We start from the raw sequence: 55,917 nt of genomic DNA, 5'->3' as shown, positions 1-55,917 counted from the left end.
ACGCAGAGCAGCAGCAGGACGGCCTTGATGATCTGCACCCAGGTGGTGCCCTTCATGCCGCCGACCAGCACGTAGAGCACCATGACCATGCCGACCACCGCGATCAGCAGCGCCTGTCCCCACTTCGAGGACACGTTGAGCAGCAACGCGATCAGCCCGCCGGCGCCGGCCATCTGAGCGATCATGTAGAAGAACGAGATCACCAGGGTGGCGTTCGCGGCGGCCGCGCGCACCGGGCGCTGCTTCATCCGGAACGCCAGCACGTCGCCGACGGTGAAGCGGCCGGTGTTGCGCAGGCCCTCGGCGATCAGCAGCAGGCCGACCAGCCACGCGACGACCCAGCCGACGGAGTAGAGGAACCCGTCGTAGCCGTGCGCCGCGATACCGCCGGAGATGCCGAGGAACGACGCGGCCGACAGGAAGTCACCGGAGAGCGCCACGCCGTTCTGGGCGCCGGTGAACGAGCTGCCCGCGGCGTAGTAGTCCGACGCCGTCACGTTCCGGCTCGAAGCCCGGTAGACGATGTACAGGGTGATCAGGACGAACACCGCGAAGACGCTGAGGTTCAGCACCGGGTTGCCGGTGGTGGGCATGCCTTACTCCTCGACGCCTGTCTTCTCTGCGAGCAATTTGCGCTGCGGGTCCAGCCGTCGCTTTGCGTAACGGGCATAACCGAGCGTGATGAGGATCGACGTGACGAACTGCCCGAGTCCCAGCAGGATCCCGAGGTTGATCACACCGATTACCTTGATGCTGACGACGTCTTTCGCATACGCGGACAACAGCACGAACGTCAAGTAGGAAGCGAGGAACAACACGGTCATCGGGAAGACGAACGCGGTGAGTCGCCGGCGGAGGGCGCGGAATTCGTCGGTCTGCTGAATCAACGCGAAGTTCGGTTTGCCGTTCGAATCGACGTACGACAAAGCCTCGGGGTCGTCGAACGACGCAAAACCCCGTGATTCCCGATGCTCGTGCTGCGTTTCTCCAGGCGACCACATCGCCTTGGTCATGTACCCCTGCCCCTCGTCGTGCGGCGCCTACTGTAGCGCTCTCACGTGTGCAGTCAACGCGCCGGAGTACCGGGAAACGGGCAAAACCGGACACTGCATTCGTCTCAAATGGTCGGACCGAGGGTAGCTCGTGACTGTTAGCCCGGAGTTACCTGAGAGTTGCGTCGCATGCAACGGTGTTCGACAGTGTTTCGACGGCGTTCGACAGGTCCAGACCGTTGTCGCACGTGTGCACCTGGCCTAGGATCAGCCGGTCCGCGTTTTTGGTGACGGTTGGGGATATAGTGGGGTTCTTAGCGCGCGAACGCACAGTCGCGCCTCCCGGATGGAACCGCTGGCTCGTTCCGCCCGCAGCACTGGCGATTCATCTCTCCATTGGTCAGGCCTACGCCTGGAGCGTCTTCAAGACGCCTCTGGAGAAATCTCTGGGTATCACGGGAACGCAGTCGGCTCTGCCCTTCCAGCTCGGCATCGTGATGCTCGGGCTCTCGGCCGCCGTGCTCGGCACGACCGTGGAGAAGCGGGGGCCGCGCTGGGCGATGTTCATGTCGCTCGTGTGCTTCTGCTCCGGTCTGCTGATCTCGGCGGCCGGCGTGTGGGCCGGCCTGTACTGGGTCGTCGTCCTCGGCTACGGCCTGATCGGCGGCATCGGTCTCGGCATCGGCTACATCTCGCCGGTCTCGACGTTGATCAAGTGGTTCCCCGACCGGCCCGGCATGGCGACCGGTATCGCGATCATGGGCTTCGGCGGCGGTGCCTTGATCGCCTCCCCGTGGTCGACCTCGATGCTGACCGCGTTCGGGAACACCTCGACCTCGGGCATCGGCAAGGCCTTCCTGATCCACGGCGTCGTCTACGCGGTCTTCATGACCGTCGGCGTGCTGCTGATCCGCCTGCCCTCCAAGGAGTTCACGCAGGAGAAGGCGGAACTGCTCAAGGACAAGCCGAAGGCCACCGTCGCGTTCAACGTCTCGGCGAACAACGCGATCAAGACCCCGCAGTTCTGGCTGCTCTGGGTCATCCTGTGCTTCAACGTCACCGCGGGCATCGGCATCCTGGAGAAGGCCGCGCCGATGCTGGTCGACTTCTTCAAGGAGTCCTCGACGCCGGTCATCGCGACGGCCGCCACCGGTTTCGTGGCGCTGCTGTCGGCAGCGAACATGGCTGGCCGGTTCGTCTGGTCGTCCACCTCGGACATCGTGGGGCGCAAGAACATCTATCGCCTCTACCTCGGTGTCGGCGCGCTGCTCTACCTGGTGCTGCTGACGATCGGCTCGTCCAGCGTGCCGCTGTTCGTGGTCGCCGCGATGGTGATCCTCACCTTCTACGGCGGCGGTTTCGCCACGATCCCGGCCTACCTGCGGGACCTCTTCGGCACCTACCAGGTCGGCGCGATCCACGGCCGCCTGCTGACCGCGTGGTCGGTCGCCGGTGTGCTCGGGCCGCTGATCGTCAACGCCATCGCGGACGCGGGCAAGAAGGCCGGACACACCGGTCCGGACTTGTACACCACGTCGTTCTACATCATGATCTCGCTGCTGGTCGTCGGTTTCGTCGCGAACGAGTTGGTCCGCCCGGTCAACCCGAAGTTCCACGAGCCCGCGGCGGCCGAGGTGACCGACAAGCCCGAGCCCGAGACGGACGACGAGGCCACGGTCGCGAAGTGGAACGAAGCCGAGGCTGCGGACGTCGCAGAAGCGGCTGAGCAGAAGGACGCGGAAGACGCGGAAGGCGTGGTGAGCAAGTGAACTCCCAGCGCTTGTTGCTGATCGGTGCGTGGTTGTGGGTGGGCATCCCGCTCGCCTACGGCCTGTACCGGCTCTTCCTGAACGCGGCCAAGCTCTTCGTCTGATGTTCAACGCGCTCGTCAACTGGCGCAACTGGCGCCTGCCGGTGAAGCTCGCCGCGGTGTTGATCGTTCCGGTCTTCATCGCGGTGGGCGCCGGCGTGCTGCAGATCCAGTCCCACATGGAACGCGCCGAGTCCTACGCGGCACTCCAGCGGCTGGTGAAGGTCCGCTCCGCCCTGATCCCCGTGATCGAAGGGGTGCAGGCGGAACGGAAGATCATCGCGGAGGGGTCGGGCCCGCAGGCGCTCCAGGACCAGGTGCGCCGCACCGACGGGTCCAGGACGGCGTTGCGCGGGCAGATCGAGAAGACTTCGCTGTCCGAGATCACGAAGGCCCGCCTGGACGACGTCGAGGCGCGGATCGGTGGCCTGTCCGCGTTGCGCGAGAAGGCCAGGGACGTGCCGGGGGCGATCAAGGACTACACCGCCCTCGCCGAGACGATGCTCGACGTGGACGAGGTGCTCGCCAGCGAGTTCGGCGACGCCGCCCTGTCCCGCACGGCGATGGGCCTGCACCACGCGCTGCACGTGCAGGAGCAGGTCCTCTACCAGCAGGCGGTCGTGCTGTCCGGGCTCACCCGCGGTCAGCTCCTCACCGCCGAGGTGCGGTCGCTCGTCGAGTCGAACGTCAAGCTCGGCTACATCGCCGGCCAGTTCGCCGCGCTGGCCACCCCCGAGCAGCTGAACTCGTACTGGTCGTTCTTCAAGGGCCCGGACATCGAGGCGCAGCGCAAGATGCTCGCCACCGCGGTGCTGCACCCGACGTCCGACGCGCCCAGCAACGGCAACACGGGCAACACGGGCAACACCGGCAACAACTCCGGCAGCAACACCGCGCGGCCCAAGCCGTTGCCGATCGCCGCCGCGGACTGGAGCAAGGCCACCAGTGCGGTCTCGGCGTCGCTGGACGGCGTCGTGCAGGGCCTGCAGAACGACCTGCGCGACACCGCGAACCGCCTGCGCGACGAGACCAGCGACCGAGCCGGTGCGGCGTCCGCGATCCTGTTCGCCAGCCTGATCCTGGCCGGCACCATCGGGTTCGTCGTCGGCCGTTACCTGCTGCGCTCGCTCAACGCGTTGCGCCGTTCCGCGCTGGAAGTGGCGTGGCACAAACTTCCCGAGATGGTCGCGACCGGACGCGGCAGCACCGAGATCGAGCCGGTGCCGGTCGACACGACCGAGGAGTTCGGCCAGGTGGCGCGCGCGTTCGACGAGGTGCACCAGCAGGCCGTCCGCTCGGTCATCGAGCAGGCCGGCATGCGCGCGAACATGCGCAACATCTTCGTGAACCTGTCGCGGCGCAGCCAGAGCCTCGTCGAACGCCAGCTCAAGCTGATGGAGGAGCTGGAGAAGTACGAGGAAGACCCGGACCAGCTCGCGAACCTCTTCAAGCTCGACCACCTGGCCACCCGCATGCGCCGCAACAACGAGAACCTGATGGTGCTCTCCGGTGGCGACGTGGCGCGGCGGTTCCACAAGCCGATCCCGCTCACCGACGTGCTGCGCGCGGCGGCCGCGGAGATCGAGCAGTACCAACGCGTGATGGTGCACACCGCGCCGAACGCCGAGGTGGTCGGTTATGTGGCAAGCGACCTCGTCCGCCTGCTCGCCGAACTTCTTGACAACGCAACGGCTTTCTCGCCACCGCACACCCAGGTCTCGATCAGCGCGTCGATCGAGGCAGGCGACATCGTGCAGATCGACGTGGTGGACCAGGGCATCGGCATCGACCCGGACGCACTGGCGGTCGTGAACCACCGCCTCGAGGCCGCCGGCGAGGGCGCGGACGTCCAGGTCTTCCGCGAAATGGGACTTTTCGTCGTAGGCAGGCTCGCCGCTCGCCACCAGATCGTGGTACGCCTCGATGCCCAACAGGGCAAGGGCACTCGCGCGATCGTGTTGGTTCCGGCCGAACTGGCCCCACGACGCGAAGAGTCCTGGGAGTCTTTCCGAGGGGAAGCGATCGATCAGCTGCCAGTGCGGCCACCGATGCCCGCGCCGGCGCAGCAGTCGGCGCAGGACTCGGCATCGTGGTTCGAATCACCGGCTGCCGTTCCGCCGCCTCCCCCCGCACCAGCACGCCAGTCGCCAGAATCGGCACAGGGCTTCCTCAACGCCTTCCAGCGCGGTGTGCAGCGAGGCCTTCCCGACCGGCAGGAGAGTCGATGAGCACGCAGGTGGACCAGTTCGGCTGGCTGGTCACCAACTTCACCGAGCGCACACCCGGCATCGAGCACGCGGTGGTGATCTCGGCCGACGGACTGGTGTTGGTCTCGTCCTCGAAGCTGCCAGGGCACGTCGCACAGCAGTTCGCGGCGATCGTGGCCGGCGTGGTCTCGCTCGCCGAGTCGGCGTCGCAGTGCTTCGCCGGTGAGGCGGTCGTCCGCACGGTCGTGCAGATGGACCGCGGCGTGATGCTGCTGTCGTCGATCAGCGACGGCTCGGTGCTCGCGGTGCTCGCGTCGAACTCGTGCGACGTCGCGCAGGTCGCCTACGAGATGACCGTGGTCGTGCGGCAGGTGGGCCAGCTGCTCACGCCGGAACTGCGGGCCGAGCTGGCATGAGCAGAGAAGGCGAGGAGCAGGTCAGCTTCGGCGACCTGGTCAGTGGGTTCAGCTTCGACAGCGAGCGGATCCGCAAGCGCGGCAGGAAGAAGGCCAAGCGCGTCGCGGACCCGATGCCAGAGCCGGACCCGTACGCGACCATGCCGTTCGACGTGCCGCCGCTGCCGTCCGTCGAGTCGTCGGCGTCGATCGTGCGCGCCTACGCGTGGACCGGCGGCCGCACCACGTCCGACGTGCACCTGGAGATCGAGACGCTGGTCTCGGTGAACGAGTTCTCGTCCACCGCGGTGCGTCCCGAACACCAGGACGTCCTGGCGCTGTGCTCGTCGCCGCGTTCGGTGGCCGAGATCGCGGCACTGCGCGGTCTGCCGTTGGGCGTCACGAAGGTGCTGCTCGGCGACATGGCCTCGCACGGCCTGATCGACGTGCACCGCACGGCGTCCTCGTACGGCGGCGACCGTCCCGACGGAGCGTTGCTGGAGCGGGTGCTGGCAGGCCTTCGCCGGCTCTGAGTGCGTCTCCCCGGACGCTGCTACGGTCGATCTCAAATCTGGGGAGGTTGACGTGGAGTTCCAGGACGTGGTCCGGCGTCGGCGCATGGTTCGCAAGTTCACCGACGAACCGGTGAGCGACGAGAGCATCCAGCGGATCATGCGCAACGCCCTGCGCGGTCCGTCTGCCGGGTTCTCGCAGGGGCAGGCGTTCCTCGTGCTGCGGGGAGAGTCACTCGAGCGGCTCAAGGAGAAGTTCGACTTCTGGGCCGGCGACGACGCGAAGACCGCGCAGGTCATCGTGATCCCGTTCTCGGTCAAGGACGTCTACCTCGACCGGTACGCGCAGCCGGACAAGGGGTGGACCGACCGCAGCGAGGCCAACTGGCCGGTGCCGTACTGGTACATCGACACCGGCATGGCCGCGCTGCTGATCCTGCAGACGGCCGTGGACGAGGGCCTCGGCGCGGTGCTGTTCGGGATGGCCGAGGACGACTGGCCGCAGCTGCGGGAGGAGTTCGGCATCCCGGAGACGCACGTGCCGATCGGCATGATCGCGATCGGGCACGCGGACGAGGCCGGGATCTCGGAGGGGGCGTCACCGCGGACGCGCAAGCGGCTGGCGGCCGACGAGGTCGTGCACTGGGACCGGTGGTAGTGAGGTCGTTCGGTCTGCTGGGACCGCTGGACGTGATGCTCGACGGGCGCCACGTCCACGTCCCGTCCGGCAAGCGACGCGTCGTGCTGGCCGCGTTGTTGTTGCGGCCCGGCCAGGTTGTTGGTGTCGACGAGCTCGTGGAGCTGGTCGGCGGGTCGCGCGGTGCCCTGCAGACGACGGTCGGCCGGCTGCGTGAGGACCTCGGCTCGCCGGACCTGGTGCAGACCCGGCCCGGCGGCTATCTGCTGGACGTGCGGCCCGACGAGGTGGACGTCCACCGGTTCGGAACCTTGGAGCCGCACCAAGCTCTGGCGTTGTGGCGCGGTCGTCCGTTCGCCGACATCGGCAGCGATGTGTTGGAACGCGACCACGTGCCGGCGTTGACCGAGAAGTACTTGGCGGTGCTGGAAGCGCGGATCGATAGCGATCTCCGCGCCGGTGAACACGCGCGCCTCGTCCCGGAACTGCGCTCACTCACCCGGCAACACCCTGTGCGAGAACGGATGTGGGCGCAGCTGATCTTGGCGCTGCACCGCTGCGACCGGCAGACCGAGGCGCTGCAGGCCTACGACGACATCCGGCTGCGACTCGCCGACGAGCTCGGCCTCGACCCCGGCAAAGATCTCCAGCGGGCCCACCAGCAGGTGCTCACGGCCGACAACCGGCCCAGGTCCCGCAACGACCTGCCCGGCGACATCCCGGACTTCGCGGGCCGGGCGCAGGACCTCGACGACATCCTCACCGCCGTGCCGTCCGGCTGCGTCGCGATCACCGCGATCGACGGCATGGCCGGCATCGGCAAGACCACCCTCGCGGTCAGGGCAGCGCACCGGCTGGCGGCGCGCTTCCCGGACGCGCAGCTGTTCGTGGACCTGCACTCCTACACCGAGGGCGTCGAACCCCGCACCCCGTCGGACGCCCTGCTGGCGTTGCTCACCGCGCTCGGCGTACCGGCCCACGAGATCCCGGACGGCCTCGACGCCCGCGCGGCCCGGTGGCGCGCGGAAATGGCCCACCGCAAGGCACTCGTGGTGCTCGACAACGCGGGCAGCGCGGCCCAGGTCCGCCCGTTGCTGCCCGGCACCGGCCTGGTTCTCGTGACGAGCAGGCGCCGGCTGGTTGATCTCGACGTGGCCCACAACGTGTCGCTGGACGTGCTGTCCGAAAAGGACTCGCTGAACCTGCTCACGAGCATCGTCGGCCCCAAGGCCGATCTCGAAGCCTCGCGCGAGATCGTGCGGCTCTGCGGCTACCTGCCGCTCGCGGTGCGGATCGTCGGTGCCCGCTGGCGCACCAGGCCTGCCTGGTCCGCGCAGGACCTGGTGCGCCGCCTCACCGAACAGCGGCTGACCGAGCTGACCGCGGGCGAACGCAGCGTGGCGGGCGCGTTCGCCTTGTCGTACCAGCAACTCACACCCGAGCAACAGCGCCTGTTCCGGCGGCTCGGCCTGCACACCGGCGAGGACTGGGACGCCTACCTGGCCGCGGCGGTGATCGGCTCGACCCGCGCGGAGGCCGAGCGGTTGCTGGACGACCTGCTCGACGTGCACCTGATGCAGCAGCAGGAGAACGGCCGCTACCGCTTCCACGACCTCCTCGCCGACCACGCGAAGGCGAGCGTCGAGCCGGAGGAGCGGGACGAGGCGATCGTCCGGATTCTCGACCACTACCTGCACAACGCGGCCGCCTCCGCGCTGCGGATCGCGCCCGGACGCCCGCAGGTCCACGCAGACGTCACGTACGAGCAGGTGGACCCGCCGGTGTTCGTCACCCCGGTCGCGGCGTTGGCGTGGCAGGAGGCGGAGCGGCGCAACCTCAGGGCCGCCGTCTACCTGGCCGCGTACGAGGGGCACTACCGGTACGCGTGGCAGTTGCCGCACCACTTCGCGCACTTCCTGCTGTTGCGCGGGTCCGGCCGGGAACGCGTCGAGGTGCAGAGCGTCGCGCTCGCGGCCGCGCATCATCTCGGCGATCTCCAGGCACGAGCGGAAGCGTTGCGCGGCTTGGGTTCGGCGTATCTCGGCCAGGAGGAGCACGCGAAGGCGGAGGAGCACCTGCACAAGGCGCTCGACCTGATGCGGCAGATCGGTGACCTGCGTGGCGAAGCGTCGGTGCTGGGGCTGCTCGGCATGATCGCCAGGGAACGCCACGAGTTCGACAAGGCGATGGACCACTACCAACGCGGTCTTGTGCTGATGCGGCAGGTGGGCGCTCCGACGGGGGAGGCGAACGCGCTGCAACACATAGGCGTCGTCCACGCCGAGTGCGGGGAGTCCGACGAGGCGCTCGCGCACCTGGAGAAAGCCCTCCCGCTGTTGAAGGCAAGCGGTGACATGCGGTCCTACGCGGGAGTCCTGCACGACATCGCCTACGTGCACTTCTGCTCGTTCCACGACGAAGAGAGCCGGTCCTGTGCGGAGCAGTCGCTGGCCGCTTATCGGGAGTCGGGTGATCGGCGTGGAGAGTCGATCGCCACGGTCGAGTTCGCCTACTGGCGATACGAGATGGGTGACTTCGCCGCTGCCCGCGAGATGGCGCGAGAGGTGCCCCGGCTGTGCCGCGCGTACATGAACCTGCCGGATGATGACGCGGTGCTGGCGGCGATGGCGGAGATCCGCGACCACGTCGGTCAGGTGGCGCTTTTCGTGGCCCTGTCGCTCGCCGCCCAGGTGGACGGTCGGCTGGTGGAGGCACTCGGTCACACGCAGCGGTGCCTGGCCGTTGTCAGGTCGACCAGCCGCTGGTGGAACGAGTACAAGGTGCTCGGGCAGCTCTCGACCCTGCACCTGGCGCTCGGCGACCGGGAGGCCGCCATCCGCTACGGCGAGGAGGCGGTCGCGGTCGCTGAGCGCGTCCGTCAGCCCAGAGCACTGGCCCTGGCCGAGCGGATCCTGGCTACAGCCACAGCGCCAGCAGAACCAGGGTCATAGCACCTGCCGCGACCAGCGCGAACGCCGTGTACTGGGCGAGTTTGTCCTTGGTCCTGCGCATCCCCGGCTCCCCTCGGTGGTGATGCCACCGAGGGTGTTGGAGTGCGTCCACACATCGCTCCCACCGCGATCACACAGGCGGGCTCAGGTCGCGAACGGAGGGATCACTGCTCTGGCCTCCTCGGTTCGGGGCGTGCGACGAGCTGCACGCCGACCAGTTCGACGAGCGGTTCACCGCCGGCGTCGATGATCGCGATGTCGCACTCGGCGTCGAGCGCGGACGTCCTGCGCCGGAGTACGAGACAGCGCACCGGGCCGTCGACCGGGCCGCGGGTCCTGATCAGGCACTCGCGGATCGACTGCGGCTGGGTGGCGGCACCGATGGCGTGCGATGCCCACAGCGTCGCGAGCTGCAGCCCGCCGTCGATCGCCGCCGGGTCGAGCTGCCACGGCCCGTCCGGCCAGGAGAGCTCGCGCAGGCCGACGACCACGCCGAGTGCGCCGGCCGGCGAAATTCCGGAGACCCGCCGGATCGCGCGGAACGACGGGCCGTGGAACAGCACGCGGCCGTCGTAGGGACTGCCCTGAACGGCGGGGCGCAGATCCCTCGGAACGGACCAGGCGCGGCGTTGCACCGGAAGCGGGAAACGGGCCGCGTTGGCGCGGTGGTGCGGCACGCCCTTCGCGGAGACGAGCAGCAGCGACAGCGTCTCGTCGACGACCTCGGTGCGGACCGCGCACTGGTCCCCACCGGCGTGGAACCCCGGCAGCGCGATCTTGCACAGTGCGGTGACTCCGCGCAGCACCAACAGGTTCGGGCACAGCGGCCAGGCGGTGGCCGCGGCGGCGAACCACTCGAGCACCATCGCCATCGGCACGACGGGCGTCCCCGCGATCGCGTGGTCGCGCAGGAACGGGTGCGTCGCTGCACCGAGTGCGATGTGCCTCACGGGCCCGAGGGTCGCGGCGGCGAATCCCGTCTCGCTACCGTCTCACTCCCATTGCCACGACGCCCGAAATTGGCCCTACGGTGACGCGGTGGACTTCGGGATGCTGGGGCCTATCCAGGCTCGTGACGGGGGTGTCCGGCTCGAACTGGGCGGCGTGCGCGGCCAGAAGGTGCTCGCCGCGTTGCTGCTCGCGCCGGGCCGGGTGGTGCCGCTGACGCACCTGGTCGACGTGGTGTGGGACGGCGAACCGCCCTCGACCGGCAAGCACCAGATCCAGAAGTCGGTCGGTGATCTCCGCGCCGCGCTGGGCGTGCCCGGCATGATCGTCACCGACGGGCCCGGCTACCGGATCGTGCTGGGCCCGGCGACGCTGGACGTGGTCACGTTCGAACGGCACGTGGCGACCGCGCAGACCGTGGAACCCGCTGAGGCAGTGAGGTTGCTGCGCACGGCGTTGTCGCTGTGGCGCGGGCCGGCACTCGCTGGGCTCAACAGCCAGGCGTTGCGGGTGGAGGCCGAACGGCTCGACGAACGCCGGATCGCCGTTGCACAGCAGTGCTTCGCGTTGCAGCTGGAGCTGGGCCAGCACGAGCAGGTGATCACCGAACTGTCCGCGCTCGTGGCCGCGAACCCGTTCCGCGAGCAGCTGGTCGAGCAGCTGATGATCGCGCTGTACCGGTCGAACCGGCAGGCGGACGCGCTGGAGCTGTACGACCGCACCCGGCGGCTGCTGGCCGACGAGCTGGGCGTGGATCCCGGCCGCAGCCTGCGCACCGCGCACCAGGCGATCCTCAACCAGGACAGCGAGTCCGGCCCGGTGTCGCCGAAGGCACCCGCGCAGCTGCCGGCCGACCTGGCGCGGTTCACCGGCCGCAAGTCCTGTTTGGACGAACTGGACGCGAGCCTGTCGGCGTCCACCGTCGTGATCACGTCGATCGCCGGGACCGCCGGCGTCGGCAAGACGGCTCTGGCCGTGCACTGGGCGCATCGGGTGCGCGACCGGTTCCCGGACGGCCAGCTGTACCTGAACCTGCGCGGCTACGACGACGCGCCCGCGACCACACCGGCCGAGGCGTTGACCCAGTTCCTGCGCGGTCTCGGCGTCGAGTCCGACCAGATCCCGCGCGAGGTCGACGAGCAGGCGAGCCTGTACCGCTCGATCCTGGCGAACCGGCGGGTGCTGATCCTGCTGGACAACGCGGCGAACGAGGACCAGGTCAGGCCGTTGCTGCCCGGCACGCCCGGTTGCGCGGTGGTCGTCACGAGCCGCAACGACCTGCGCGGGCTGACCGCGCTGGACGACGCCCGGCGGGTCGAGCTGGACCTGCTGACCGCGGACGAGGCGCACACGTTGATCAACCGCGTGCTGGGCTCCGCTCGCGCTGACGCGGAACCCGAAGCTGTGGCTGATCTTGCCGAGCTCTGCGGGTACCTGCCGCTCGCGATCCGGATCGCCGCCGCGAACCTCGCCTGCCGTCCGCACGACCGGATCGCCGACGCCGTCGCGGACCTGGCGCAGGGCAACCGGTTGGCGCAGCTGGCGATCAGCGGGGACCGGCGGGCCGCGGTGACGGCCGCGTTCGAGCTGTCGCTGAGGTCGTTGCCGGACGAGGCCGTTCGGTTGTTCCGGCGGCTGGGGTTGTTGCCGCGCACGGACTTCACCGCGCACACCGCGTCCGTGCTGATGGACGTGGACGACGTGCGGCCGCTCGTGTCGTTGCTGGAGGGCGCGAGCCTGATCGAGCCGCACACGCGCGGGCGGTTCCGGATGCACGACCTGCTGCACCTGTACGCGCGCGAGCTGGTGGCTTCCGACGAGGACGCCGAGAAGGCCGGCCTGCGGTTGCTCGACCACTACCTGCACACGACGGACGCGGCGCTGGACGTGCTGGCGCCGGAGATGTACCGGCTCGATCGCGACGGCACCACGAGCCTTTCGTTCGACAGCAAGGAAGCCGCACTGTCCTGGTTGGACGGTGAGGGTGACTCGGTGGCGACCTGTGCGCTGCGGGGCGAGCCGTTGCACTACCGCTGGGAGCTGGCAGACTCCTTGCGCCGCATGTGGTACCTGCGCCAGCAGTTCGACCGGTGGCACGAGACGTCGTCGGCCGGCCTGCTCGCGGCGGAGCAGTGCAACGACCTGCGCGGCCAGGCCTCGATGCACCTCTCCCTGGGCACGTTGCACTGCGAGCTGGACAGCAGGCAGGGGATCGGGCACCTGGAGACGGCTCTCGCGCTCCACGGGGAGTCCGGTGACCGCGTCGGGCGGTTCCACTGCCTGAACAACCTCTCCGTCATCCAGCTGACGCTCGGCCGCACCCAAGAGGCGGTCGGGTTGCTGCGCGAGGCGTTGCCGTTGGTGGACGACAACCTGCGGCTGTCCGCCGTGGTGCACCTCAACCTCGGCGTGGCGACCGCGCAGACCGGCCGGCTCAGCGAGTCGCTGGAGCACTACGAGCGGGCGCGGGAACTGTTGCAGGACGCCGGTGGCAGCGTCTCGGACACGCTGGTGGAGTTCGCCCTGGGGGAGCTGCACGCGTTGCTCGGCGATCCGGTGCGGGCTCGTGAGCACGCCGACCGCGGCGCGCGGCTGGCCGGGGAGTCCGGCTCGCACGCGTGGCGGTACGTGCTGCGGTCGGTCGAGGCGAAGATCGACCGCGACACCGGCCGGACGCACCGCGCGTTGGCCGGTGCGCTCGCCCTGGTCGAAGAGGCCGAGACGGGTGAGGCGGAGCTGTACGTGCTGCTGGGCCTGGTGATCGTGGGCAGCGCCTGCCACCGGCTGGGGCGGCTGGAGGAGTCGGTCGAGGCGTTGCGGCGCGGGCTGCGGCTGGCGGGCTCGCTCGGGCGGGTGGACAACGAGACCGAGTACCTGATCGAACTGGCCCGCGTGCTGCAGGCGGCCGGTGACGAGCAGTCCGCCGTGGAGCTGGCCGAACGGGCTTTGGCGCAGTCCACGACCCTCGGGTTCCGGCTGCAGCGCGGCCGGGCGTTGGCGACGCTCGCCTTGTTGAGCCTCAAGGCCGGCGATCCGGTGCGGGCGCACGAGTACGCGGCTGAGGCCGTGGAAGTCCAGCGGGCGACCGGTTTCGTGCTGGGCGAGGCCGAGTCTTTGCTGGTGCTGGCCCGTGCCGCCGACCGGCTGGACGATCCCGCCGCGGCCGAGCACCTGCACGGAATGCGAGCGATCGTCGCACGGGTCACCGGTGTCCACGGCGGTGAGCCCGCCGGCGTTCTGTGTGAAACTGATCTCGACTGACGGTTTTCCGCAGAAGGGGACGGTGTGCAGATCGGCCTGTTCCCGCGCCCGCACCAGCTGCCCGCGGCCGTCGCCGACTTCGTGGGACGCGAGGAGCTCGTTCAGTCCGTCGTGGACATGGTCACCCCGTTTCCGCAGGTGGTGCTGCTGACCGGGCCGGTGGGCACGGGCAAGACGACGCTCGCCGTGCACGCCGCGCACCGGGTGGCGAACGGGTCCTTCCCCGACGGTCAGCTGTTCGTACGGCTGCGCGGGACGACACCGCACGAGGTGCTCGGCCGGTTCCTCGCCGCGTTCGGCTTGTCCGTTCCGGGGGATTTCGGCGCACGTTTGAGCGCCTATCGAGACGCTGTTGTGCGGCAATCACTTCTGTTCATATTGGACGACGCGACGAGCCTGCAACAGGTGACGCCGCTGCTGCCGCACGCGCCGGGGTGCGCCGTGCTGGTCACGTCGCGGCACCGGTTGCGGTTGCCGCACGTCGTCGAGGTCGGTCCGCTGGAGCCCGCGCAGGCGATGACGTTGCTGGGCAAGCAGATCGGTTCCGCTCGACTGTCCGCTGAGGCCTCGTCCGCCGACGCGCTGGTGACCGTCGCGGACTGCTCGCCGTTGACGTTGCGGATCGCCGGTGCCCGGCTGGCCGCGCGCCCGCACTGGCCGATCTCCTTGCTGGTCGACCAGCTGTCCGATCCGGACGGTTGCCTGGACGCGTTGGCGCACGGCGGGCTGTCCGTTCGGGCGCGGTTGGAGGAAACCGCGGGAGACCTGAGCCTGCACGCGCGCCGGCTGCTGGGTCTGCTCGCTGCTCTGGGGGCTCGCCGGTTGCCTTCCTGGGCGCCGGTGGCGGCTTTCGGGGACGTGCGAGGTCAGTCCGCTGTGGACGAGCTGGTGTCGGCGCACCTCGTGTCCGTCGTCGATGACGGTTACGTGGTGCCGCCGTTGATCCGGGAGTTCGCGGCGCAGGGAGGCACGCCTGAAGCGCTGCAACGGGTGCTGAGCGGGTGGCTGTACCTGTTGGACTTTGCGCACGTCGCCTTGCACGGCGGCGACTTCTCGATTGTGCGCGGCACTTCGGTGCGCGAGATCGTGCGGCCCGATCCGCTGCTGCGGTCCGATCCACTGGCGTGGCTGGAGTCCTCTGCTGTGAGTCTGCGCGAGGCGGTGTCGCTCGCGGCCGAGGCCGGGCTGGACGAGCTGAGCTGGGAGCTCGCGCACCGGCTGGTGACGCAGTTCGAGACCCGCACGGACTACGACGGCTGGCAACGCACGCACGACATCGCACTGGAGGCCTGCGAGATAGCTGGAAACGTGCGCGGTGCGGCCGTGTTGCGGTGCTCGCTCGCGTCGTTGCACATCAGCCAGAGCCGCTACGACACCGCGCACGAGCTGACGGTGCCCGCCAAGGAGGTCTTCGAGGGCCTCGACGACCTCGCCGGGCTCGGGCTGGCCTACCGGAACCTCGGCATCGTGTCGCGGTCGTTCGGCGACCTGGTGGCGGCCCGGCGGTGGTACCAGCGGAGCCTCGCGGTGTACGAGCGGCTCGGCGACCCCGTCGGGCAGGCGTCCGTGCTGCAGAACCTCGCGCAGATCGACCTGTACGACGGTGACCCCGCCGGGGCGCTCGCGCGCACACCGACACCGCGGCACTGAGCCGCGCCGCGTTGTACCTCAGTCCGCCGCGCGCGACCGCCGTGGCGAGAGCTTCGTGCTGTATGCGTTGGGGTGCAACGACTTCAACGTCGTGGGCGCCGCACGGGCCCGTCTGGAACTCTCTCGTGTGCACCACGCGTGTGGCGAAACTCAACTCGCCGCCGAACTGGAAGCGGCCGCTCGTGCGGTTTACTCGGAATTCGGCTTGAAACCGACGCTGGTTGATTTGATCTTCCGCTTGTAGGGTTCTTGTGAGGTATTGCTCCAACCGAGTGCTTGGCTGGCTCGTAAGATTCCGTTAGGGTCGCATTCGCGAGCAATTGGCAGGGCATCTGGTGTTACCGAAAATCGCCCAAAAATTGATCAAAATTTAGCCACTTGTTCGATTGCAACCAAAACGCTGCTCCATCGGGGTGTCACCTTCCACTACGGCACCAGTGGGTCTTCACCCTCCGAGGCGGCGGTCACAGAGACGTGTGCGTGCAGTGGTGCGGGGTCGGCCAAAAGGGGCTTGCGAGTCGTGCGAATCGGACCAGTCTTGTCTAATGGCATCGCCGGGACCCGTCCGGCGGACAGTGGCCTCGACCAGGGGGTGGAACGCACCATGGGTGGTGTCCCGACGTTTCCCCACGGCAGACCGCTGACGTGGGCGGACCTGGAGGCGATGCCTGATGATGGGCACCGTTTCGAACTCGTCGACGGGGTGCTGGTCATGAGCCCCTCACCCCGCCCCGTCCACCAGCGCGTCGTCGCCCGGCTGCTGGTGGCGCTGACGGCTGTCTGCCCACCGGAGCTGGAAGTCCTCCCCGCTCCGGTCGACGTGGTGCTCGCCGACGACACGGTCTTCATCCCCGACCTGGTGGTGGGCCGGCGTGAGCAGTTCACCAAGCAGGCACTCATGGGGCCGCCCGTGCTGGCGGTCGAGGTCCTTTCGCCCCGGACGCGACACGTGGACCTGGAGCTGAAGCGGGCGAAGTTCCAGGAAGTCGGCTGCGAGAACTACTGGATGATCGACTACGACTCGCCGTGGCTGCGCTGCCTGCACCTGGAGAACGGGGTTTACGTGGAGCAGGCGCGGTCCGACGGCGAGGAGATCATCGAGCTGCAGTTCCCGTTCGCGGTGAAGCTGAGCGCCCAATCTCTGGTGCGCTGAGCAAAATCCAGAACGGCTCACCGCCCGGACTTCGAGCTGAATTCTGGCGGGCCCCCAGTACCCTTGGGCGGGTGAACAGCGACCCCGGCTGGGTTCCGCCAGATGTGGACACGACGGTGCCCTCACCGGCACGGGTGTACGACTACTGGCTCGGTGGCGGTCACAACTTCGCTCCTGACCGCGCACTGGGCGACCAGATCCTGCAGATCATGCCCGGTGTCCGCGACGCCGCGCGGCTGAACAGGTCGTTCCTGCGCAGGGCCGCGCTGCACATGGTCGAGCGGGGCGTCCGGCAGTTCCTCGACATCGGTTCCGGCATCCCGACGGTCGGCAACCTGCACGAGATCGTGCAGGCGGAGGCCCCGGACGCCCGCGTCGTCTACGTGGACAAGGACCAGGTGGCGGTCGCGCACAGCGAGCTGATCCTGGCCGGCAACGACAACACCGCGGTCGTGAAGGCCGATCTGCGCGACGTGGACACGGTCTTCGCCGGCGCCGCGACCCGCAGGCTCATCGACCTCGACCAGCCGGTCGGCCTGTTCATGTTGCTGGTGCTGCACTTCGTGCCGGACGAGTGGGACCCGGCGGCGATCGTCGGCCAGTACCGCGACCGGCTCTGCTCCGGCAGCTTCCTCGCGCTGTCGCACGCGTCGGCCGAGGCGAAGCCCGCCGGCATGGCCGAGGCGGTGCAGACCTACAACGCCAGGAGCTCGCAGAACCAGGCCTTCCCGCGTACGCACGACGAGGTGCTGGCGCTCTTCGGCGGGTTCGACCTGGTGGAGCCCGGTCTCGTCACCTGCCCGTCGTGGCGCCCGGACGGCGAAGGTGACTTCTCGGCGAACCCGGAGATCAACGAGGTTCCGCTCGCCGGCGTCGCCGTCAAACCCTGACAGCCGCTGTCGGAACTCGGTCAGCCGACGGTCAGCGCTGGTCGGCACCTTGTGGGCAACACCGACTCACAAGGGGCAACACCATGACGAACGTCCTGATCTCCGGCGCCAGCATCGGCGGCCCCGCGCTCGCGCACTGGTTGCGGCGCCACGGCTTCGGCGTCACCGTCGTCGAGCGGGCCCGCGGTCTGCGGCCCGGCGGCCAGGCCGTCGACGTGCGCGGCCCGGCGCTGCAGGTCGTCGAGCGGATGGGTCTCGGCGAGCAGTTGCGGTCGTTCAGCACCAACATGCGCGGCATGACCATGCTCGACGCCGAGGGCAACGAGCTGTTCAGCTCCACCACGCACACGTTGAGCGGCGGCGACCTCTCGAGTCCTGACGTGGAACTCCTGCGCGACGACCTCGCGCGGCTGCTCTTCGACGCCACCGACGGCGTGGAGTACCTGTTCGACGACACGATCACGTCAATCGACGGCACCCGCGTGACGTTCGAGAAGGCCGCACCGCGCGACTTCGACGTCGTCGTCGGCGCGGACGGCCTGCACTCGAACGTCCGCCGCCTCGCCTTCGGGCCGGAATCGGAGTTCATCAGCCACCTGGGCACGAACCTCGCCGTGTTCACCGCGCCGAACTGGCTGCAGCTGGACCACTGGCAGACGTTCCAGCAGGGCGACGTCGTGGGTGGCGGCATCATGAGCGCCCGTTCGAACGCGGAATGCCGCGTGTACATGGGTTTCTACGGCGAGGTTTCCTTTGACCACCGCGATGTCGAGGCCCAGCGACGACTGGTGGCCGAGAAGTTCGCCGGCGCCGGCTGGGAGTGGCAGACCGCGTTGAAGCACATGTGGGAGGCGCCCGACTTCCACTTCGACGCGATGGCGCAGATCCGGATGGACACCTGGTCGCGCGGCAACGTGGTGCTGCTCGGCGACGCCGGCTACTGCGGTTCGCCGTTGTCCGGTCAGGGCACCAGCATGGCGTTGGTGGGCGCGTACGTGCTCGCCGGCGAGCTGCGGGACCACGACCCGGCCACGGCGTTCCAGCGCTACGAGGAGATCCTGCGGCCGTACGTGACGGCCAACCAGGACATGGCGCTGCGCAACCAGGAGAGGGGCGGGGCGCCGGGGGAGGAGTTCACCGAGCTGGTGAACAGCCTCCAGCTGCCTACGTACTGAGCAGCTCCTCGATCGCGTCAGTGAGGTCGTCCCTGGGCAGCTCGCTGCCGGTGAAGCGGGTGACCGCCGTGATGCCCTTCGCGTTGGTGTGCCGCCAGTCGCCGAAGTCCAGTCCGTCGAGAGCGGCGACGACCTCCGGGTCGTCGCCGAACTCGGCTTCCTCCCAGGGTTCTTCCGCCGCGATCACCTCGCCGGCGCGGGCGAACGACAGCGTCGTCAGCGCGTTGACGTTCCAGAAGAAGCTGGCCGCTTTTCCGTTGCGGGAAAGGCGTTCGAGCGTTTCCTGGTTGGAGCCGACGTAGTTGTTGTCCTCCACCACGACGACACCGCCGTCGATCTCGATGACGATGGAGTCCTCCTCGAAGTCGTCCACCACGTCGTCGACGTCGAGGCCGGTGATGATCGTGACGGTGGCCGCCTCACCGAGGAGGTCGGCCAGCCACCGCAGCCCGGCTTCCGGCGCGATCGTGCGCTCCGGTTCGGGCTCGCCGCGCAACCGGTGACCGACCTTGTCGGTCTTCTTGTGCACCAACGGTTCCGCGTACGGCGCCGGCCAGATCAAGAGTTCGTAGGCCTCATCGTCGTCCCCGTCCCGTCCGCGGGCGGACACCCGGACGCGGAACTCGCCGGGCCATGGCGGCATCGTGCCGTGACCGAGCCGGGCGTCGCCGTTGACGGCGGTGAAACTGATCTCGGCGACCTCGTCCCAGTGCCTGGTCTCCGGATCGCTCGGAGGGTCCAACACCACCTCCGACATCACTCCGATGGCGCCCTCGGCGAGTCCGGTGCGCACGGCGAATCCCGTGTCGACGGCGGCGACGAGACCCGTTGCCGTGAAGTCTGCCTGGGAGAGGCTCGGTTCCTCGACGAACAGGAACTGGTGGTCGGACACCGGGACGCTCGGGCTCCAGGACAAGCCCTTGTACTCGTCCCGCCGCTTCTGCAGCAACGCCTGGGCGTACGCCGGTGGCTTCGGGATCCCGGGTAGCAGCAACGCGGTCACGCCGATCGCGATGCCGATGACCGCCGACGGGTTGACTGAGGTCGGCGAGCCGAGCCTGCGCAGGACAGCGGCCGAGACCGCCACGGCCAGCGCGAGATGTGCCGCGCCGTGCTTCGCCACGACCGCGTCCTCGTCGCCGGCCGCGTCGCTGAGGTCGAGCAGGGCCGCAGTTGCCCGCACCTGCTCGGTGATCAGCTCGATCGCGCCGGGGTGCACCGCGGCCACCATGGTGACCGGTTCCTTGAGCGCGCTCTGGCCACCGTACGACAGCAGCGAGAACGTGCTGCCGTCCGGAATCGGGCGCAGATCGGAGACCACGTTCTCGGGCGCGGTCAGCGTCAGCTTCGCCACGCCGAGTTCGAGCGCGCCGAGCAGTCGTTCCGCGGTCAGGCCGGGGAAGTCGTCGAGCGCTCGTTGCGCGGGCGTGCCGTACTGCGGGCCGCTCCACTGGCGTGGCTGGTACCTGCCGAGCTCGGCCGCCGGTTCCGCCGGGATGAGCGCCTCGATCGACGGTGCTGCGGCGAGAACCAGTTCTTCGAATTCCCCCATGCCCGTGATTGTGCCGCGCGATGAGCTCGCCGGGTTCAAATTGGCCCAGACCATTGACGGCGAACAGGAGATCTCGTCACGCTGGACAGCGGGTCGCCGCCCCCGACTCGTGAGGAGGAGTCGTGAGAACTCGCGTTCTCGCCGCGGTCATCGCTCTGACCGCGGCCCTCTCCGTCAGTGCGCAGTCGCAAGCCGCCGAACCACTCCGAAGCTTGGTGCCAGTTCCGGTGTCGGTGCAGGCCAGAACCGGTGTCACGCACACGCTGACGGCCGCGACGAAGATCTACACCGCTCCTGCCGCGAGGGACGTCGGCAACTTCCTGGCGGGTGTCCTGCGCCCGTCCACCGGGTACGCGCTGCCGGTGTCGGACGCGACCGGCACCCCGGCCGACGGCATCTCGTTGCTGCTCTCCGGCGCTCCGGCGGCAGTCGGCCAACAGGGCTACCAGCTGGACGTCGCAGCCAACGCCGTCGTCGTGCGCGCCAACACGTCGGAAGGCTTGTTCGCGGGCGTGCAGACGCTGCGGCAGCTCTTGCCCGCCGCGGTGGAGAGCGCGACCACGCAACCCGGTCCGTGGACCGTGCCGGGCGCGTTGATCGTCGACCACCCGCGGTTCTCCTACCGCGGCGCGATGCTCGACGTGGCACGCCACTTCCACCCGGTCGCCTCGGTCAAGCGGTACATCGACCAGCTGGCGCTGTACAAGATCAATTATTTCCACCTGCACCTGAGCGACGACCAGGGCTGGCGGATCGTGATCGACAGCTGGCCGCGCCTCGCCACGTACGGCGGCAGCACCCAGGTCGGCGGCGGTCCCGGCGGCTACTTCACCAAGGCGCAGTACAGCGAGATCGTGCAGTACGCGGCCGCGCGCAAGATCACGGTGATCCCCGAGATCGACCTGCCCGGCCACACCAACGCCGCACTCGCCTCGTACGCGGAGCTGAACTGCAACGGCCAGGCGCCGCCGCTGCGCACCGACATCGAGGTCGGCTACTCCTCGTTGTGCGTCAACAAGGACATCACCTACCAGTTCATCGACGACGTGGTGCGCGAGATCGCGGCGCTCACGCCCGGCCCGTACTTCCACATCGGCGGTGACGAGGCGCACGCGACCTCCGACGCCGACTACCAGGCGTTCATGAACCGCGCGCTGCCGATTGTCAGGAAGTACGGCAAGACCGTGCTCGGCTGGCACGAGTTCGTGAAGACCACGACCGACACCACCGCCATTCCGCAGTACTGGGGCACCACGACGTCCAACGCGACGGTGCAGGCAGCGGCGGCGCGCGGCAACAAGGTCATCATGTCGCCCGCGAACAAGGCCTACCTGGACATGAAGTACAACTCCAGCACGCCGTTGGGCCTGTCGTGGGCGGGCTTCATCGAGGTGCAGACCGCCTACGACTGGAACCCCGGCACGCACCTGAGCGGCGTCGGGGAGTCGGCGGTCCGCGGCGTCGAAGCTCCACTGTGGACCGAGACGATCGTGACCTCGCGCGACATCGAGTTCATGGCGTTCCCGCGGCTGGCGGCGATCGCCGAGCTGGGCTGGTCGCCGTGGTCGACGCACAACTGGGACCAGTTCAAGGTGCGCTTGGGCAGCCAGGCGCCGCGCTGGACGACGATGGGCATCAACTTCTACCGCTCGGCCCAGGTCCCGTGGGACACCGGCGGCCCGCCGCCCGGCCCGTGCTCGCAACCGGCGTGGGAGCGGTCGAAGGTCTACACCGGCGGCAACGTGGTCTCGCACAACGGCCACAAGTGGACCGCGAAGTGGTGGACGCAGGGCGAGGAACCCGGCACCACCGGCCAGTGGGGCGTGTGGCGCGACGACGGTGTTTGTTGAGTGATCCGGTGCGGGTGAGTACGGCTCGCCCGCACCGGGTAACCGTGCGTAATGGATGCCCGAGTTGCCGTTTTCGCCCCTTCTCCCCAGCTCACCGTGACCGTCGAGGACCTCGACGGCGAGCCCGACGTGCACCTGCACGCGGGCGGCCAGGGCTTCTGGCAGTCCAGGATGATCGCCGCGCTGGGCGTCGAGGCCGTGGTGTGCGCGGCGTTCGGCGGCGAGACCGGCCGGGTGCTGCGCACGTTGCTCGAAGGCGAGCACGTCGATCTGCGCGCCCGTGACGTCTCCGCGCGCAACGGCGCCTACGTGCACGACCGCCGGGACGGCAGTCGTTCCGAGATGGTCGAGATGCTGCCCGACGCCCTGTCCCGGCACGAGCTCGACGACCTGTACGAGGCGGCGCTGGTAGAAGGCATCCGCGCGGGCACGGCCGTGCTGAGCGGGCCGTCCGACGACCGCGTGCTGCCCCACGAGACGTACTTCCGCCTCACCTCCGACCTGAGCGGCAACGGCTGCCGCGTGATCGTCGACCTGGCCGGCGAACGGCTCGCCGAGGCGGTGCGCGGCGGCCCGCACGTCGTCAAGGTGAGCCATGAGGAGCTGGGCGAGGAAGAGCTCCCGAAGCTGGTGCAGGCGTGCCGGAAGATCGCCTCTTCCGGTGTGCACGCGGTGGTGGTCTCCCGTGCGGACGAGCCGGCGCTGGCGTTGCTCGACGAGCAGTTGTACCTGGTCAAGATGCCCAAGCTGGAGCCGGTCGACACGCGCGGCGCCGGCGACTCCATGACCGCGGGGATTTCGGCGGGACTCGCTCTGGGTATGTCGTTGGAGGACGCGGTGAAGCTCGGCGCGGCGGCCGGCGCGGTGAACGTGACCCGGCACGGCCTCGGCAGCGGCGGGGGAGAAGCGGTGCGCGAGCTGAGCAAACGCGTGGAACTGGAGCCGATCGAGGAATGAGCCGATGCGTGCGCTGATCACCAACGACGACGGAATCGACTCCCCTGGCCTGGTCACCCTGGCTGCCGCCGCACTGGAGTGCGGGCTCGACGTGCTCGTCGCGGCCCCGGCCACCCAGTCCAGCGGCACGAGCGCGTCGGTCGCGGCGGCGAGCGAGACCGGCCGGGTCGTGAGCGAACGCCGCGTGCTGCCCGGCCTGGACGTGGACGCCTACGCGGTCGCGGCCCACCCCGCGCTGATCTCGTTGATCGCGTGCAACGGCGGCTTCGGCGGCAAACCCGACCTGGTGCTCTCCGGCGTGAACCTCGGCGCGAACGTCGGCCGCGCGATCCTGCACTCCGGCACCGTCGGCGCGGCGCTGACCGGGCACCTCAACGACGTCTCGTCGCTCGCGGTGTCGCTCGACGTGGGATTGGACGGGCCCGAACCGTTGTGGGACAAGGCAGGCGAGGCCGTGCGCGCCGTGCTGCCGATGCTGCTCGAGCTGCCCGCCGCGTCGGTGCTGTCGTTGAACGTGCCGAACATCGTTGACGTGCAAGGACTTCGCTGGGCCGAGCTGGCGCGGTTCGGCACCGTGCAGAGCAGGGTGGACGAGGTGGACGACAACGAGATCGAGCTCGTCACCGTGCACTCGGAGGAAACGCTCGTGCCGGGCACGGACGCGGCGCTGCTGGCCGACGGCTACGCGACCTTGACGCCGCTGCGTTCCGTTGGCGCCGAACCTATTTCGGGCCTGCCTTCCCCGGCCTGGCCAGGGTGATGATGAGCCCGATCAGCGCCGTGCGGACCTCGAGGAAGCTCTCGGTGGTGACGTCGTTGAGCGAAAACGCAAGCATCCCAAACGAAACCAACAGCAGCAGGCCGTACATGCGCGCGAGGTCGTGCCGCCACGCCATCGCGATCCCCAGCGCCCCGACCCCGATCTGGATCACGTGGTAGTCGGGGTCCAGGCCGAACACGTCGAACCATCCGAGCGCGAGTTGCAGCAACCCGGCTGACAGGGTGAGGAACTGCGGCCTCGTGAACTCCAGTTCGTTGCTCAGCAAGGCCATAGGTCCGTCCTACCCTTCGGATCGCCGCCAGACCGCGTCGTACTTCGCTTGTCGTTCGCGGTCCTGCGCGGCGTTTCGCTCACGGCGACCCCGAGTCGCCGACCCTCGCGGGTACCCGTACTTGGTGAGCCGGTAATCCACACTTTCCGGTGCGTAGGACAACGCGAAGTACAGTCCTACAACGAAACCGAGCCCACCGCACGCGATCGCCAGCGGCCACGGCGAGCCGAGCCAGAACACGAGCGCCAGCGTGATGATCACCGTGAGCGGCGTGACCTGCGCGAGGCTGCGGATCGTGAAGCGCACCAGCCACTTCGGACCGGTCACGTCGTCGTGGACGAACTCGCGGTACTGCTGCGGGACCCGGCCGCCCGCGTAGTACCAGACCTTCAGCGCGGGGTTCACCTCGTGGCCTTGGCGATCACTTTGTGCAGCACCTCGTTCAGCTGCGCCAGCTCCTCGAACGTCATGTCCAGCTGCTCCACGACCTTGAACGGGATCTTGAGTGCTTCTGTCCTGAGCTCCTGGCCGGCCTCGGTCAGGGTGAGCGCTAGCGCGCGTTCGTCCGCTTTGTCCCGTTGCCGCTGGATGTAGCCGATCGCCTCCAGCCGCTTGAGCAGCGGGCTGAGGGTGCCGGGGTCGAGCTGCAGGACGTTGCTCAGGTCCTTGACCGTGCGCGGCGACCGTTCCCAGAGGGCCAGCATCACCAGGTACTGGGGGTGGGTGAGGTTCAGCGGCTCCAGGATCGGCCGGTACACCGCGATCACCGTGCGGGAGGCCACGGCGAGGGCGAAGCAAACCTGGCGCTCCAGCTCGAGCGGGTTCTCGGGAATACTTGGTGTACTAATCATTAGTGTACACGGTATCACGCCTTGCCCGGGTTGAAGAGGTTCAGCGGGTCGAGCGCGTGCTTGACGGCCTGTTGCACTGCGCACACCTCGGGGCCGAGCTCGCGGACCATGCCGTCCCGTTTGAGCAGGCCCACGCCGTGCTCGCCGGTGACGGTGCCGCCCAGCGCCAACGCCTCGTTGATGATGTCCTCGAACGCTGCTTGCGCGGCGATGCGCGCGTTGTCGTCGCCGGGCGGGGTGATCAGCAACGGGTGCAGGTTGCCGTCGCCCGCGTGCGCGATGGTCGCGATCTGCACGCCGTGGCGCACGCCGATCTCCTCGATGCGGGCGAGCATGGCCGGCACGAGCGAGCGGGGCACGCAGACGTCCTCGGTGAGCAGCGGGCCGAGCCGTTCGAGGGCCGGGTAGGTGAGGCGGCGGGCGGCGAAGAGCGCTTCCGCCTCCGCCGAGTCGGTGGAACGTTCGGTCCAGACGGCGCCCGCGTCGGTGAAGGCCGTGACCAGGCCGTCGGCGTCCTCCGGTGTTTCGGTGCGGGCCAGCAGCATGGCCTCGGTGTCCGGCTCGATGCCGAGGTGCTTCCAGTCCTCGACGGCCTGCAGGCACGCGCGGTCGATCAGCTCCAGGGCGACCGGCTGCAGGCCCCGGCGGGTGCTCAGGGCGACGGCCCGGCCTGCCTCGACCAGGCTGCCGAACGCGCCGACGACGGTGCCGGCCGGACGTGGCGCCGGGCGCAGGCGCAGGGTGATCTCGGTGATGACCCCGAGCGTGCCCTCGGAGCCGACGAGCAGGCTGGTCAGGTCGTAGCCCGCGATGCCCTTGGCGGTGCGCCGGCCGAGCCTGACCTTGGTGCCGTACTCGACCGGTCCGCCCAGCACGACCTCTAGACCGAGGACGTAGTCGCGGGTGACGCCGTACTTGAGGCAGCACAGGCCGCCCGCGTTGGTCGCGACGTTGCCGCCGATCGTCGACCACGGCGAGCTGGCCGGGTCCGGTGGATACCAGAGTCCGTGCGCTGCAACGGCTTTCTTGAGGTCGTCGTTCACCACGCCCGGCTGCACGACCGCGACGAGGTTGTCCTGGTCGATCTCGACGATCCGGTTCATCCTGCTCAGGTCGAGGACCAGACAGCCGTCCGTCGCGTTGGCACCGCCGGACAACCCGGTGCCCGCGCCCCTCGGCACGATCGGGACGTTGCTCGCCGCGCATTCCCGGACGGCCCGCTGAACGTCCTCTGTGGACTGCGGGCGGTACGCGGCCCGCGGCGTGCCCGTCGGCGCCCACTCGGCTTCGTCGTGGCTCAGGCTGGCGAGCGTGGCTGGATCGGTGATCAGGCCGGCGAGGTCCATCTGCCTCAACGTAGTGAACGCGGCCGCCGGCGCCAGGGATTGTTCCGGACCGTGCCGGGTAGACGACTGACATGGCTCGTACCACCGTCGTCATCGCCACGCGGAACCGTTCGGCCAGCCTGCTGCGGTCGCTCACGCACCTCAGCGAGCTCGCGGTTCCGGTGATCGTCGTCGACAACGCCTCGACCGACGAGAGCGTGGCCCTCGTGCGGCAGAGGTTTCCGCGGGTCAAGGTGCTGGAGTCGCCGGTGAACCTCGGTGCGGTCGCGCGCAACCTCGGCGTGCGGGCGGCGCGGACGCCGTTCGTGGCCTTCGCCGACGACGACTCGTGGTGGGCGCCCGACGCGCTCGAGCGAGCCGAACAGGTCTTCGACGACCACCCGGACCTCGCGGTCATCGCCGCACGCACGCTGGTGGGGCCGTCGGAGAAACCGGACCCCATCACGCCGTTGCTGCGCCACAGCCCGTTGGGCGACGGCGTCGCTGGGCCCGCCGTGCTCGGGTTCATGGCCTGCTCGGCGATCGTGCGGCGGCAGGCGTACCTGGAGGTGGGCGGGTTCAGCCCGGTGCTGTTCTTCCGCGGCGAGGAGACGCTGCTGTCGTGGGACCTCGCGGCCGCGGGGTGGGCGCTCTGCTACGTCGAGGACGTGGTGGCGCACCACCACCCGGCCTTGGAACGCGCCCCGGACGGTGATCTCGTCGAGCGGCGCAACGCCGTGCTGGCCTCGTGGATGCGACGGCCGGTGCATCGCGCGGTGGCGGCGTCGCTTCGAGATCCGCGGGCGTTCCGGGCCGCGGTACCCCGGCTGCGCCAGGCGCTCCGGCAGCGACGCGCGCTGCCGAAGCACCTGGAGACGCAGATCAGGAAAGTGAGCGGACCGCCGCGGCGAGACGCGTGATGCCCTCGTCGATCTGCTCCGGCGTGACGCCCGAGAACGCGAGGCGCATGGCGTTGTCGCCGCCCTCCAGCAGGAAGTCCGAGCCCTTCACGAACTCGACCTCGTGCTCCTTGGCGACGCCGAAGAGCTTCTCGATCGACACGCCCGGCAGCTCGACCCACATGAAGTAACCGCCCTGCGGCGCGGTGAAGACCGCCTCGGGCAGCTCGCGCTGCAGCGCCGCGACGAGCGCGTCGCGACGGGCGCGCAGCGCGGTGCGGACGTTGACGACCGACTCGTCGAGCCGGCCGGAGCGGCAGTACGAGTTCACGATCGACTGCGCCACCATGTTCGGCGAGATGTACGTGGTGGTGGCGATGTCCTGGATCTTCTTGATGATCGCCTTCGGGCCCACCAGGTAGCCGCAGCGGATGCCGGGCGCCATGGTCTTCGAGAACGACGACGCGTAGACGACCTTGTCGTTGGTGTCCTGCGACAGCATCGTCGGCAGCGGCTCGCCGTCGAAGCGGACCTTGATGTACGGGTCGTCCTCGAACAGCACGAAGTCGTACTTGGCCGCGAGGTCGAGCAGCCGCGCGCGCTTGGCCTCGGACAGCGTGTAGCCGGCCGGGTTGTGGAAGTTGGGGATGATGTGCGCGAGCGACGGCCGCACACCGCTCTCGAGCAGCTTCTCCAGCGCGTCGACGTTGATGCCGTCGGTCTCCAGCTCGACGGCGTGGATCTTGGCGCCGCGCTGGCGCAGGTTCAGCAGCGTGCGGTCGTACGTCGGCGCCTCGACCACCACGTCGTCGCCCGGCTTGACGAGCAGCTCGAACAGGAACGCGTCGGCCTGCATCGAGCCGTTGGTGACGAGCACCTGCTCCGGCTCGACACCGTGCTGCTCCGCGATCCACGCGCGCAACGGCACGTAGCCAACGCTCGTGCCGTACGCGAACGTGCCGCCGGGGTCGTTCGTGAAGGCCTGTTGCGCCGCGTCGCGCAGGCCCTCCTGGTCAATGATGTCGAGAGAGGGCGCACCGCGCGTGAACAGGATCGAGGCCATGCGCGGAGCGTACAACTCCCACGATTTGGACTACGGGCGATATACGTACGAGTTGAGCTGCTGCACTGCGCTGCTGGCGTTGCCCAGGTGATAGAGATCGACTGACAGGTAGTTCGGTTTCTTCCTGGCAGCGGGCTGGCAGAACTGCTGCGCCCGGTTCCCGAGCTTGCTGTTGTCCGTCGTCGCCGTGCCGGTGAACGGAACGTCGCGGAAGTGGTTCATGACGAACAACGGCTGGAAGCTGCCGGTCGCGGTGAGTGGTTTTTCATCCCATCGGCTGTAGCAGGACCAGTCGGAGCTGCCGAGGCCTCCTCCCATCGACCAGTAGTTCTCGACGGTCCAGTCCTTCTGGTACAGCACGCCGGAGTCCTCCCGGCCGTCCTTGCCGTGGTCGGTGAAGATGATCAGCCGCTTGTTGGCGGCCTGCATTTGACTGCGCGTGGGCCACCCGTTCTGCTGGACGCCTTCCGCGCGGTGGAGAACGTCGGCGAGGCCCTGGACCTTGCGGAGCTCGGCGCGCAGGACGTCCGCCGACACGTAGTCCTCCAGGAAGACCGTGATGATCTCGCTCCGATTGTTTCGGAGAAAGTCCACGATCCGCTGGATGTCGACGTTGAGCGCCACCGGCCGGCTCACCAGCGTGCAGCTGTTGTGGCACAGGATCGCGCCGTCCGGCGTCTGGTGGATGTCCAGCATGAAACCCCGCACGCCGTCGTTCAGCTGCTGCACGATGCCGCGCGTCTGGTTCTTGGCGAGATTGATGAACGGCGGCGCGAACCCGCCGTCCACCCCGTTCGCGTACGCGTTGTGGGCGGTCAGGAACGTCATCTGGTCGAGCCGCGGATCCGCCGGCATGGGCTCGGTCTGGCTGACGACAGGGGTCAGGTACCAGCGCGACTGGCCGTTGAGGCTGAAGAACTCCCATTGATCACCGAACTGTTTCGGCTCGTGAACCGTATCCCCCTGTGAACACGAACCCATGGTGAGCTGACGGGTGATGCACTGGCCAGGCGAGTCGGTGTTCTCGAACCTCCCGTCGCTCAGTCGCCATTGCTGGTGGTCCTCGTTGCCCTTGGGGCGGTGCAGGGCGAGTCCAGTGCCGCTCTGGGCGACGTTGAGTCCGGTGCTGACACTGGTGATGTAGTACGTGCCCGACGGAGCCGCGTTGGCGGTGGTCGGCACCAGGGGAAGTAGCAGCAGGGCTGCGACGGCAGGGAGGTATCGCACGGTGACCAGAGTCACCCACCCGAGTGAAACATGAAACGTCCTCGAGCGTTTGGACGTTTAACACTGTGGGTATCCCACGCAGCGTCATGGCCTCCTAGCTAGTAGTACAACTCCAACGGCAGCCGTCGCCCAGCCGAAGGGTTCGGGCCGGTTCTGAGCGCCGCCTTCACAAGCCGCGCAGGGTTCGACTCCCTCGGTTGCCACGAACTCACTCGTCGATTCCCGCGGCGAGAAGCCCAGGCGTCGCGGTCGACGGACCGCGGCGCCGGCTTCGTTCAGAAGTTCAGAACGGCGGATCGCCGCCCGACGCGAAATCCGCCTCCTCGTGGCCTTGACGTCTCCGGAGGGCTCGCAGGCGGTCGCCGGCGTGCTCAAGGGCCTCGCGCAGCTGATCCCTGGTTGCTTCACGCCGACGGTCGACGCCCATCAGGTCGTTGAGCTCCCGGTTGACGGCACCAGGGAAGCGCCCCGTTTCCATCGCCAGGACGTAGGCCGCCTTGTTGAGCGACTTCCGCAGCCCGTGCGAGGGCACCTCGGCACTGTGACGGCGTGGTCGCCACAGTCGCGACGGCTCGGTGGCGGGGCCGCGTCGTGCCCTGTTGGTCAGGGCGATCTCGCGTTCGTGCGGCGTCAGGTGGGTCCAGCACGCCACGGGGTTCGGCGCCGGGTCGGCGGGATCGGGCACGCCCCAGTCGGCGGAGCGGGCCTCACAGCGGCGGCCGTTCTTGCGGAGTCGACTGCACTGCGGATCTGTCCGAGCCATCACCGCGGCTCCCTTCGATCATCATCGGTCCCCAATGGAACTCTCCGTGATGACACGATGACAGACAGGTCTGACAATCCTGGAAGTCCAGCTCAGTGACCGCCACCAGATCCGTCCGGACACAAAAGAAGCCCGCCCGGCGACAAGCCGAGCGGGCCTGGAAGAAACAACTCAGAGGGCGCGGACAGCCTGCGCCTGTGGTCCCTTCTGACCCTGGCCGATCTCGAACTCCACGCGCTGCTTCTCCTCCAGCGACTTGAAGCCGTTGCCCTCGATCTGCGAGTAGTGCACGAACACGTCCGGACCACCGCCGTCCTGCGCGATGAATCCGAAGCCCTTCTCGCCGTTGAACCACTTAACGGTGCCCTGCGCCATACCAATTGCTCCCTAGCGTTCATGTCCCCGTCGAGCGGGGTGCGCGGAAAGTCTGCCAGCGGACGGTCTCTCTCACATCGTGATTAGCCCGGAGGTGTGAAGAAGTAAGTTGGACCGGGTACCACCGAGAGGAGCAGGGATGACGAACTGGCTGGACGTCGCGCACGAGGTTGCGGCGACGCTCAGGTCCGACGCGGCGGACAGGGACCGGGCCAACCAGCCACCCACCAAAGAGGTGGAACTGCTCCGGCAGAGCGGCCTGCTGAACGTGCAGGACTGGGCTGTCCAGCAGAAGGTCACCAGGATCATCGGGGCCGCCGACGCCAACGTCGGGCACCTCCTCGGGTACCACTACCTGCAGATCTGGCGCAGCGGGCTGTTCGACGCCCCGTTCAGCGTCCAGCCCGACCAGTTCTGGGCAGGCGTCAGCAACCCGCTCGACGCGGCCCTCGAACTCACGCCGCAAGCAAACGGTTTCCTCCTCAACGGCCGCAAGACGTTCGCCACCGGCGCCTCGCAGGCCGACCGCATCGTGGTCAGCGCGACCCGCACGGACAACGGCGAGAAGCTCACGTTCCTGCTCGACGGCAAGGCGCCGGGAATCACCTACCTGGACGACTGGGACAACATCGGCCAGCGGCTGACCGCTTCCGGCGGTGTCAGCTTCGAGAACGTCGAAGTCACCGAAATTCTCGGAGTGCAGCCGGCCAACGAGGACCCGCGCATCAGTCTCGCCGCGATCGGCTTCCAGCTCGTCCTCGCCCAGCTCTACGTCGCCATCGCGGAAGGTGCGCTCGCCGAAGCGGCCGACTACACCCGCACCAAGACCCGCCCGTGGTTCGTCAGCGGTGTCGAGCAGGCCACCGAGGACCCGTACATCGTCGCGGCCTACGGCGAGATGGTGTCCCAGACCAGGGCCGCCGGACTGCTCGCGGACGAGGCGGCGAAACAGCTCCACGAGGCGAGCGAGCTCGGCCGCCACCTGACGCCGCAGAAGCGAGGAGAGGTCGCCGTCACCATCTCCGAGGCCAAGGTCGTCAGCACCAAGCTCGTCAACGAGGTCACCAGCCGGATCTTCGAGCAGGTCGGCGCGCGTGGCACGGCGGCCAAGTACGGCGTGGACCGGTTCTGGCGCAACGCCCGCACGCTCACGTTGCACGACCCGGTGGTCTACAAGGCCCGCGAGGTCGGCGAGCACTTCCTCACCGGTGCCCGTCCCGCCTACACCGGGTACAGCTGATGCAGCCGGTACTCGCCGACTCGGTCCGGCTCACCGACGACGGCGTGCTGATCCTCGACCGCCGCGAGTTCCCGTTCGAACGCAACTGGGTGCTCTGCCGGACGGTCGAGGACGTCGCGCGGGCCATCGAGGACATGGTCACCCAGTCCTCCGGGCCGTACTTCGCGGTGCTGTACGGCATGGTGCTCAAGGCCCGCACGCTCGAACACCTCCCGTTCGACCAGGCCCGCGCGGAACTCGCGAAAACGGCCGCAGAACTGGAGAACACGCGGCGCACCAACAACGCCCTGCGCAAGGCCACCAAGATCGTCCTGGACCGCGTCGACGCCGCCCAGGACATCACGCACGCACTCGAAGGCGCTGAAGAAGGCGACCGGAGATACCGCGCGAGGAGCCAGGCGTTGGGCGAGCACACGGCCAACCTGCTGCCCGAGCAGGCCACCGTGCTGACCCACTGCTGGGCCGACCTGTACCTCACCGAAACGGTCAGAGCCGCCCAGCAGCAGGGCAAGCAGCTCCGGTTCTTCTGCACCGAGACCCGCCCCTACCTGCAGGGAGCACGGCTCACCGCCGAGACGTTGATCGAGATGGGCGTCGACACCACGCTCATCACGGACGGCATGGGCGCGGCCGTCCTGCAAAGCGGCGAGGTGGACGCGTTGGTGACGGCGGCCGATCGGGTCACCATGGACGGGCATGTCGTCAACAAGGTCGGCACACTGGGGTTGGCCGTGGCGGCGCACGCGTTCGGCGTACCGTTTCACGCCCTGGTGCAGGCACCGGACCGGCAGGCGCCAACGGCACAGGACGTGCCGATCGAGCACCGCGACGGCGCCGAGGTGTTGCACGTCAGAGGCACACCGAGTGCGACGCCGCGGGTGAAGGGGCTGTACCCGGCGTTCGACGTGACGCCGCCGCGGTTCGTCACGGACGTGGTGACGGACAAAGGGGTGTACGGCGCCGGGGAGCTGGACAAGTACTACGAGGGAGAACAGCGGTGAGCAAGTGGGTCGTGCTCGACATCGAGGGCACGCTGAGCGCGACGGACCAGGTGCTGGTCGTCCTGTACGACTACGCCAGGCCGAGGCTCGGTCCCTGGATCGAGCAGCACGGTGACGACCCCGTGGTCGCCGACGCGGTCAAGCAGATCAAGGAACTCTCCGGCCACGACGACGTCGTCAAGGCGCTGCACGACTGGATGGACGCCGACCAGAAGGTCACGCCGCTCAAGACGTTGCAGGGCCTCATCTGGCAGCAGGGTTACGCGCAGGGCGACCTGGTCGCGGAGTTCTTCCCGGACGTCGTCCCCGCGCTGCGCAAGTGGCACGACGACGGCGTGAAGCTCGCGATCTTCTCCAGCGGCTCGGTCGCGGGCCAGATCGCGTTCTTCAAGCACACCACCGACGGCGACCTGACGCCGTTGCTGGAGCACCACTTCGACACGGTCAACGCGGGCCCGAAGCGCGAGGCCGCGTCGTACCACAAGATCGCGGAAGTCCTGCAGTCCGACGACATCACGTTCTACAGCGACGTTCCCGCCGAACTGCACGCGGCGCTGGAGGCGGGCTGGAAGACGGTCGGCGTCGCGCGTGCCGGTGAGCCGTACGGCAACGCCGACTTCACGCCGCACCCGACCGTGTGGGAACTGTCGTGACGGCAGAGCTCGCCCGCGAGTGCGTCCGCTTCGCGCAGATGGGCTGGATGCGCGGCACGAGCGGCAACCTCTCCGTTGTCCTGCAACGGGATCCGCTCCGGCTCGCCGTGACGGTCAGCGGCGTCGACAAGGGTGAGATCACCGCAGCGGACAGCGTGGTGATCGACGCCGACGGCAACGCGGTCGACAGCGACAAGATCCCGTCCGCGGAAGCCGGTCTGCACGCCAGGATCGCGCGCGTCGCGGGTGCGGGCGCGGTCGTGCACGTCCACGCGCTGGCCACGGTCGTCGCCGCCGAGCACTGGCCGGACGGCGTCGTCCTGCAGGACCTCGAAATGCTCAAGGGCTTCGGGCGTCAGGCCCACGAGGAAGTCGTCGTCCCGGTCGTGCCGAACTCGCAGGACATGGTCGAGCTCGGCGACGCCTTCGAGAAGGGTTTCGACCCCGGCGTTCCGGCGCTGCTCGTCGCGCGGCACGGCGTGTACGTGTGGGGCGACGACCTGATCCAGGCCAGGCACCGGCTGGAATGCCTGGAGTGGTTGCTGCGCTTCAAGGTGGAGACGCGATTTACGGGGAGGAACCCATGACGCTGCTGACGGTGTGGCCGGACTCCGGCCCCGAGGAGACCCTCGTCCGCACGACCGACCCCGAGGAGATCGCCACCGCGCTCAAGGAGCACGGCGTGCGGTTCCACCGGTGGTCCGTTGTGGACGGTGTCACGGCAGAGAACGCCCTGCGGATCTACGAGTCCGACGTCGCCCGCGTCAGCGAGACGGAGGGCTACACCTACGTCGACGCGATGGAGATGACGCCCGCGGACACCGACGAGTACCGCGCGAAGGCCGTCGAGTTCCGCAACAAGTTCCTCGCCGAGCACACGCACGACGACGACGAGGACCGCTACTTCGCCCGTGGCGCAGGGGTTTTCTACCTGCACATCGGCGACCGGGTGTACGCGGTGTTCTGCGAGGCGGGCGACCTGCTGAGCGTCCCGGCGAACACCACGCACTGGTTCGACATGGGCACCACGCCCGACTACGTGTCGATCCGGTTCTTCCACGACGACGACGGCTGGATCGGCAACTTCACCGGCAGCGACATCGCTACGAAGTTCCCGACCTTCGACGAAATCCGTTCAGGCATGTGAAAAGTTCAGGCATCTGAATCTAGTTCCGGAACTCGAAGCAGCTATTGATCCCTCCGCCTTCGTGCCCCCAAAGTGGTACAGACCACTTATCGAAGGTCGGAGGGATTCAACGTGGAAACCCCTGCTCTCCACACTCGCCGCTCCATCCTCGCGCTCGCACTGGCCACGCCCCTGATCGTGGCGCCGGCGGCTCAGGCCCTCGCTCAGCCGCCGTCGGCACAGTGGGTGTCGGCGCCGTACAGCTACGACGTCCAGAAGCCGCACAACCTCGCCACGAGCGCCCGCTACAAGTTCGAAGGCGGCGTGCACACCATGTGGGTCTACGACTACGACGCACCGCACACCCCTGGCAGCCCAACGGATCCGCGCACCGAGCTCCGCTTCCACCAGGAGTACTCGAGCGGCCAGCGGGCCTGGCAGGGCGAGATCTTCATCCCGAGCGGTGTCAGCGGCCCGACCGTCGTCCAGATCCTGCGTGAGAACCGCCCGGCCGGCACCCGCGCAACCGACATCATGCTGAACGTCGCCAACATCAACGGCGGCACGCTGCGCAAGGACAGCAACCAGGTCATCGCGACCGGCATCTACAACAAGTGGTTCACCATCCGCATCGAGCACACCGCGGTGGCCGGTGGCCGGGGCACCACGCGCACCTACTACAACGGCTCGCTGAAGCTGACCCACGCCGACGAAGGACCGGCCAACCGGTATTTCAAGAACGGCGTCTACCACCACGGCAGCGGCCGCGCGGAAGCCCGTTTCCGCAACATCACCTACTGGCGCCAGTGACCGGAATTTCGGCGTGGCCCGACGATTGCGGAGCCCGGCCTCGGTGTGCGCATCCTGGTCCAGACCAGTAACCGAGGCCGGAGGCTTCCCCCGTGACCCTGCCCCGTCGTTCCCTGTTCGCGTTGCCCGCCGTCGCCCTGCTCGCGACGCCCGCGCAGGCAGCCCCGGCGTGGACGGAGACGCCGTTCACCTACAAGATCCAGAAGCCGTGGAATCTGCCGCAGAGCGCCCGCTACAAGCACGAGGGCGGCGTCCACTCGATGTGGGTCTACGACACCGACGAACCGATGAGCGAGGGCAGCAAGACCGACCCGCGCACCGAGATGCGCTGGCTGCAGGAGTACTCCAGCGGGCAGCACGCCTGGCAGGGCGAGATCTACGTGCCGAGCGGCGTCAACGGCCCCACCGTCATGCAGATCCTGCGCGTGCGGGGCGGCGACCCCGGCACCCCGGCCACCGACTTCATGCTCAACGTGACCAACGCCAACGGCGGCACGCTGCGGTACTACACGAGCACGGTCATCGCGACCGGCATCTACAACAAGTGGATCCGCATCCGCGTCGAGCACAGCGCCGTCGCGGGCGGCACCGGCAAGATCAAGGTCTACGCCAACGGCGCTCTCAAAGCGACGGTCAACGACCGCGGCAGGGCCACCCGGCACTTCAAGAACGGCGTCTACCACCACGGCAGCGGCCGCGCGGAGGCCCGCTTCCGCAACATCACCTACTGGCGCCAGTAACCCTAGAGTGGGCTCATGAGCTCACAGGTGGCGGTGGCATCGCTCGGCGGCACGATCACGATGACGGGCTCCGGTGCGGTGTCACCGACACTCGGCGCGAAGGACCTCGTCCAAGGCCTCGAGGTCGGCGAGATCGCCACCCTGGCGACCATCCCCGGCGCCTCGCTCACCTTCCAGACCCTCCTCGAGGCCTTCGACTGGGCCGACCAGCAGGTGTCCCGTGGCGCCGGCGGCGTCGTGATCATCCAGGGCACCGACACCCTCGAAGAGACCGCGTACTTCTTCGACTGCCTGTGGCCGCACGAAGAACCGGTCGTCGTCACCGGCGCGATGCGGCACCCCGGCCTGCCAGGACCGGACGGCCCGGCGAACCTCGCCGCCGCCGTCGCCACCGCAGGTGCACGAAACTCCCGCGGCCGCGGCGCGTTGCTGGTGATCAACGACGAGATCCACGCCGCCCGCTGGGTGCGCAAGGAACACAGCAGCCTCCCGAGCGCCTTCAAGTCGTTCCCCGGTCCGCTGGGACTCCTGGTCGAAGGCACCCCGCACTACTTCCACCCCGCGCACCAACTGCCGGCACTCCCACGACCCCAAGACGTCCCAACGGTTCCGCTCGTCGAAGCCACGCTGGACGACGACGGCTCGATCCTCGACTGGCTCAACGTCAAGGGCGCGGTCGTGGCGGCCACCGGCGTCGGCCACGTCTCGGCACAGATGGCCGAAGCGATCTCCAGGGCCCAGTTCCCGGTCGTCGTGGCCACGCGAACGGGCGCGGGCACCACCTTCCGCAGCACCTACGGCTTCACCGGGTCCGAGTCGGACCTGATCAAGCGCGGTGCGGTCATGGCGGGGTGGTTGTGCCCGCGCAAGGCACGCGTGCTGCTCAGGCTCGCTCTCGGCGCGCAGAGCCCGATCGAGGACGTGTTCACCCAACGAGGATCGGTTTTCTAGCTCCGTTCGACGAGCACCGGTTCCTCAGTGACCGTGATCGGGTCACCAGGCCGGATCGCGCTCGCGGTGCCGTCCAGGCGGTGCACGGCGCGGACGTCGAAGGTGGCGCTGGTGACCGCGGTCCCGGTGTCGGTCCAGCGGATCGAGGCGCGATGCGGGCGGTCACCCGTGATCGTGACCGTGCACTCCCAGACGTGCTCTGGCAGGTTGATGGCCGGGCCGCGACCGCACGACGTGCTTTCCGCGTGGTTGAGCCATCTCTGCAGTTGTTCCACGGCCAGCGCAGCCGGGGTCGGGCTGCCGCCGACCGGTTGGAGGACCAGCGGGATCTTGGTGCCGCCCCAGTTGTAGAAGTACATGCGTTCGAGGTTCTGGTTCCGCGCGTACAGGCCGACGAGGTAGAACCGGACCGCGAAGTTGCGCGCCCTGGTCTCGTCCAACGCGCCCTGCAGCGCGATGGTGAAGGTCGTGCCGGTGTTCCAGAGCCTCGGGTGGATCCCCGCCTCGTGCAACGTCCGGTCGATCGCGTCGACGAGGGTCAGCATCGTCTCGGGCGGGTCCGATCCGCTGCGGGGAAAGAGTTTCACGCCTGCCGCGTCACAGCTGAGGTAACCGCCGAGCTCGGCGAACCGCTTCAGGAAGCCCATGCCGTCGGACTCCCACAGCCTGCCCATGCCGGGACACACCAGCGTCGCGTCCGGGGCAGCGGCACGGATGACGCGGACCGCCCGGACGGTCATGTCCACCAGGGTTTCCACGTTCCCGGAGTAGTACCGCACGTCGTTGGCGAGCACCCACAACTCGTAGGCGCTGATCCGGCCCCGGTACCGAGTGGCCACCGCGCCGACGAACCGTTCCCAGTCGGCGAGGTCGTCCGGCGCGGCGGACGTCGAGCCGTCGGGGTACGGGGTCGCCCCGCCGCCAGGAGCCGCCCACCTCGGCGTCGCCCCGAACACGAACAGCACCGGCAGCCCCGCACGTTCGGCGCCGGCCACCTGGCGGTCCAGCACCGACCAGTCGAACTCGCCCCGCCGCCGCTCGATCTCCGACCACCTGGTGCCGCTGTCCCACAAGCGGACCGCACCGACCCGGAACGACGGCATGGCCCCGGTACCGCTGTTGATCGTGACACCGAACAGCGTCGACGGCACCGGAGCCGCGGGCAGTTCCCACGCCGGGCCGGAAACCTGTTGCGCTCCCACGGAATCCTGCTGTGACCGGGTACTCGGTGCCGATCCGGCGACGAGGAGGGTCAGCACCGCGAGAACCGCCACCAGACCGAGGGGCCGTACCGGGCGCTCGGCAAGCACCTCGACCTCGACGGACGGTACGGCGATTTCCGTGCGAGGTGGGATCTTGTCGCTGGTGGCGCTCACCCACAACTGGTGCAGCCGCAACAGTTCCTCGCGGTCCGCGCCGCAGACCCGCCCGATGCGTTCGACGATGCCGAACTCCAGCGGCAGCGACGCTCCGGTGCAGTAGCGGTGGACGGTGGACTTGCTCGCGTGGCACTTCCGGCCGATGGTCTCGTAGCTGTGACCGCTGCGGACCTTCAAGTCCTCCAACGCTTCGCTGAGTCTGCGAGGTCGCATCCCCGTGATGCTGGCACCACTCTTGCCCCCGCGCCTAGAGCCCGCGCGGGGGCAAGAGCTTTGTTCCGGGTGGGCTACCGGCTCACTTCTGCACGAGCATGGTGCACCAGATCTCGTTGTTCGCACCGATGCTGCAGTCGGCGAACTCGTTCGTGAGGATCTTCGTCCACACCCCCTTCTGCCGCCAGCGCCATGGGCCCAGACGGGTGTGGCGCTCGTGGTAGCCCTGGTAGTTGAACGTGTACGCGTCCACGTCCGTGCCTGAGCCTTTGCCGCCCGCGTTGCCCTCGGGCAACGGGGTGTGGGTGCACTTCATGGCCTTGAACCAGGGCACCGGCCCACCCTCCCCGTTCCACACGTCGCAACCCCCAGGCGGGCCGTCGCTGAGGTCGGTCGTGTAGTGCATGAGCTTCCCGGTTCGGTTCTTCACTCCGCCGCACCTGTTACCGATGCAGTCCCCGGCCGATGCCGCCGATGCCGCCGGTGCCGTCACCACCGTCATCCCCAGAGCCATCCCCACAGTGGCGGCGACCGCCACCAGTTTCTTCTTCATGTCGTCCTCCCCGGTCCGGTGATCCCCTGCTGGGATCAGGTTCTGGGCAGGCGGGGGAGATCGGCAAGTCCGTGGGCGGTTCTCGGGACGGTGGGACGCGGGACAGCGTCCCACCTGCGGTGACACGGGGCGCTGGGACGCGCGTTTTCACCCGAACGAGCCCGTTCCATGGATCAAATCCAAGCCCTAGCGTCGAGGAGCATGACCGCGATCATTTCCACCCCGTACAGCCGGGACCTCGGCGATGAGCTACGCCGCCTGCGGGAGTCGTGCACCACGTTCAACGGCCGCACGATGGCCGTCCAACTCGGCTGGGACCCGAGCAAGATCTCCGACATCGAGCTCGGCAAGGTGCGCGCAAGCGATGTCGACGTCGTGCAGTACCTGGCGACGTGCGGCAAGGACATCGACTTCATCGACGAGTTCCGCAAGCGCTACTACAACGCTTTCGATCTGTACTTCGCCCAGATGTCGGACAACGTGGGCACACTCGCGATGACAGAGGCGATGGCCACGAAGATCTTCTCGTACGACGTCCTGATCGTGCACGGCCTGATGCAGACCGAGGATTACGCACGACAGCTGTTCGTCGACTCGCACATCGAAGCACCTGCGGACATCGCGAGGCTCGTCCAGGCACGGATGGACCGGCAAGCGATCATGAGGCGGCCGAACCGGCCGGAGTGCGTGTTCTTCGTGCACGAGCTGGCCTTGCGGATGCAGTTGGGGTGATGCCCGCATTCGCGAAGACCAGTACCTGCGTCTCCTCTTCAACACCCACGTCCTCAGGGTCGTGCCCGCGAGCATCTGTTCTTTCCGCTCTCCGGTCACGTTGTACGAGTTCGGCAAGGCCGCTCCGGTCGTGTACAGCGAAACCGAAACGGCTCAGGTGTGGGCGCAGGACAGCGTCGCCGTCGCGCGGACCAGGCGGCTCTTCGAACGGCTGGATGCCGTGGCCCTGGATGCGGAACAATCGAGGCGCAAGTTGGCGGAGTACGTCAGCGGACTTCGAGAGGACCCTCATGGCGGCGGAACGGATCTGGCGTAAGAGCACCTACAGCAACGGTGGCGCTCCTGAAAGCTGCGTGGAGGTGTCGCTGGCCCAGGACGCGCTCGTCCGGGACACGAAGAACGCGAGCGGTGACGTTCTCGCGTTCTCCACGACTGCCTGGCGCGCCCTGATCAACTGGCTCTGACGACCGACGTGTCGGCGGTCTGCACGGACACGCGGACGGACTGAGGCGCCAGCGACTGCAGGTACTGCGCGTGGTCCGGCCCGAGCGACTCGCTGAACGCGATGAACGCGAGCCGCGGCAGCTCGAACGCGGTGGTGGCGCAGAACTCCTCCAGCCGGTCGAAGCCGCGCCGGATGCCGGTCGCGTCCAGCCCGAACGCGGCGTACCGGTCCAGCTTGGCGGCGCCGATGTCGAGCAGGTGCAACGCGTGCATGGCGTGGGTGAACGCCATTGCGCACACCTCGATGCGCGTGCACGAGACCAGCAACGTCCGCACCATCGACGGGTGCAGCGACTTGCCGGAAGTGCGCAGCACGACGTCGATGCCGGCGGCGCGGAACTTCTCGACGATCTCGAACAGACCCGGCACGCCGAGGGGCTCCCCTCCGCCCAGCGTGACGGTCTCCGGTCGCATCGAGATGAGCGCCCGAGCGATGTGCAGCATTCGCTCGTGACTCAGCCGCGCGTGTGCGACGTCCCAAGTGATGTCCATGCGGTTCAAGCCCCCTGAAGCTCGGCGGATGACGCCGATCCAAACGAGGGACCAGTCCCGCTGTCAGGTGACCGGTGTCCCGTCTTGGGAGGGACTTCCGAGTCCCGCCTCACGGGCCCGCACGATGGCCTGCGCGCGGTCGGCCACCTGCAGCTTGGTGAAGATCGCCGACACCCGGTTGCGCACGGTCTTGCCGGACAGCGAGAGATTGTGCGCGATCGAGGTGTTGTCCAGGCCGGACGCCATCAGCTCCAGCACGTCCCGTTCGCGGTCGGTGAGCTGCGGGAACACCACCGCCTTGGACGACGAGATCGCGGTGAAGTAGCCCATCATCCGTTGCGCGATGGTGGCGCTGAAGATCGCCTCACCGGCACCGATGGCCTGCACCGCGCGCACGATCTCGTCGTCGTCGGTCGTCTTGACCAGATAACCGCGCGCCCCGGCCTTCATGGCCGCGAACACGAGTTCGTCGTCCTCGTGCATCGTCAGTACGAGGACACCGAGCGACGGCAGCACCTCCAGGATCCGCTTGGCGGCGTCGACACCACCCAGTCCTGGCATGTGCAGGTCCATCACGACGACGTCCGGCTCGAGGTCCAGCACGACCTTCACGGCCTCGAGCCCGTCCGCGGCCTCACCGACCACGGAAAGCCCGTCCTCGCCGTCCAGCAACGCCTTGAGCCCGCGCCGGAACACCGGATGGTCGTCGGCGATCACAACCCGCGTCACTGGGCCTCCAGGGGAATCCGCGCCACCACCCTCGTCCCGTGTGGTTGCGCTGGTCCCACTGTGCACGATCCACCCAGCTCCGCGCAGCGTTCTCGCATCGAGTCGAGCCCGACTCCAGGCCGTGCGTCCGGCGCCACCCCGCGCCCGTCGTCCACGATCTCCACGACCAGGTCCCCGTCCGTGCGCACACTGATCACGCAAGTCGAAGCACCGGAGTGGCGCGCGGTGTTGGTCAACGCCTCCGCGACGATCCGGTAGGCCGCGACTTCCACGGCCGCGGACAGCCCGTCGATCTCCTCGGCCTCGACGCGCACCGTCAGCTCGCCGTTGAACCGCGCGGCTTCGTCCCGTACGGCCAGCGCCAGCCCTTGGTCCAGGATCGGCGGCCGCAGCCCGTCCACGAGCCGCCGCACCTCACCGGCGGTCGAGTCGACATCACCCAGCACCGGGTCCAGCACGTCGCCCAACGACCGGCGCAAAGCCTTGAGCTGCAACCGAATCCCGACCAACGCCGGTCCAACTCCGTCGTGCAGGTCGCGCCGGAGCCGCAGCCGTTCTTCTTCGCGTGCACGCACCAACCGTTCCCGCGCGAGCTGCAGATCGGCGGTCAGCTTGATCGACTGCGCGGCCGGAGCGGTCGACCGGGCGAGGTCCACGAGCAGACTCAGCTCGCGATCGCTCAACCGCTCGTCCGGCGCACGCGGCTCGACGACGAGGTCGCCGACCAGCGCACCCCGGTACGTCATGGGGAAGCGCAGTTGCGGCCACCCGCGACTGCGTCCGTGCTCGGCCAGCACCGACCCGCCGCGAATCGCCACGTACGGCAGCTTCAACGACGCGGCCACGGTCGCGGCCACCGTCGGCAGCACGTCCTGCGACCGCTCGAGCTTCTCGCTCAAAGTCGACAAAGCGACATACGGATCCGCTCGCACACCGAACAGCCACAGGTCGAGCTTGCGCTGCACCCAGCTGCGGATCGGCGCGAACACCAGCCCTGCCGCCACCACCCCGATGACTTCGGCGTCGGCCGCGAACAGCCGCCCACCCGCGAGCATGGCGCCCATGTAGACCAACAGCAGCACCACGGTCAACGAGCCGTAGAGCAACGACCGGTGAATCAGCAGGCTGATGTCGTACAAGCCGTATCGCACGATCGCGATGACCGCGGCAGCCGGAAACGCGAGCACACCGACGACCCAGGCGACGTGCCCGTCCGTCGTCTCCAGCACGGTCGCGGCAACGGCCAGTGCCAGCAACGCGACCGCCCACACCAGCAGCCGCCGTTCGTCACCCTCGGCCTTGCGCCACCTCAGCACCAGCGACACGACCGCCGCGACGACCGCGATCCCGGCCGTGACCACGGCGATCGCGGTGATCGTCTTCGCGGCGGCGGGACCACCACCGCGGTGGAAGCCCGCCGGATCAGCCCACGATCCCCAGGCGAGCCCGGCCGTGCCGAGAACAGCACCCAGCAACGACACCCCAATGGCGACCCACCACCGGTTGCTCAACGGCCTGCCGTTGGGGAAAACCAGTGCGACGGCGGGCAGCAGCGCGTAGGTCGGCCACCAGACCCACTCCTCGACCCATCGGGCTGGATGATCGGCCGGCTGGCCGGCGACCGCGACGGCGATGCCGCCGAACACGCCCATGACCAGCAACAACCACCCCACGGACGACCCGCGGACATGCCCGATCACCCGCACACCGAGCAGTGTGAAGGCGATTGCGATCAGCCAGTTCCGCGGATGCGAAATCGCGCCGGTGACCGCGGTGTGCACGACGGCGAAGAGCACACACGCGGCCACCAGCGCGCCGATGACCCGAGCGAGGACTACCTCCGCCCGGGTCAGTCGTTGAGCCAGTGCCACAGGTCGTGGAACGGCGAACCGTCGTCGAGGGTGGTGATGCCACCACTGGCACCGGGCCAGCCCTGGAACGTCATGATCCGGTGACGCAGGTCCTCAACGGACATCGGCTTGGCGGCCTGGTGGACGTGGTTGAAATCGACGTCCCCAGACTGCGGGTTCATCGCCCGCGCCTGAAGCTCCGCGTACCACGACAGGAGCTCTTCGTCGGACATGTGCGAAAAGTACGGCGGTACTACCTTTTGCCCGGACTTCGACATGTCTGGAAGGAGTCGTGAGCACTCGACTGGATACACGAGTGCTCACGAACATTTGCGCCTACTTCACGGCAGGACCTGGATCTTGCGTCCCTTACCGGCCTTGAACTGGTCCAACGCCCCCGCGTAGTCGTCCAGCGGCACCCTGTCACTGATGAAGATCTCGGGGTCCAGCACTCCGGTCGCGAACAGGTCTGCCGCCCGTTCGAACGAGTGCAGCACCGCCATCGAGCCGGTGATGGTGATCTCCTGGTTGTAGATCTTGTACGGCTCGATGGTGACCCGCGCGGAGTAGTCGGACACGCCGAACTGGAGGAAAGTGCCGCCCTTCGCGACCCGGCCGAGGCCGTCCTGGATCGCCTTCTCGTTGCCGGTGGCGTCGATGACGACGTCCCAGCCCTCCGGCCGGTCCAGCTCGTTCGCCGAGCCCGCCACCGCGCTGACCCCCAGCTTGACCGCCGTCTCCAGCCGTTCCGCGTTGAGATCGACGACCTCGATCGACGACGCCCCGGTCAGCTTCCCGAGCTGCAACATCATCAGCCCCATGGTCCCGGAGCCGTAGATCAGCACGCGGGACGCCATCTGCGACCGCAACACGTCGTACCCGCGCACCGCACACGACAACGGCTCGATCAACGCCGCGTCCTCGGTCCGCACGTGGTCGGGCAGCTTCACGCAGTTCGCCACGGGCGCCACCGCGAACTCCGCGGCACCGCCCGAGGTCGTCACTCCGATCGCCGCCCACCGCTCGCACAGGTTGTTCTTGCCCGCACGGCACATCCGGCACTCGTAGCAGTAGAGCGACGGGTCGACGGCCACGCGGTCGCCGACCCGCACCTCGTTCACCTGCGACCCGATCTCCACGACCGTGCCCGCGAACTCGTGGCCCGGCACGACCGGCAGGGTGGGCGCGAACTCACCCTGCAGGATGTGCAGGTCTGTCCCGCACAACCCGCAGGCGGCCACGTCGACGACGACCTGGCGCGGTCCGCACTTCGGATCGTCCACAGTGGTCACTTCGACGGACCCGACGCCGGTGATGACCGCTGCTTTCACTTGACTGCTCCCAACGACAGGCCCTGGACCAGCTTGTCCTGGGCAGCGAACCCGGCGATCAGCACCGGCAGAGAAACAACGACGGCCGCAGCACAGACCTTGGCCAGGAACAGACCCTGCGACGTGACGAACCCGGTCAGGTACACGGGCGCGGTACCGGCCACGACACCGGTCAGCACCCGCGCGAACAACAGCTCGTTCCAGCTGAAGATGAAGCAGATCAACGCCGTCGCGGCGATGCCCGGCATGGCGATCGGTGCCACCACCCGGCGCAGGATCGTGATCAGCCCGGCCCCGTCGATCGACGCCGCCTCGAGGATCTCGCGCGGCACCTCGGACAGGAACGACCGCATCAGCCACACCGCGATCGGCAGGTTCATCGAGCAGTACAGCAGGGTCAGGAACGAGATGTTGTCGAGCATCCCGGAGAACTGCGCGATCAGGTAGATCGGCAGCAGCGCCGCGACGACCGGCATCATCTTGGTGGACAGGAAGAAGAACAGGACGTCGGTCCACTTCTCGACCGGCTTGATCGACAACGCGTACGCGGCCGGAATCGCCAGCAGCAGCACGATGATCGTCGACCCGATGGACGCCGAGAACGAGTTGAGCAACGGCGGCCACGCACCACCGTCGAAGAACTCCGCGTAACCGTCCAACGTCAACGGCGCCGCGACAGAAGGCGGGTTCGTGGCCGCGTCCGTCTCGCTGTGCAGCGACGTCAGGAACATCCAGGCCACCGGAGCGAAGAACACGATGCCCGCGAACCACGCGAGGACACCCCAAACCCTGCTCATCGTGCCTCCTCCTTGAACAGCGAGGACACCGTGCGCAGCGCGAACGTCGCGATGACGATCGACCCGGCGACCACGATCACGCCGGCCGCGGACGCCTCGCCGTACTCGTGGGCCTGGTAGAAGGTCTGGTAGATCATGTACGGCAGGTTCGCCGTGCCCAGCCCACCGGACGTGATCGTGAAGACCGCGTCGAAGTTCTGCACGATGTAGATCGACCCGAGCAGCCCGCCGAGCTCCAGGTACTGGCGCAGGTGCGGGAACGTCAGGTAGCGGAAGATCTGGAACGGCGACGCGCCGTCGATCGTCGCCGCCTCAACGGGTTCGATGGGCTTCGACTGCAGTCCTGCCAACAGGATCAGCATCATGAACGGCGTCCACTGCCACACCAGCGACAGCACGACCGCGCTCATGGGCATCGAGCTGATCCAGTCCGGCTGCGCCGAGAAGCCCAGCAAGTTCAGGATGCCGTTGAACAGTCCGTACTCCGGGTTGTAGAGCACGTGCTTCCAGATCAGCGCCGCCGCCACCGGAACCACGAGGAACGGCGCGATGAGCATGGTGCGCACGAACCCGCGGCCCCGGAACTTCTTGTCCAGCAACAACGCCAGCCCCAGCCCGAGGACCAGGCTGATCAGCACGACCGACGCCGTGAGCACGATCGTGTTGACCACCGAAGAGCGCAGGTCGGGGTCGGTGAAGACGTTGACGTAGTTGTCGAACCCGGCGAACCCGCGGTTGGTGGGGTCGAGCGAGTTCCACTTCATGAACGAGATGACCAGCGTCGCCACGAACGGCAGCTGCGTCACGACGATCAGGAAGATGAGCGCGGGCAGCAACGGCGCTCGCCGCGCCCACTTCGGATAGCTCTTGCGGGGGACGGGAGGCGGCCGGTCCACAACCGACCGCTCTTCCTGCGTCAAGACCGCCATGTCACTGCCCCTTGTACTTCGCGGCGACCTTCTCCGCGAGTCCCTGGCCGTTGTTCAGCGCGTCGTCCACCGACACCGCGCCCGCGATCGCCGAGCTGATCTGCTGCGACACCTGGGTGCCGAGGTCGGTGAACTCGGGGATGCCGACGAACTGGATGCCCGGCGCCGGCCGCGGCTGCACACCGGGGTCGAGCGGCTTCGCGCCCTTGATCGCGGCCTCTGCCTGCGCGGAGAACGTGCCGGAGGACTGCTTGTACTCGGCGCGCTGGTAGGTCGAGGAGCGCTTGCCGTCCGGGACCTTCGACCAGCCGAGGTTCTTGCCGACCAGTTCCTCGTAGCCCTTGCCGGACGCCCACGAGATGAACTTCCAGGCCGCGTCCTGCTTCTTCGACGCCTTCTGGATGCCGAACGCCCAGGTGTAGAGCCAGCCGGAGCTGTCGGTCTTCACGACCGGCGCCTGGGTGAAGCCGAGCTTGCCCTTGACCGGCGAGTCGTTGGCCTCGAGCAGACCGGCGGCGACGGTGGCGTCGTACCACATCGCGACCTTGCCCTGCGTCATGTTGTTGAGGCACTCGGCGAACCCGGCCTGCGGAGCGCCCGCCTCACCGTGGTTGCGGACGAGGTCGACGTAGAACTTGGTGGCCTCCTTGAACTCCGGCGCGTTCACCTGCGCCTGCCAGTCCTTGGTGAACCACGTGCCGCCGAAGGTGTTCACGACCGTCGTCAGCGGCGCCATGACCTGGCCCCAGCCCGGCTGGCCGCGCAGGCAGATGCCGCGGACCTCGGGCGTGGCGACCTTCGCGGCGGCGTCGGCCACCTGCTGCCAGGTCGGCTTGTCCGGCAGCGTCACACCCTTCGCCTGGAAGATGTCCTTGCGGTACATGAGGAACGACGACTCGCCGTAGAACGGCTGCGCGTACACCTTGCCGTCCGCGGCGGTCAGCGACTGCTTGATCGGCGGCAGGATGTCGGCCTGGTCGAACGCGCTGTCCTTGGCCACGAAGTCGTCCATCGGCGCGAGCCAGCCGTTCTTGGCGTACATCGGCGTCTCGTAGTTGGAGATCGTGGCGACGTCGTACTGCCCGGCCTGGCTGGAGAAGTCCTGGCTGATCTTGTCGCGGACGTCGTTCTCGGGCAGCACGGTGAAGTTCACCTTGATGCCGGTGTCCTTGGTGAAGTTGTCGGCGGTCAGCTTCTGCAGGTCCTGCATCTGCGGGTTGTTGACCATCAGGACGTTCACGGAGTCGGAGCCGCTGCCCCCGCCACCTCCAGCGCCCGCGCAGGCGGAAGCCAGGAGCAACACAGCGCTAGCCAGGCCGGTGGCGGCCCCGAATGAGCGAAGGGGTGTGCGGAACGACAACATCGTCTTTCCTCCGGGGGGAAGGTTTCCGGGCACGCTGAGGACAGGCCCGGCAAAAATTTCGGGGGGCGGGTTTTGGGGCCGGCTGAAAAGTGCTCAGGCCCTGAGCACTTTGGGCCCGAGCAGGGTGTACCGGTGGGCCTCGTGGGCGGAGAGGCCCGAATCGGTGACGATCGCTTCGAGGTCGGTGACCTCGGCAAACCGGTGGAAGCTGGAGACGCCGAACTTCGTGTGCGTGCCGACGAAGATCTTCCGCCGCGACACGCTGAGTGCCTTGGCCTTGACCGCGCCGACGGCAGGATCGGGCGTCGTCAGGCCGTGCTCGCGGGAGATCCCGTTCGCACCGATGTAGGCGAGGTCGATCACCATCTCGCCGAGCATCCTGGTGGTCCAGTGGTCCACAGTGGCCAGTGTGTGGCCGCGAACCCTGCCGCCCAGCAGCAGAACCGTGCAGGACGGGTGTTCGGACATCGCCGCGGCGGTCGGCAGCGACGCCGTGATGATCGTGAGCGGGTTGGAGGTGGGCAACGCCTCCGCGACGAGCTGCGGCGTGTAGCCCTCGTCGATGAACACGGTCTCGGCGTCGTCGATCCGTTCGGCCGCGGCCTTCGCGATGCGCCGCTTCTCCGGCACGTGCGACCCGGCGCGGAACCGCAGCCCGGTTTCGAAGCCGGCGCTCTCGACCGGGATCCCGCCACCGTGCGTGCGGCGCACCAGGCCGTGCTCGTCGAGCACGCGGAGGTCGCGCCTGACCGTTTCGGGCGCCACGGCCAGTTCCTGCGCCATCTCCACCACGTCGACGCGACCGTCGGCGCGGGCCCTGGCCAGGATCCGCCGTTTGCGTTCCTCGGCTCGCATGTCACCTGCCCACTCGGCTCTTTGGCTGCCCGTTCGGGCCGTGCATAGATGAAACACCCTCGAAACTTTGTGGTCGGTACCACAACTGAGTGAAATCCTGCCCGATTTCTGCCCGGTTCGCCGTGTGTGACGCACCGTTCACGCAGGTCGACCAGACTGGGCACGCCCGAACCGCCCTGTCGGTGTGCCCGGATGGCCTCCAGTGGACTGCTGAATTCGGTGGAACCGGACGGAGCGGTACGAAGTCGAACAGGGGGATGAGACGGATGAAGTGGGTCGCTGGCCTGTTCGCCCTGGCGATCTTGGCGTGCGGCTGCCTGCTGGGGATGACCGGTTTCACGAAGTTCGATCCCGCCGCGGGGACGAACACCAGGCCCGTCACGGACCGGGGTGTCGCACGCGTGGCCGACTGCACGAGCAGAGGACCGGTCAGCAGGCACGGTTTCGGCAACTGGTCGATCTGCCAGGCCGACGTCGAGTGGGAGAGCGGGAGGCAGACGCGGGTGACGGCCGAACCGGGCCAACTCACCCCGTCCGACAAGGGCATCGAGGTTCCCGTGGTGCAGCGGGGCGAGGGCAAGGTCCGCAACGGACCTGACAACGCGCCGGTGTACCGCGCCGATTTCGAACCGAGCGTGGTGCTGGGTCTCGGCTCGGCCCTCGGAGGCCTGGGGATCGGTGGCATCGGGGCACTGGCCGTTCTGGGCACGGTCGCTTCCCGTCGCAAGAAGGCACAGGAGAGGGAGTAGATGAACCCGGCAGCAGCTGATCCGGACGCGATGATGCGTCAGTGGAACGAGCAGATCCAGGCCAAGCTCAAGCAGGCCGACGAGATGAAGCAGGTCGCGAACGCGGTCAAGGTGACCCAGCGTTCTTCTGACGGCTCGGTGTCCGTCACGGTCGACCAGAACGGTGTCGTCTCGGCACTGGACCTGACCGACGCGGCGTTGCGCAAGCAGCCCGCGCAGCTGTCAGCCGAGATCCTCGGTGCGATGCGCACCGCTCAGGCGCAGATCGCGGCCAGAATGCAGGAGGTCATGGCGCCGATCATCGGCGGCGACTCCCAGACCATGGACGCGCTGATGGGCGGCTACCGCGAGCGCTTCCCCGAGCCCGAGCCCGACGAGCCCGTTCAGCGGCGGTCTCCCGGTCCTGACGACGACGACTTCGGCGGGCACAACTTCGCCCGTGACGACAAGGGCTGGTGATCTCGATGACCGCTGGAGGGTTCAACGTCCACACACAGGCGATGCGCGACCACGCCAAGCGGCTGGACGGCATCGTCAGGCAGATCGAGACGGCGCAGCAGGCCATCGGGCAGGCGCAGATCAACGGTGCCAACGCCTACGGCATCCTCTGCAGCCCGTTGCTGGAGCCGATCATGGGCACGGTCGAGGCCGCGGGACGGGCGGCCATCGGCGCCTCGCACGCCGTCGTCGACGCCACTGTGGACGGTGTCAACGGCATGGCGGACGTCTACGACGCCGCAGACAAGGCCATCGAGGGCCGCCTCAAGAAGATCATCGAGAAGCTGGGGGAGCTGAGCTCATGACCGCACCGAACCCGTTGGTGGCCAAGGCGCCCGACGCTCCCGGTGATCTCGCCGGCATCAACCTGATCGAACCCGCAGCGGACGCCGTGTCCGCGGTGCAGCGCGGTGACTGGGCAGAGGCGGGCATCAACGTCCTCGGCGCCGGCATCGACGCGCTGGGCTTCCTCACCGACCCGTTCGGCACGCTGCTGTCGTCGGCCTTCTCGTGGTTCATCGAGCACGTCGAGCCGCTGAAGTCGATGCTGGACTCGTTGGCCGGCAACCCCGGCGTGATCAACCAGAACGCCGCCACCTGGGGCAACGTCGCCGACCACCTGAAGAAGGCCGGCGAGGAGATGGCGCGCGTCGTCGACGCCGACACCGCGCAGTGGCAGGGCGCCGCGATCTCCGCCTACACGCCGGTGGCGAAGCTGGAAGCCCAGGGCGTCAAGGCCGCGGGCATCGCCGCGGAGGGCGTCGGCGCCGCACTGACCGGTGCGGGCGTGGCCGTGGCGACGGTGCGCACGATCGTGCGCGACTTGATCTCGATGGCGATGTCGGAGCTGGTGCAGGCGTTGATCAGGTGGGCGGCCGCGGCGTTGCTGACGGTCGGGCTCGCGACGCCGGGCATCATCGCCGACGGCATCCGGCTGATCATGAAGTGGGCCAAGAAGGTCTCGGACTGGCTCGACAAGATCATCAAGACGATCCGGGGCCTGTCCAAGGTCATCGACACGATCTTCAAGACGCTGGACAAGGTCAAGGAAGTGCTGAAGGGCGTCATGCCCAAGGCATCGGGCCCGTTCACCGAGATGTTCGAGAACATCGCGACCGGTGCCGTGAACACGACAGCTACGGGTGTGGTCAAAAACCTCCCCACCGAGGCCGCCAAGGTGGACGACTCGCCGTACGCGACTCGGTGATGGGCGTTGCTCCCCGTCCCCCCCGGGCCGGGAGCAACGCCCAGGTCTCACCTCAGCCAGGCCGCGGCGTCGTGCGGCAGTCGGCCGTTCTCCAGCGGGATGCTTGACAACGTTGGCGTTGCGGGCAGATCGATCGGTGCGCCGGACAGGTTGACCACACAGGTGTGGTTGTCGCGCTTGAACGCCAGCACGTTCTCGCCCAGGTCCAGCCACTTCAGGTCACCGGTGATCGCGCGGCGTTGTGCGAAGACCTGGCGGTACAGCTCGAGCATCGATTCAGGGTCGCCGCTCTGGGCCGCTACCGAGAACTGCTGCCAGTTTTCGGGCTGTGGCAACCAACTGGGACCGTCCTCAGCGGACCAGGGGAGTGGCACGCGGCAGCCGTCGCGGCCTCGGTCGGTGAAGCCGGAGCGGTGCCAGACCGGGTCCTCGCGCAGCTCGTCCGGCAGGTCCTCGACCTCCCAGAGGCCCAGTTCCTCGCCCTGGTAGACGTACACGCCGCCGGGCAACGCGGCGGTGAGCATTATCGCCGCGCGGGCCCTGCGTGTGCCGAGCTCGAAGTCGGTCGGGGCGCCGTGTTGCCGGTCCGCGAAGGAGAACCCCGTCTTCTCGCGGCCGTACCGGGTCACGTGCCGGGTCACGTCGTGGTTGGAGAGCACCCAGGTCGGTGGCGCGCCAACGGGTTCGTGCGCGGCGAGCGTGTCGTCGACGACCTGGCGGAGCTCCTGCGCATTCCAGGGACAGCACAGGAAGTCGAAGTTGAACGCGCTGTGCATCTCGTCCGGCCGCAGGTACTGGGCGAACCTGAGCGGGTCCGGCAGCCACATCTCGCCGACCAGAATCCTGTCGCCGTCGTACTCGTCGACGATCTTGCGCCAGCTGCGGTAGATCTCGTGCACGCCGTCCTGGTCGGAGTACGGCTGGTCGGCGTCGGGTTTCGAGAAGTCCTTGACCAGACCGTCCGCCACGTCGATGCGGAACCCGTCGACGCCGCGGTCGAGCCAGAACCGCAGGATGTCCTCGAACTCGTCCTCGACGGCCGGGTTCTCCCAGTTGAAGTCGGGCTGCTCGGCGGCGTAGAGGTGCAGGTACCAGCGTCCGTCCGGGAGCTTGCTCCAGGCAGGGCCGCCGAAGCGCGACTTCCAGTCGTTGGGGAGGTCCTCGGTGTCCCGGATGTGGAAGCGATCCCACAGTCCTTCCTTGAACCACGGGTGCTGGTCGCTGCAGTGGTTCGGGACGAGGTCGATGATGATCCTGATGCCGAGCCCGTGCGCGTCCGCGATGAGCTTCTCGGCGTCGGCGAGCGACCCGAACACGGGCTCGATGTCGCGGTAGTCCGCCACGTCGTAACCGCCGTCGGCGAGTGGGCTCGGGTACCACGGGTTGAGCCAGATCGCGTCGAAGCCGAGGCTTGCGATGTGCTGGAGCTTGGCGCGGAGGCCGGCCAGGTCGCCGATGCCGTCTCCGTTGCCGTCCGCGAAGCTGCGCAGGTAGACCTGGTAGATGGATGCGTTGCGCCACCAACTCATCTGGTGTCCTTTCAGCCTTTCACGCCGCCCGCGGTGAGCCCCGCGAGGATGTGCCGCTGGAACGCGAGGAACAGCGCGACCATCGGCAGGCTCGCCAGCACGAGGCCCGCGAGCAGGAGGTTGATCGGGGTGTCGGGGGCGAAGCGCTGCAGCGCCACGCTGAGCGTCTGCTTCGCCGGGTCGGGGAACACGAGCAGCGGCCAGATGAAGTCCTTCCAGGCCGCGACGACCGCGAAGATCGAGACGACGGCGAGGATGGGCCGCGAGATCGGCAGCACGATCCTGGTGAGCGTCGTCCAGGTGTTCGCGCCGTCGATCCTGGCCGCTTCCAGCAGTTCTTCCGGGATCTGGTCGAAGAAGCGTTTGAGCAGGTAGACGTTCAGCGCGTTGGCAGCAGCCGGCAGCCAGATGCCCGCCGGGTTGTTGAGCAGGTCGAGATCGGTGAGCGTGAGGTAGACCGGGACCAGCACCGCCGTCGACGGCAGCATCAGCGTGGCCAGCATCAGGCCCATGATCACGTTGCCGAAGATCGGACGCAGCTTGGAGAGCGCGTACGCCGCGGGGACGATCACGGCCATCTGCACGGCCCACGCGCCGATCGCGACGACGAACGTGTTGAGGAAGAACCGGCCGAGGTTCATGTAGTTCCAGGCGTTGACGTACGCGTCCGGCTCCCACGTCTGCGGCAGGATCGTCGGCGGTTGCTGCGCGAGCTCGGCCGGTGGCTTGAACGCGCCGAGCAGCACCCACACCAGCGGTAGCAGGAACGCCGCCGTGAACAGGATCAGCGTTGCCGTGAGCACCACCCAGTAGAGCTTGCTACCCGGTTTGGTGAGGGTTCTCATGCGTCCGCCTTCCTGGTGATCTTGAGGTAGAGGAAGGAGAAGACGCCCAGCACCGCGAAGAGAATCAGGCTCAACGCGCTCGCGGTGCCGAAGTCGTTGTAGTAGAAGGCATACCGGTAGAGCAGGAGCAGCACGGTGACCGTGGACTCCTCCGGGCCGCCGCCGGTCATGACGAACGGTTCGGTGAAGATCTGCATGGTCGCGACGACCTGCAGCAGCAACAGCATCAGGATCACGAACTTGGTCTGCGGGATCGTGACGTGCCAGATCTTCTTGAGCAGTCCGGCGCCGTCCAGGTCCGCGGCCTCGTACAGGTCGCCGGGGATGGTCTGCAGCGCGGCCAGGTAGATCAGCGTGGCACTGCCCATGTTCGCCCACGTGATCACCAGGACGAGGCTGATCATGCTGGTGCTGCTGGAGTCGAGCCATTGACCTGTGGGCAGGCCAAGTCCTCTGAGGACGGAGTTGAACAGGCCTGGTCCCGGGTCGTAGAACCACTTCCACAGCAGGGCCGTGACGACTGGCGGCAGCATCACCGGCAGGTAGACCAGCAGCCGGAAGTAGCCCTTGGCGTGCCGCAGTTCGTTGAGCACCACGGCGGTGACGAACGGGACACCGAAACCGATGAGCAGCGCGAGGACGGTGAAGTACGCCGTGTTGCGCCACGCCACCACGAACAGCGGGTCCGCGAAGAGCCGTTCGAAGTTCTCCCAGCCGACCCAGTCGGGGCTGGTGACGAAGTTGACCTGCTGGAAGCTCAGGACCACCCCGCGCACGATGGGCCACCAGGAGAACACCGCGAAGACGACCAGCGCGGCACTGAGAAAGCCGTACGCGGTGACGTGGCGCCGCACCTACTTCACCTGGGCCAGCACGGCGTTGACCTTGGTCTCCGCGTCCTTGAGCAACGCCGCGTGGTCAGCGTCCTTGTTCGTCAACGTCGCCTGCACGACGCTGTCCAGGATCGCGTAGACCTGCTGCGCCTGCGGCGGTTCCAGCGACCCCTTGGTCTGCTCCGCACCGTCCACATAGGCCTGGAAGTTCTGCACGGGCATGGTGGCGAACTTGCCCTTGAGCTCTTCCTGCTGCTTGCGCGGCGCACCGGTCCAGACGTCGGCGATCGGCGGGATCGGCAGGCCGACGGGCTGGCCGCGGTCCTTGTACTTCTGCAGGTTCTGCTCGAGCCGGTCCGGGTTCAGGTACTTCCACTGGATCCACTTGAGGCCGGCCTTGATCTTCTCCGGCGTGGCCTTGGGGTTGATCATGTATCCCTCGCCGCCGAGCAACGTGCCCTGCTGCCCCGGCATCGCGGCGAGCCCGTAGTCGTCGTACTTGCCCTTGAACTGGTTGACGATCGCGGCGACGTTGTCCGGCGCGGCGATGTACATGCCGAGCTGGCCCGCGCCCATCATGTTCTGCACATCGCCGATCTCCAGGAGCTGCTTGTCGCCCATGGAGTTGTCGTCCCAGCGCATCTCCTTGAGTCGCCGCAGGACTTCCTTGCCCTTGTCGTTGTTGAAGTCGGCCTTGTAGCTCGCGCCGTCCTCCTTCGCGACGTCACCGCCGACGGACTTGATCCACGCCGTGAAGTGCCAGCCGCCCTGGTTGCTCTTGCTGTACTCGGCGAACCCGGTGACGCCGGCGTCCTTGAGCTTCTTGGCCGCCGCTCTGACCTCGTCCCACGTCTTCGGCGGCTGGTCGGGGTTCAGGCCGGCCTTGGTGAAGTTGGTGCGGCTGTAGAGCAGGCCCATCGTGTAGTTGGCGGTGGGCAGCCCGTAGACCTTGCCGTCGACCGTGAAGACGTCCTTGAGCTCCTGCTTGAGGTCGCCGTAGTGCGGGACATCCTTCACGTAGTTGGTCAGGTCAGCGGCTTGTTTGCGGGCGATGAGCGCCGCCGGGTCGGTGAAGTAGACGTAGAAGACGTCCTCCAGCTGCCCGCCCGCGAGCTTGGCGGAGAACGTCTTCGGGTCCATGAACCCCTCGTGCGGCACGAGGTCGATGTCCTGGTTCTGCCGCTCGAACTCCGCCACGTCCTCGTCGAAGACCTTGCGGTCGAACGCCTGGGTCTGCGGTGGCTGGCCGTTGATGTTGATGACGACCTTGCCGCCCGGTTCGTTCGTGGAACCGCTCCCACAACCAGCGACCAGAACACAGCCCAGCAGCACGGCAGCGGACTTCTTCATGGTGGGGCCGCCCTTCTCGCGAGCGCGTCGATGTGACGGCGACCATAAGTCGTCGTTACATCCTGACGCAATATCTAGACGAAAACTCGCAAGAAGCCGACTGCTATCTGACGGGTCCGCTGGACGCCCTCACCACCAACTCGGGCTCGAACAACAACTCGTC

59 protein-coding genes and 1 pseudogene (2 of these 60 running past the window's edge) are annotated in these 55,917 nt (G+C 68.0%); 32 read left to right on the top strand and 28 right to left on the bottom strand.

Translation table 11 applies throughout. The features are described from left to right. Both DI276_RS19760 and DI276_RS19755 read right to left on the bottom strand, forming a co-directional pair. On the bottom strand, window positions 1-593 hold the 5' end (the start) of the coding sequence (locus DI276_RS19760; protein ID WP_112265469.1) for a solute symporter family protein. Its footprint begins 988 nt before the window's first position; the window shows 593 of its 1,581 coding nt (coding positions 1-593); the start codon lies at window positions 591-593; its stop codon lies off the left edge, out of view. A 3-nt stretch (window positions 594-596) separates the two neighbouring features. Further along, entirely contained in the window at window positions 597-1,013 is a 417-nt protein-coding gene (locus DI276_RS19755) for a DUF485 domain-containing protein (RefSeq protein WP_112265467.1), read from the bottom strand. A 284-nt stretch (window positions 1,014-1,297) separates the two neighbouring features. Here DI276_RS19755 and DI276_RS19750 point away from each other — a divergent pair. The 7 genes and pseudogenes from DI276_RS19750 to DI276_RS19725 all read left to right on the top strand — a co-directional run. After that, a pseudogene (locus tag DI276_RS19750) lies at window positions 1,298-2,626 on the top strand (OFA family MFS transporter); the annotation flags it as partial. A gap of 131 nt (window positions 2,627-2,757) precedes the next feature. Next, a complete protein-coding gene (locus DI276_RS53620; protein WP_419503918.1) occupies window positions 2,758-2,865 on the top strand; it encodes an MFS transporter small subunit in 108 nt (35 codons plus the stop codon). Further along, a complete protein-coding gene (locus DI276_RS19745; RefSeq protein ID WP_112265463.1) occupies window positions 2,865-5,030 on the top strand; it encodes a sensor histidine kinase in 2,166 nt (721 codons plus the stop codon). Before DI276_RS53620 ends, DI276_RS19745 begins: the two co-directional genes overlap by 1 nt. After that, window positions 5,027-5,425: a roadblock/LC7 domain-containing protein gene (locus DI276_RS19740; RefSeq protein ID WP_112265461.1), complete on the top strand. Its 399-nt coding sequence runs from the start codon at window positions 5,027-5,029 to the stop codon at window positions 5,423-5,425. Before DI276_RS19745 ends, DI276_RS19740 begins: the two co-directional genes overlap by 4 nt. Beyond that, the gene (locus DI276_RS19735) at window positions 5,422-5,937 is read left to right on the top strand and encodes a DUF742 domain-containing protein (RefSeq protein WP_112265459.1); all 516 of its coding nucleotides are present in this window, start codon (window positions 5,422-5,424) and stop codon (window positions 5,935-5,937) included. The genes DI276_RS19740 and DI276_RS19735 overlap by 4 nt, the downstream gene beginning before the upstream one ends. Window positions 5,938-5,989: 52 nt before the next feature. Continuing rightward, window positions 5,990-6,574 carry a nitroreductase family protein gene (locus tag DI276_RS19730; RefSeq protein ID WP_112265457.1) on the top strand — a complete coding sequence of 195 codons (585 nt, stop codon included), beginning with the start codon at window positions 5,990-5,992 and terminating at the stop codon, window positions 6,572-6,574. Beyond that, a complete protein-coding gene (locus tag DI276_RS19725) occupies window positions 6,574-9,504 on the top strand; it encodes an AfsR/SARP family transcriptional regulator (protein ID WP_112265455.1) in 2,931 nt (976 codons plus the stop codon). The genes DI276_RS19730 and DI276_RS19725 overlap by 1 nt, the downstream gene beginning before the upstream one ends. Window positions 9,505-9,668: 164 nt before the next feature. Here DI276_RS19725 and DI276_RS19720 read toward each other — a convergent pair whose 3' ends face one another. Beyond that, on the bottom strand, window positions 9,669-10,454 hold the full coding sequence (locus DI276_RS19720; RefSeq protein WP_112265758.1) for a polyketide synthase dehydratase domain-containing protein: 786 nt from the start codon (window positions 10,452-10,454) through the stop codon (window positions 9,669-9,671). An 88-nt stretch (window positions 10,455-10,542) separates the two neighbouring features. Here DI276_RS19720 and DI276_RS19715 point away from each other — a divergent pair, with 88 nt between their 5' ends. From DI276_RS19715 to DI276_RS19695, 6 genes are all read left to right on the top strand, one after another. Further along, entirely contained in the window at window positions 10,543-13,713 is a 3,171-nt protein-coding gene (locus DI276_RS19715; RefSeq protein ID WP_157984810.1) for an AfsR/SARP family transcriptional regulator, read from the top strand. 24 nt (window positions 13,714-13,737) lie between these two features. Continuing rightward, window positions 13,738-15,363, top strand: a complete 1,626-nt coding sequence (locus tag DI276_RS19710; protein ID WP_112265451.1) for a tetratricopeptide repeat protein — start codon at window positions 13,738-13,740, stop codon at window positions 15,361-15,363. Between the two features lie 55 nt (window positions 15,364-15,418). Further along, the gene (locus DI276_RS50070; RefSeq protein ID WP_157984809.1) at window positions 15,419-15,607 is read left to right on the top strand and encodes a hypothetical protein; all 189 of its coding nucleotides are present in this window, start codon (window positions 15,419-15,421) and stop codon (window positions 15,605-15,607) included. Between the two features lie 360 nt (window positions 15,608-15,967). Beyond that, window positions 15,968-16,516, top strand: coding sequence for a Uma2 family endonuclease (locus tag DI276_RS19705; protein WP_045310305.1), 549 nt, complete (start codon window positions 15,968-15,970; stop codon window positions 16,514-16,516). A gap of 71 nt (window positions 16,517-16,587) precedes the next feature. After that, window positions 16,588-17,406 carry an SAM-dependent methyltransferase gene (locus DI276_RS19700; protein ID WP_112265449.1) on the top strand — a complete coding sequence of 273 codons (819 nt, stop codon included), beginning with the start codon at window positions 16,588-16,590 and terminating at the stop codon, window positions 17,404-17,406. Window positions 17,407-17,489: 83 nt separating this feature from the next. After that, window positions 17,490-18,581 carry an FAD-dependent monooxygenase gene (locus DI276_RS19695; RefSeq protein ID WP_112265447.1) on the top strand — a complete coding sequence of 364 codons (1,092 nt, stop codon included), beginning with the start codon at window positions 17,490-17,492 and terminating at the stop codon, window positions 18,579-18,581. On the opposite strand, the gene DI276_RS19690 is transcribed toward DI276_RS19695, so the two are convergent. Then, the gene (locus tag DI276_RS19690) at window positions 18,571-20,133 is read right to left on the bottom strand and encodes a DUF6461 domain-containing protein (protein ID WP_112265445.1); all 1,563 of its coding nucleotides are present in this window, start codon (window positions 20,131-20,133) and stop codon (window positions 18,571-18,573) included. The genes DI276_RS19695 and DI276_RS19690 overlap by 11 nt on opposite strands. Before the next feature lie 149 nt (window positions 20,134-20,282). Here DI276_RS19690 and DI276_RS19685 point away from each other — a divergent pair, with 149 nt between their 5' ends. The 3 genes from DI276_RS19685 to surE are packed head-to-tail and all read left to right on the top strand — an operon-like array spanning window position 20,283 to window position 23,700. Beyond that, complete coding sequence (locus DI276_RS19685; RefSeq protein ID WP_232836790.1) at window positions 20,283-21,983, top strand: family 20 glycosylhydrolase; 1,701 nt, start codon at window positions 20,283-20,285, stop codon at window positions 21,981-21,983. 51 nt (window positions 21,984-22,034) lie between these two features. Then, the gene (locus DI276_RS19680; RefSeq protein ID WP_112265441.1) at window positions 22,035-22,940 is read left to right on the top strand and encodes a 1-phosphofructokinase family hexose kinase; all 906 of its coding nucleotides are present in this window, start codon (window positions 22,035-22,037) and stop codon (window positions 22,938-22,940) included. Between the two features lie 4 nt (window positions 22,941-22,944). Next, a complete protein-coding gene (gene surE / locus DI276_RS19675) occupies window positions 22,945-23,700 on the top strand; it encodes a 5'/3'-nucleotidase SurE (RefSeq protein WP_112265439.1) in 756 nt (251 codons plus the stop codon). Here the strand turns inward: surE and DI276_RS19670 are convergent. From DI276_RS19670 to DI276_RS19655, 4 genes are read right to left on the bottom strand one after another with little or no spacing between them, the layout of a single operon-like run. After that, complete coding sequence (locus DI276_RS19670) at window positions 23,663-23,992, bottom strand: hypothetical protein (protein WP_112265437.1); 330 nt, start codon at window positions 23,990-23,992, stop codon at window positions 23,663-23,665. The two genes, surE and DI276_RS19670, sit on opposite strands and share 38 nt — an antisense overlap. Window positions 23,993-24,001: 9 nt before the next feature. Next, window positions 24,002-24,397, bottom strand: a complete 396-nt coding sequence (locus tag DI276_RS19665) for a DUF5313 family protein (protein ID WP_112265435.1) — start codon at window positions 24,395-24,397, stop codon at window positions 24,002-24,004. Next, window positions 24,394-24,843, bottom strand: a complete 450-nt coding sequence (locus tag DI276_RS19660; protein ID WP_198680758.1) for a MarR family winged helix-turn-helix transcriptional regulator — start codon at window positions 24,841-24,843, stop codon at window positions 24,394-24,396. The genes DI276_RS19665 and DI276_RS19660 overlap by 4 nt, the downstream gene beginning before the upstream one ends. A gap of 14 nt (window positions 24,844-24,857) precedes the next feature. Continuing rightward, window positions 24,858-26,189 carry an FAD-binding oxidoreductase gene (locus tag DI276_RS19655; RefSeq protein ID WP_112265433.1) on the bottom strand — a complete coding sequence of 444 codons (1,332 nt, stop codon included), beginning with the start codon at window positions 26,187-26,189 and terminating at the stop codon, window positions 24,858-24,860. 71 nt (window positions 26,190-26,260) lie between these two features. On the opposite strand from DI276_RS19655, the gene DI276_RS19650 reads away from it, so the two are divergent. Continuing rightward, window positions 26,261-27,088 carry a glycosyltransferase family 2 protein gene (locus DI276_RS19650; protein WP_112265431.1) on the top strand — a complete coding sequence of 276 codons (828 nt, stop codon included), beginning with the start codon at window positions 26,261-26,263 and terminating at the stop codon, window positions 27,086-27,088. Here the strand turns inward: DI276_RS19650 and DI276_RS19645 are convergent. The 4 genes from DI276_RS19645 to DI276_RS19630 form a co-directional block, all read right to left on the bottom strand. Further along, entirely contained in the window at window positions 27,051-28,130 is a 1,080-nt protein-coding gene (locus tag DI276_RS19645) for an aminotransferase-like domain-containing protein (protein WP_198680757.1), read from the bottom strand. The genes DI276_RS19650 and DI276_RS19645 overlap by 38 nt on opposite strands. Before the next feature lie 30 nt (window positions 28,131-28,160). Continuing rightward, window positions 28,161-29,357 (bottom strand): PI-PLC domain-containing protein, encoded by a 1,197-nt coding sequence (locus tag DI276_RS19640; RefSeq protein WP_198680756.1) that lies wholly within the window; start codon window positions 29,355-29,357, stop codon window positions 28,161-28,163. Window positions 29,358-29,640: 283 nt separating this feature from the next. Continuing rightward, window positions 29,641-30,120, bottom strand: a complete 480-nt coding sequence (locus DI276_RS19635) for a hypothetical protein (protein WP_112265425.1) — start codon at window positions 30,118-30,120, stop codon at window positions 29,641-29,643. A gap of 171 nt (window positions 30,121-30,291) precedes the next feature. Continuing rightward, entirely contained in the window at window positions 30,292-30,495 is a 204-nt protein-coding gene (locus DI276_RS19630; RefSeq protein WP_112265423.1) for a cold-shock protein, read from the bottom strand. Between the two features lie 139 nt (window positions 30,496-30,634). Here DI276_RS19630 and DI276_RS19625 point away from each other — a divergent pair, with 139 nt between their 5' ends. From DI276_RS19625 to DI276_RS19590, 8 genes are all read left to right on the top strand, one after another. Next, window positions 30,635-31,735, top strand: coding sequence for an acyl-CoA dehydrogenase family protein (locus DI276_RS19625; RefSeq protein WP_112265421.1), 1,101 nt, complete (start codon window positions 30,635-30,637; stop codon window positions 31,733-31,735). Further along, a complete protein-coding gene (locus DI276_RS19620) occupies window positions 31,735-32,736 on the top strand; it encodes a s-methyl-5-thioribose-1-phosphate isomerase (protein WP_112265418.1) in 1,002 nt (333 codons plus the stop codon). Before DI276_RS19625 ends, DI276_RS19620 begins: the two co-directional genes overlap by 1 nt. Next, the gene (gene mtnC, locus DI276_RS19615; RefSeq protein WP_112265415.1) at window positions 32,733-33,389 is read left to right on the top strand and encodes an acireductone synthase; all 657 of its coding nucleotides are present in this window, start codon (window positions 32,733-32,735) and stop codon (window positions 33,387-33,389) included. The genes DI276_RS19620 and mtnC overlap by 4 nt, the downstream gene beginning before the upstream one ends. Then, window positions 33,386-33,976, top strand: a complete 591-nt coding sequence (mtnB, locus tag DI276_RS19610) for a methylthioribulose 1-phosphate dehydratase (RefSeq protein WP_269814276.1) — start codon at window positions 33,386-33,388, stop codon at window positions 33,974-33,976. Before mtnC ends, mtnB begins: the two co-directional genes overlap by 4 nt. Beyond that, the gene (locus DI276_RS19605) at window positions 33,973-34,536 is read left to right on the top strand and encodes a 1,2-dihydroxy-3-keto-5-methylthiopentene dioxygenase (protein ID WP_112265411.1); all 564 of its coding nucleotides are present in this window, start codon (window positions 33,973-33,975) and stop codon (window positions 34,534-34,536) included. The genes mtnB and DI276_RS19605 overlap by 4 nt, the downstream gene beginning before the upstream one ends. 111 nt (window positions 34,537-34,647) lie before the next feature. Continuing rightward, on the top strand, window positions 34,648-35,325 hold the full coding sequence (locus DI276_RS19600; protein ID WP_112265409.1) for a polysaccharide lyase family 7 protein: 678 nt from the start codon (window positions 34,648-34,650) through the stop codon (window positions 35,323-35,325). A 92-nt stretch (window positions 35,326-35,417) separates the two neighbouring features. Beyond that, complete coding sequence (locus DI276_RS19595; protein WP_112265407.1) at window positions 35,418-36,065, top strand: cinnamyl alcohol dehydrogenase; 648 nt, start codon at window positions 35,418-35,420, stop codon at window positions 36,063-36,065. A gap of 15 nt (window positions 36,066-36,080) precedes the next feature. Further along, window positions 36,081-37,016 (top strand): asparaginase, encoded by a 936-nt coding sequence (locus DI276_RS19590; protein ID WP_112265405.1) that lies wholly within the window; start codon window positions 36,081-36,083, stop codon window positions 37,014-37,016. Here the strand turns inward: DI276_RS19590 and DI276_RS19585 are convergent. Next, window positions 37,013-38,608 carry a helix-turn-helix domain-containing protein gene (locus DI276_RS19585; protein ID WP_112265403.1) on the bottom strand — a complete coding sequence of 532 codons (1,596 nt, stop codon included), beginning with the start codon at window positions 38,606-38,608 and terminating at the stop codon, window positions 37,013-37,015. The genes DI276_RS19590 and DI276_RS19585 overlap by 4 nt on opposite strands. Before the next feature lie 82 nt (window positions 38,609-38,690). After that, the gene (locus DI276_RS19580; protein WP_112265401.1) at window positions 38,691-39,161 is read right to left on the bottom strand and encodes a hypothetical protein; all 471 of its coding nucleotides are present in this window, start codon (window positions 39,159-39,161) and stop codon (window positions 38,691-38,693) included. Window positions 39,162-39,362: 201 nt separating this feature from the next. On the opposite strand from DI276_RS19580, the gene DI276_RS19575 reads away from it, so the two are divergent. Genes DI276_RS19575 through DI276_RS19565 form a run of 3 tightly spaced genes read left to right on the top strand, consistent with a single transcriptional unit; the run spans window position 39,363 to window position 40,357 of the window. After that, window positions 39,363-39,893, top strand: coding sequence for a Scr1 family TA system antitoxin-like transcriptional regulator (locus DI276_RS19575; RefSeq protein ID WP_112265399.1), 531 nt, complete (start codon window positions 39,363-39,365; stop codon window positions 39,891-39,893). 7 nt (window positions 39,894-39,900) lie between these two features. Beyond that, window positions 39,901-40,209: a Scr1 family TA system antitoxin-like transcriptional regulator gene (locus DI276_RS53420; RefSeq protein WP_408610565.1), complete on the top strand. Its 309-nt coding sequence runs from the start codon at window positions 39,901-39,903 to the stop codon at window positions 40,207-40,209. Beyond that, window positions 40,184-40,357, top strand: a complete 174-nt coding sequence (locus DI276_RS19565) for a DUF397 domain-containing protein (protein WP_112265394.1) — start codon at window positions 40,184-40,186, stop codon at window positions 40,355-40,357. The genes DI276_RS53420 and DI276_RS19565 overlap by 26 nt, the downstream gene beginning before the upstream one ends. Here the strand turns inward: DI276_RS19565 and DI276_RS19560 are convergent. The 9 genes from DI276_RS19560 to DI276_RS19510 form a co-directional block, all read right to left on the bottom strand. After that, complete coding sequence (locus DI276_RS19560; RefSeq protein ID WP_112265392.1) at window positions 40,344-40,889, bottom strand: radical SAM protein; 546 nt, start codon at window positions 40,887-40,889, stop codon at window positions 40,344-40,346. The two genes, DI276_RS19565 and DI276_RS19560, sit on opposite strands and share 14 nt — an antisense overlap. Before the next feature lie 63 nt (window positions 40,890-40,952). Continuing rightward, entirely contained in the window at window positions 40,953-41,618 is a 666-nt protein-coding gene (locus DI276_RS19555) for a response regulator transcription factor (protein WP_112265390.1), read from the bottom strand. Next, window positions 41,615-43,426, bottom strand: coding sequence for a sensor histidine kinase (locus DI276_RS52180; RefSeq protein WP_157984808.1), 1,812 nt, complete (start codon window positions 43,424-43,426; stop codon window positions 41,615-41,617). The genes DI276_RS19555 and DI276_RS52180 overlap by 4 nt, the downstream gene beginning before the upstream one ends. Window positions 43,427-43,467: 41 nt before the next feature. Beyond that, window positions 43,468-43,701: a hypothetical protein gene (locus DI276_RS19535; RefSeq protein ID WP_112265384.1), complete on the bottom strand. Its 234-nt coding sequence runs from the start codon at window positions 43,699-43,701 to the stop codon at window positions 43,468-43,470. Between the two features lie 108 nt (window positions 43,702-43,809). Continuing rightward, window positions 43,810-44,799 (bottom strand): zinc-dependent alcohol dehydrogenase family protein, encoded by a 990-nt coding sequence (locus DI276_RS19530; protein ID WP_112265381.1) that lies wholly within the window; start codon window positions 44,797-44,799, stop codon window positions 43,810-43,812. Then, entirely contained in the window at window positions 44,796-45,596 is an 801-nt protein-coding gene (locus DI276_RS19525; RefSeq protein ID WP_112265379.1) for a carbohydrate ABC transporter permease, read from the bottom strand. The genes DI276_RS19530 and DI276_RS19525 overlap by 4 nt, the downstream gene beginning before the upstream one ends. Next, on the bottom strand, window positions 45,593-46,525 hold the full coding sequence (locus DI276_RS19520; RefSeq protein ID WP_112265377.1) for a carbohydrate ABC transporter permease: 933 nt from the start codon (window positions 46,523-46,525) through the stop codon (window positions 45,593-45,595). The genes DI276_RS19525 and DI276_RS19520 overlap by 4 nt, the downstream gene beginning before the upstream one ends. A gap of 1 nt (window position 46,526) precedes the next feature. Further along, a complete protein-coding gene (locus tag DI276_RS19515; protein WP_408610562.1) occupies window positions 46,527-47,828 on the bottom strand; it encodes an ABC transporter substrate-binding protein in 1,302 nt (433 codons plus the stop codon). 153 nt (window positions 47,829-47,981) lie between these two features. After that, window positions 47,982-48,743 carry a DeoR/GlpR family DNA-binding transcription regulator gene (locus DI276_RS19510; protein ID WP_112265373.1) on the bottom strand — a complete coding sequence of 254 codons (762 nt, stop codon included), beginning with the start codon at window positions 48,741-48,743 and terminating at the stop codon, window positions 47,982-47,984. 266 nt (window positions 48,744-49,009) lie between these two features. On the opposite strand from DI276_RS19510, the gene DI276_RS19505 reads away from it, so the two are divergent. Genes DI276_RS19505 through DI276_RS19490 form a run of 4 tightly spaced genes read left to right on the top strand, consistent with a single transcriptional unit; the run spans window position 49,010 to window position 51,197 of the window. Further along, window positions 49,010-49,492, top strand: a complete 483-nt coding sequence (locus DI276_RS19505; protein WP_112265371.1) for a DUF6346 domain-containing protein — start codon at window positions 49,010-49,012, stop codon at window positions 49,490-49,492. Next, window positions 49,493-49,951, top strand: a complete 459-nt coding sequence (locus DI276_RS19500; protein ID WP_112265369.1) for a YbaB/EbfC family nucleoid-associated protein — start codon at window positions 49,493-49,495, stop codon at window positions 49,949-49,951. A gap of 5 nt (window positions 49,952-49,956) precedes the next feature. Further along, on the top strand, window positions 49,957-50,295 hold the full coding sequence (locus DI276_RS19495) for a type VII secretion target (RefSeq protein WP_112265754.1): 339 nt from the start codon (window positions 49,957-49,959) through the stop codon (window positions 50,293-50,295). Continuing rightward, complete coding sequence (locus DI276_RS19490) at window positions 50,292-51,197, top strand: WXG100 family type VII secretion target (protein WP_112265367.1); 906 nt, start codon at window positions 50,292-50,294, stop codon at window positions 51,195-51,197. The genes DI276_RS19495 and DI276_RS19490 overlap by 4 nt, the downstream gene beginning before the upstream one ends. Window positions 51,198-51,244: 47 nt before the next feature. Here the strand turns inward: DI276_RS19490 and DI276_RS19485 are convergent, their stop codons facing one another. From DI276_RS19485 to DI276_RS19465, 5 genes are all read right to left on the bottom strand, one after another. Further along, window positions 51,245-52,726, bottom strand: coding sequence for a glycoside hydrolase family 13 protein (locus DI276_RS19485; protein WP_112265365.1), 1,482 nt, complete (start codon window positions 52,724-52,726; stop codon window positions 51,245-51,247). Between the two features lie 11 nt (window positions 52,727-52,737). Next, window positions 52,738-53,571 carry a carbohydrate ABC transporter permease gene (locus DI276_RS19480; protein WP_112265363.1) on the bottom strand — a complete coding sequence of 278 codons (834 nt, stop codon included), beginning with the start codon at window positions 53,569-53,571 and terminating at the stop codon, window positions 52,738-52,740. Beyond that, window positions 53,568-54,425: a carbohydrate ABC transporter permease gene (locus DI276_RS19475; RefSeq protein ID WP_112265361.1), complete on the bottom strand. Its 858-nt coding sequence runs from the start codon at window positions 54,423-54,425 to the stop codon at window positions 53,568-53,570. The genes DI276_RS19480 and DI276_RS19475 overlap by 4 nt, the downstream gene beginning before the upstream one ends. Further along, window positions 54,426-55,754 (bottom strand): ABC transporter substrate-binding protein, encoded by a 1,329-nt coding sequence (locus DI276_RS19470; protein ID WP_112265359.1) that lies wholly within the window; start codon window positions 55,752-55,754, stop codon window positions 54,426-54,428. It lies immediately after the preceding gene. Between the two features lie 103 nt (window positions 55,755-55,857). Next, a protein-coding gene (locus tag DI276_RS19465; RefSeq protein ID WP_112265357.1) for a LacI family DNA-binding transcriptional regulator crosses the window boundary here: on the bottom strand, window positions 55,858-55,917 show its end. It continues 924 nt past the right edge of the window; the window shows 60 of its 984 coding nt (coding positions 925-984); its start codon lies off the right edge, out of view — the gene reads right to left on this strand; the stop codon is at window positions 55,858-55,860.

Origin of the sequence: Lentzea terrae (assembly GCF_003265345.1) — a bacterium.
Lineage (GTDB): Bacteria > Actinomycetota > Actinomycetes > Mycobacteriales > Pseudonocardiaceae > Lentzea > Lentzea terrae.
This window is presented reverse-complemented; position numbering and strand designations above follow the sequence as displayed.

What these genes read in the sequence shown, in the direction of transcription:
- DI276_RS19650 (WP_112265431.1), top strand. Translation starts at nt 26,261, where the DNA reads ATGGCTCGTACCACCGTCGTCATCGCCACGCGGAACCGTTCGGCCAGC.
- DI276_RS19500 (WP_112265369.1), top strand. Translation starts at nt 49,493, where the DNA reads ATGAACCCGGCAGCAGCTGATCCGGACGCGATGATGCGTCAGTGGAAC.
- DI276_RS19480 (WP_112265363.1), bottom strand. Translation starts at nt 53,571, where the DNA reads ATGAGAACCCTCACCAAACCGGGTAGCAAGCTCTACTGGGTGGTGCTC.
- DI276_RS19655 (WP_112265433.1), bottom strand. Translation starts at nt 26,189, where the DNA reads ATGGACCTCGCCGGCCTGATCACCGATCCAGCCACGCTCGCCAGCCTG.
- DI276_RS19755 (WP_112265467.1), bottom strand. Translation starts at nt 1,013, where the DNA reads ATGACCAAGGCGATGTGGTCGCCTGGAGAAACGCAGCACGAGCATCGG.
- DI276_RS19535 (WP_112265384.1), bottom strand. Translation starts at nt 43,701, where the DNA reads ATGTCCGACGAAGAGCTCCTGTCGTGGTACGCGGAGCTTCAGGCGCGG.
- DI276_RS19625 (WP_112265421.1), top strand. Translation starts at nt 30,635, where the DNA reads ATGACGAACTGGCTGGACGTCGCGCACGAGGTTGCGGCGACGCTCAGG.
- DI276_RS19680 (WP_112265441.1), top strand. Translation starts at nt 22,035, where the DNA reads ATGGATGCCCGAGTTGCCGTTTTCGCCCCTTCTCCCCAGCTCACCGTG.
- DI276_RS19630 (WP_112265423.1), bottom strand. Translation starts at nt 30,495, where the DNA reads ATGGCGCAGGGCACCGTTAAGTGGTTCAACGGCGAGAAGGGCTTCGGA.
- DI276_RS19575 (WP_112265399.1), top strand. Translation starts at nt 39,363, where the DNA reads ATGACCGCGATCATTTCCACCCCGTACAGCCGGGACCTCGGCGATGAG.
- DI276_RS19620 (WP_112265418.1), top strand. Translation starts at nt 31,735, where the DNA reads ATGCAGCCGGTACTCGCCGACTCGGTCCGGCTCACCGACGACGGCGTG.
- DI276_RS19510 (WP_112265373.1), bottom strand. Translation starts at nt 48,743, where the DNA reads ATGCGAGCCGAGGAACGCAAACGGCGGATCCTGGCCAGGGCCCGCGCC.
- DI276_RS19690 (WP_112265445.1), bottom strand. Translation starts at nt 20,133, where the DNA reads ATGGGGGAATTCGAAGAACTGGTTCTCGCCGCAGCACCGTCGATCGAG.
- DI276_RS19590 (WP_112265405.1), top strand. Translation starts at nt 36,081, where the DNA reads ATGAGCTCACAGGTGGCGGTGGCATCGCTCGGCGGCACGATCACGATG.
- DI276_RS19745 (WP_112265463.1), top strand. Translation starts at nt 2,865, where the DNA reads ATGTTCAACGCGCTCGTCAACTGGCGCAACTGGCGCCTGCCGGTGAAG.
- DI276_RS19670 (WP_112265437.1), bottom strand. Translation starts at nt 23,992, where the DNA reads ATGGCCTTGCTGAGCAACGAACTGGAGTTCACGAGGCCGCAGTTCCTC.
- DI276_RS19735 (WP_112265459.1), top strand. Translation starts at nt 5,422, where the DNA reads ATGAGCAGAGAAGGCGAGGAGCAGGTCAGCTTCGGCGACCTGGTCAGT.
- DI276_RS19560 (WP_112265392.1), bottom strand. Translation starts at nt 40,889, where the DNA reads ATGGACATCACTTGGGACGTCGCACACGCGCGGCTGAGTCACGAGCGA.
- DI276_RS19520 (WP_112265377.1), bottom strand. Translation starts at nt 46,525, where the DNA reads ATGGCGGTCTTGACGCAGGAAGAGCGGTCGGTTGTGGACCGGCCGCCT.
- DI276_RS19485 (WP_112265365.1), bottom strand. Translation starts at nt 52,726, where the DNA reads ATGAGTTGGTGGCGCAACGCATCCATCTACCAGGTCTACCTGCGCAGC.
- DI276_RS19695 (WP_112265447.1), top strand. Translation starts at nt 17,490, where the DNA reads ATGACGAACGTCCTGATCTCCGGCGCCAGCATCGGCGGCCCCGCGCTC.
- DI276_RS19495 (WP_112265754.1), top strand. Translation starts at nt 49,957, where the DNA reads ATGACCGCTGGAGGGTTCAACGTCCACACACAGGCGATGCGCGACCAC.
- DI276_RS19580 (WP_112265401.1), bottom strand. Translation starts at nt 39,161, where the DNA reads ATGAAGAAGAAACTGGTGGCGGTCGCCGCCACTGTGGGGATGGCTCTG.
- DI276_RS19605 (WP_112265411.1), top strand. Translation starts at nt 33,973, where the DNA reads ATGACGCTGCTGACGGTGTGGCCGGACTCCGGCCCCGAGGAGACCCTC.
- DI276_RS19635 (WP_112265425.1), bottom strand. Translation starts at nt 30,120, where the DNA reads ATGGCTCGGACAGATCCGCAGTGCAGTCGACTCCGCAAGAACGGCCGC.
- DI276_RS19585 (WP_112265403.1), bottom strand. Translation starts at nt 38,608, where the DNA reads ATGCGACCTCGCAGACTCAGCGAAGCGTTGGAGGACTTGAAGGTCCGC.
- DI276_RS19470 (WP_112265359.1), bottom strand. Translation starts at nt 55,754, where the DNA reads ATGAAGAAGTCCGCTGCCGTGCTGCTGGGCTGTGTTCTGGTCGCTGGT.
- DI276_RS19565 (WP_112265394.1), top strand. Translation starts at nt 40,184, where the DNA reads ATGGCGGCGGAACGGATCTGGCGTAAGAGCACCTACAGCAACGGTGGC.
- surE (WP_112265439.1), top strand. Translation starts at nt 22,945, where the DNA reads ATGCGTGCGCTGATCACCAACGACGACGGAATCGACTCCCCTGGCCTG.
- DI276_RS19645 (WP_198680757.1), bottom strand. Translation starts at nt 28,130, where the DNA reads ATGGCCTCGATCCTGTTCACGCGCGGTGCGCCCTCTCTCGACATCATT.
- DI276_RS19740 (WP_112265461.1), top strand. Translation starts at nt 5,027, where the DNA reads ATGAGCACGCAGGTGGACCAGTTCGGCTGGCTGGTCACCAACTTCACC.
- DI276_RS19490 (WP_112265367.1), top strand. Translation starts at nt 50,292, where the DNA reads ATGACCGCACCGAACCCGTTGGTGGCCAAGGCGCCCGACGCTCCCGGT.
- DI276_RS19660 (WP_198680758.1), bottom strand. Translation starts at nt 24,843, where the DNA reads ATGATTAGTACACCAAGTATTCCCGAGAACCCGCTCGAGCTGGAGCGC.
- DI276_RS19705 (WP_045310305.1), top strand. Translation starts at nt 15,968, where the DNA reads ATGGGTGGTGTCCCGACGTTTCCCCACGGCAGACCGCTGACGTGGGCG.
- DI276_RS19525 (WP_112265379.1), bottom strand. Translation starts at nt 45,596, where the DNA reads ATGAGCAGGGTTTGGGGTGTCCTCGCGTGGTTCGCGGGCATCGTGTTC.
- DI276_RS19505 (WP_112265371.1), top strand. Translation starts at nt 49,010, where the DNA reads ATGAAGTGGGTCGCTGGCCTGTTCGCCCTGGCGATCTTGGCGTGCGGC.